Source organism: Acinetobacter sp. 797_lipA (assembly GCF_058243025.1).
The window spans coordinates 692,056-749,726 of record NZ_JBZAYQ010000001.1 but is presented as its reverse complement, the minus strand read 5'-3'; the positions used below and the strand labels follow the sequence as shown (position 1 = coordinate 749,726).

Here is a 57,671-nt window from a genome sequence, read left to right as displayed (position 1 = left end):
TAAACAGCGCTGGCATTCCATTGGAACGTTCGTTTCAACGTGACCATCTAACCATACAATACGATGATACGCATCCATTGATAGCTTACAGTCTATGTTAATCAATTGATCATCAATTGATCCAACAGCTTCACGGGCTATACGAGCAAAGCGAGACAATGGCAGTGTTCCTGACCATGTAAAGCCTTGTTCGGCCCATTTAAACGGCTCAATCTGTGCCGGAAAGGTATTTGCTGACATAATTAAGGCGGCAATTCTACAAATTCATCAGTACTCTGTCAAAGATTAAGATACAATTTTGTACTTATTTAGACAGACCATTTGGGTAACTTAAGTCATGCATCTGTTGCAGCCGCAAACAGAAGTGAGTATTTCATCACTTGTGAGCACAATTTCAACTGTCGATTCTGACATTTCAAACCGCCAAGTGCAACTCTCGACGTGGGAGAATTTGTGTACAGAAGCAGAACAAGTTGATTGGCTCATCTTACACTTTAATCGTTGGTTTTCCCACCTGAATGTCAACTTGGTTAAAGGTGACTTTGAACCTGAATATTTTCCCGCGATAGACAGCACCCCTGCACGCATCCAATTTGCCCATGGTTTTTTTAATAGCGCCTTGCATGAAATCAGCCATTGGAGCATCGCAGGAGACCAACGCCGTCTACTCCCCGACTTAGGCTACTGGTATGCACCCGATGGTCGTACGGCTGAGCAACAAGCTTTATTTGAGCAGGTTGAAATTAAACCGCAAGCCATTGAATGGTTATTTGCCACAGCTTTTGGTCGGAAGTTCCGTGTTTCCTTAGACAATCTGACTGGTGAAGGTGGTGACGGCAACCGCTTCAAAGACCATGTTTTCGCTCAAGTTCAGGCTTATTTTTCAGGCCAAGCTCAATTACCACGTGATGCGAAACACTTCATTGACTGTATTTGCCTATGTACTCGTGCTGGCAAAACATTACAGAGCGATGAATTTCAAAGAGAAATGCTCGACTAAATTTCACACGATTCACATTTTGGTCATTGAACATCACCGAGATAAAGCGCGATAATGTTGAAAAAACCATCAGGAGATAAAAACGATGCTTCATTTAAGAGTCCATCCTGATAACCCTCAAGCACGCTCCATCAGCCAAGCAGTAGAACGGATTCGTGCAGGCGATGTGGTGGTATACCCGACCGATGCCGCTTATGCCATTGGCTGCCAGATTGGGAATAAAAATGCCATGGAGCGGATTGCTCAAATTCGCGGCCTTGGGGCCAAACATCAATATGCCATCATTTGTGCAGATCTGTCCGATATTGCCACTTATGCCAAAGTGGACAATGCTATGTATCGTTTACTGAAAAACAATACACCAGCCGTGACCACCTTCATTTTGCCTGCAACCAGTGAAGTTCCAAAACGCTTGATGCATCCGAAGAAAAAAACCATTGGTTTACGTATTCCAAGTAACCCTGTGTGCCAAATGTTACTCAAAGAGTTGGGTGAACCACTACTAACCAGTACTTTAATCCTGCCGAATCAGGAAGAACCGCTGGATGATCCCTATGATATAGAAATGCAACTATCAAAACGAATTGATGTGTTTATCGACAGCGGGCTGGGCACATTAAGCACCACCAGTATTGTCGATTTATCAGGTGATCACCCTGAAGTGATTCGCCGTGGGCTTGGCGATGTCAGCGCATTTGAGTGATGCGCTGCATTTATTCGCTAGGGAAACTGAATCTCACATTCTCAATAGATCAACATGACCCTGTTTACGGTTTTGCTCAATCTGAATCAATTTCCCGAGCAACATAGTTTATATGTGCAGCGTCCTTGGACGCTTGAGTCCGAGACCTTGGTGCAAAACCAGACTTCAATGAACTGTATTATCCAGGGAGAGGATCGGTACAGTTATTTCCTCCCGATCGCGACCATCCAGCAATACTTCAAATATCTTGAAGCCAAAAATCTCTGCCTACAATACAGCTGTCAGCGCATCATTGAATTTGCTCTACAAGCACCTGAGTAAATCTTTTCTTTGGCGTCAACTGACATTAACTTGAGCTTCATCTACTCTCTTCACTCTTTCAAACCATTTATAAAATTAAAGCGTTGTCCATCACTACTCTAATCTCAATAAATCTGTATCACCCATCTACCTATCTGCAGCAAATCGATTATTTTTCAAACCACAGGACTAGGTCCTAAGTACATCATGTTCTCTTAAACCCAACCCATTTCTGCAAATTTAGCCACGACATCAGCAGATAAAAAGCATCACACAAATAAATACTCTCTATTTATTTACAGCTTTTTTTGTTATTTGGTCGGTGAAATCATGTATTCACACCGCAATTTGTTTTACACTAAGCCCTATTAAAATTATGTATTTTTTAAATCACCTCTACTTTTTCTCCTAAGTACTGATTCGAAAAAACATAATCATGCCTTTGAAAATTCGCGTGGCCAATAACTGTAATGAATCAATCCGTCCATAATGCCATGGAAGATCTTCCACAAATCCGTGTTATGGATGAGTGGCATGACTCCATCCCCGAGGATTTATATATTCCTCCAGCTGCATTTGAAATTCTTTTAGAGCATTTTGAAGGACCACTCGACTTTCTGATTTACCTGATTCAAAAAAACGGCTTCGACTTATTACAGTTAGATATTGCCCCTATTGCAGCGCAATACCTGTCTTATATGGATGCCATGAAGTCGCTGAACATTGAGCTGACAGCAGACTATATGGTGATGGCCGCGCTATTGGCTGATTTAAAGTCACGTTTGCTGTTGCCCAAAGCACCCAATGCAATCCAAATTGAAAAAGACCCAAAACAAGAGCTGATTGACCGTTTAGAAACTTATCTCCGTATTAAACAAGCGGCTGAACGCTTGGGGCAAATGCCTATATTAGAGCGAGACACCTTCTCAACCAATGTCAGCTTAGGCCAAACTCTAGACAATAATGACGGTCATGATGTGCAACAGCTGCGTGATGCACTGTTCTGCGTGTTTAACCGACCTGAGCCGATTACCCACCAAATTGCACAAGAACCTGTTTTACTTGAAGAGCGCATGGCTTTTATTGAAAGCAAAGTCGCTTCAGGTGAAGTTTTAATTTTTGAATCTTTGCTGCGTCCCATTCAAGGTCGGATGGGCATGGTCGTGACGTTTATGGCCATTTTAGAGTTAACCCGTCAGCAACGTATTCAAATTGTAAGTTCAGGTGTTGAAGCACCGCTTTCGATACAAGGAGTCAAAAAATAATGTTAGAACAAACCGCTCCTGTAACGAACGAAGATAACTTGCATGAAGTACTGATGCAGTTAGAAGCGATTATTTTTGCCAGTGATGCACCTGTTTCACTTGCACGATTGAAAGAATCGTTCCAAAATCAATATAGCAAACAAGATTTACGCCAGTTTTTACAACAACTTGCCATGCTACAGCATGGTCGTTCGATTGAACTGATTGAAACTGCTCAAGGTTTTCGTTTTCAAGTTCGAGCAAAATACCGTCAAATTGTTGCACAAACGTGGCCAGAGCGACCAACTCGTCTCTCGCCATCGCTACTCGAAATGTTGGCCGTGGTTGCCTATCATCAACCCGTCACTCGAGCAGATATAGAACAAATTCGAGGAGTCTCAAATAACAGTCAACTGTTACGAACGTTATTTGATTGGAACTGGATTAAAGAATCTGGTTTTCGTGAACTCCCAGGAAGACCTGCGTTGTTAGTTACGACGCCCCAATTTTTAAATGCATTTGGCCTAAATTCTTTAGGTCAGTTGCCTCCCCTGCAGGATGCCAAGGAAGCTTTTATGGCGCTCGATGCGAATGCACCGAAGTCGTAAATAGGTGAACTGTTGATGATAATTTCTAAGGTTATGCTGTCATGAGTGAAAAGTTGCAAAAGGTACTCGCACGAGTTGGTTTGGGTTCTCGCCGTTATATGGAAGAAGTCATTGCCGCTGGTCGTGTGAGTGTCAACGGCCAAGTTGCCCAAGTAGGCGAACGTATTGAACCAGGTGATGAGCTTCGCATCGATGGTCGTAAAGTATCGTTCCAAATTGAAGATGAAATTCGTCGTCGTGTTCTGATTTACTATAAACCAGAGGGCGAAATTTGTTCACGCAATGACCCTGAGTCACGTCCAACGGTATTTGATCAATTACCTGCAATCGCGAATGATCGCTGGGTGATGGTGGGTCGTCTGGATATTAACTCAACAGGTCTACTGTTGTTCACGAATGATGGCGAACTCGCGAATCGCTTGATGCACCCATCAAATGAAGTTGAACGTGAGTATGCTGTACGTGTTATGGGTGAAGTGACGCCGCAAATTAAAAACAACATGCTCAAAGGCGTGGTGTTGGATGATGGCCCTGCTAAGTTCGAATCATTCTCTGAAATTGGCGGTGAAGGGATTAACCGTTGGTTCCAAGTGGTGGTAAAAGAAGGTCGTAACCGCGAAGTACGCCGTATTTTTGAATCGCAAGGTTTAAAAGTCAGCCGTCTACTCCGTACACGTTATGGCACGGTTATTTTACCACGTGAATTACGTACGGGTCGTTGGATGGAGTTGGACAAAAACGACATCGACAACTTAACCAAAGCGGTTGAGCTAAAGCCACGCCAAGGCACAGGTTTGTACGGCATGGCAAAACGTCGTACTGAACGTATGCAAGAAAAACCAATGGCTGCACGTCGTGGTGGTTTCTTACGTCAACAGCGCCGTGACAATGAAGATGAAGGCCAACAACAAGCGAAGCCAGCCTTCAACCGTGAACGCCGTGAAAATCCAAATGGTCATAGCCAGCGTCGTCAAGACAATGCTCAAACAGGCTATGGTCAACGTGAACAACGTCAAGGCAACACTGGATCTGCACAACGTGAACCACGCCAAAACTCAGGCTATGCACAACGTGACAGCCGTCCAGAGAACTTTGGCAACAAAGGCACCTATGGTCAACGCGACACGCGTGATGAAAATGCGCCACGTAAACCTTTTGGAAATAAAGGCTTTAAGAAGTTTTAATTTTTAAAGTCAAAATTTGAGCCACTTCCGAGTGGCTCTTTTTATATGTGTTTACACTGCACAATAAGCCCTCTTTCTGTTCTAGATCAGAAAAAACCGCAAGCTCCTCATAAAAAAACGCCCAACTTATTAAGCGTTTTTATTCCCCCGCCAACAGCAGCCCATTCATGCCACACTTTGCGGAATAGCACTAAGTAAGCGTTTGGTATATTCATGCTGTGGAGACTGGTACAAATCATCTGAATTGGCTATTTCCACCAAATCACCATGGTTCATCACCATGATTTGATCTGAAATATATTTCACCACTGATAAATCATGTGAAATAAAGATATAACTCAGTCCAAATTCATCCTGTAAATCTTGCAGCAAATTCAGTACTTGGGCTTGTACCGAAACATCCAACGCTGAAACAGACTCATCACAAATCAAAATTTCAGGTTTTAAAGTTAGGCAGCGCGCAATCGCAATACGTTGACGCTGTCCGCCTGAAAACTCATGTGGATAACGATAAAAAGCCTGTGCAGGTAAGCTCACGCGTTCTAACAAGTCCAAAGCCATCTGTTTACGTTCAACATCATTCGCGCCGATCCTATGCACCTGCATCGGTTCCATCAAAATCTGCCCAACAGTAAAGCGTGGATTCAGTGATGCATAGGGATTTTGGAAAATAATTTGAATCTTGCGTTGATACTGAGCAAACTCTTTTTCTGTCATCGACAGCAAATCGCGTCCTTGAAACAAAGCTTTACCACCTGTTGCCTCCTGTAACCGCATGAGTAACAACCCAATCGTGGTTTTCCCCGAACCAGACTCACCCACCAAGCCCAAAGTCTTGCCTTTTGCCAGTTGAAAACTCACGCCTTTGACCGCTTGAAACTCCTCTTTGCCAAATAATCCTTTACGACTATAAAATGACTTTTTAAGGTCACGCACATCTAAAATGATCTCTTCTTGGCCAGTTAAGCCGCGAGATCTTTGTTGAAGTGACTCGACATCGATGGTATGCGTTTCAATATAGTCATCATCCTTTTGCTGCATGAAATCACTGATCATGGGCAAACGCATGGGACGTTTGGACAATTGTGGACGGCAGTGTAACAATGCTTTGGTATAGACATCTTGAGGACGTTCAAGCACATCTTTAACCCTGCCTTGTTCACGAATTTGACCATGCCGCATCACGATCACCTGATCTGCAATTTCCCCGACCAAAGCCAAATCATGGGTAATAAACAGCATCGACATTTGATGCTTCTTCCGCAACGACTCCAGCAAATTTAAAATTTGCTTTTGAATGGTGACATCCAGCGCTGTCGTCGGTTCATCGGCAATCAATAGTTTGGGTTTACACGCAATTGCCATAGCAATCATGACGCGCTGCTGCTGCCCACCCGACAATTGCCCCGGATATGCATCGATCTTGGTTTCAGGAGATGGAATTCCAACTTCTATCAATAGTTCCAAAGCACGTGCACGCGCCTGCTTACGACTCATGCCCAAATGTAACTGCAAAATTTCTGCAATTTGTGAACCCACCGTAAACACAGGATTTAAGGATGACATCGGTTCCTGAAAAATCATGGCAATATCTTTGCCGCACTTTTTCCGCATTTCACGGCGAGGTAAGTCGAGTAGGTTTTTCCCCTCAAACAGAATTTTACTGTCCAAAGCAATTTGACTACTTTCAGTAGGTAACAGCCCCATGGTCGCTAGCGATGTGACCGACTTCCCACTCCCGGACTCCCCAACCAATGCCACAGTGGTATTCACTGGAATACTAAAACTGATGCCTTTGACCGTTTCAATGTACTGCTTTTCTTCATTTCTAAAGCTGACACGCAAGTTTTCCACCTGAAGTAAGGCTGGCGCTGTCATATGATTGAGTTCAGACATTCTCATGCTCCTATTTCAGTTTCGGGTCTAATGCATCTCGCAATGCATCGGTAAACATTGAAAATGCAGTAACCAATACCGCCATCGCCACAGAAGCGGCCGCTAACTGCCACCACTTACCTAAAATCAACTCACTTTGCGCTTCATTCAACATGCTGCCCCATGACACCACACCGACAGGAACACCAAAACCAAGGAAGCTCAAAATTACTTCTGACTTAATAAAAGCCACCACTAGAATTGACATTTGAACCAGTGCAATATGGCTGACATTCGGAAATATATGCACAAAAATACGTCGACTATGACTCACTCCAATTGCCTTTGCCGCCAGCACATATTCCCGCGATGTATGCTTCATATATTCGGCACGAATTAAACGATATACCCCTGTCCATCCTGTTAAACCCAAAATCAAAACAATCGATAAAACGCCTTTTTGTTGCAGTACCGCAGCAATCGCTAAAACCAAGAGCAAATAAGGAATCGAAGTGAAAATGTTATAAAACCAGTTCAAGACATCATCGACCCAGCCACCAAAGTAGCCCGAAATTGCACCTAGAACGGTACCAATCACCACAGCAAGAAAAGCTGCGACTAAGCCAACAATAATTGATGTTTCTGCACCTTTAATGGTTTTCAGTAAAACACTTTGTCCCCATTTGTCGGCACCTAAAATCAGGCTTTGCTTGAGTTCCGCTTGTTGATCTAGTAAATGACCATCCAGCGCTTGGTCAATCGCTTTCATATCTTCGGCTAAAGGATCAACAACCCCATAATAATCAATTGCACCACCCACACCCTGTTCAGCAGCAATTTCTGCATTGAGCTCACGAATGACATCTTTTAAAGGATCAACAGGGTTTTCAGGCACAGCCGCTTCGACTTTTTGTGCTTCACTTTGCCTAGTCGGTATCGCTGCTGCACCGATAAACGTAGGTGGTGCATAACTCACCGCGACTTCTTTATTCCAGTCTTTTACAATCAATCCTGTAGATGACAAAATTAACAGCACCAAATAAAAAAGTACGATTAGGAGAGAAAACATGGCGATTCGATCGCGTTTTAAGCGGCGCATGGCGAGTTGCCATAGTCCTGTAGACGCTGTTGTAGGTTCAGCAGTATCTGGTTTTCTTTTAGTAAGAACACTGAGCATAATTCACCTACTTCAACTGTACACGTGGATCGACCCATTTATAAATCAAATCGGCAATCAAGTTGAAAAACATCGTTGCGAGGGCAACGTACACGGTAATGGCTTTAATTACGGGAAAATCACTACGCTCTACCGCAATAATTACTTCACGACCAATGCCCGGGATACCAAAGAAACGCTCAATCAAAAATGCACCAATCAACAAAGCAGGTAAACTTGCCATCACGTCTGTAATAATCGGGATTGAGGCATTACGTAGCACATGCACGCCTAAAATGCGCCGTTCACCAATCCCTTTGGCACGTGCAGTACGAACATAGTCTTGATTGACTTCATCCAAAACAAAACTACGATACAACCGTAAAGTCGGGGCAATACTGACCACTAACATGATCAGAATGGGCAATAAAGCATATTTAAACAGGTTCTCACTAAAGCTATCGCTCCAGCCTTGTACTGGAAACCAGCTCAGCTGATAGGCAAAGACATACTGAAAAACAATGATATACACCAAGATACTGATCGACATGCCAATCGTACACAGCATCATCACCATACGATCCGTTAAACTGCCACGCACCGCTGCCACCGCCAAAGCCAAAATAATAGAAATAATGGTTTGTAAGATCGTCAGCGGAATGAGCAAAGTCAGCGAGGGTCCGAGTCGTGTCGTGATGATTTGCGATACTGACTCCCCTGTACTCCAACTCAGCCCATAATCAAAAGTCAGAATCTGCTTAATGAAAATCCACAGTTGCACATAATAGGGCTGATCGACCCCAAGCTGCTGTCGGATATTTTCAATCTGTTCAGGGTTCGACATTTTCCCTGCCAAAATATAAGCAGGATCACCACCAACCCAGTTAAACAAGAAGAAAATCAGCAGCACCACTCCAAGCATGGTCGGGATCATTTGCCAAATTCGACGAATAATATATGCCAGCATAAAAATGCCCCTTATTTCACCCGTTGACCGGTAATTTCATCGAAAAAGGCTTTGTTATCAGGTTCACGACCCAAAAAGTCTTTGACCAATGCTTTGGCAGGTTTTTGACCACCTTGGGACAAAATCGTTTGACGATAGTGTTGTCCCACTTCAGGATTATTTAAGTTATCACCAAAGGCTGAGAGCATGTCCAACGCCATCACTTCTGACCACATATAGCCGTAATAACCGACTTGATAACCGCCCATGATGTGACCAAACTGCCCCGGAAACTCGGTGGTTGGAACATAACCCAAGGCCGTTTCGCCTTCCATTTTTTCCCAAACCTTTAAGGGCTGAACCTCTCGTGCATCACTACCATGTAGCGCCATGTCATACTGTGCATACAACGTCTGACGTGCATAATGTAAACCGCGTCCATAGCTATGCACGGCATTGAGTTTGGCAATCAGCGCATCATCCACGCGTGGGCAGTCAGGTTTACAGTAGTCTGCCACCTTTGACAAAGTCTCTTTGCGTCGCGCCCATTCTTCATACATTTGTGACGGTGCTTCGACAAAGTCCCGCTCAACTGAAGTTCCTGACTGAGATGAAAAACGTGTGTTAGATAAAATGCCATGCAGCGCATGACCAAACTCATGTACAAAGGTTTCAAGTTCATCGCTATTTAAACCATTGCGGTTAAAGTTAGTCACCAGTGCTGAAATCGGTTTACGTCCAGTTAGGCTACTGCCGCCATAAACACCCCACACAGCAGCATGTCCATATTTACCTTTACGTGGAAATTTATCCATATATAAGCCGCCGAGCAGTTGCCCTGTTTTGGCATCGGTCACATCATAATATTCCACTTCATCTTGCCAAACCTCGACTTTGGCAGGCTTAAACTTGATGCCATACAGGTTTTCAGAAATGGCAAATAGCCAGTCTTGAGAGGCTTGCGTTGGGAAGTATTGACGTAGCTGTTCTTGGTCGACCTGATACTTGGCTTTGCGTAATTTTTCACTCCAATATGCTTCGCTCCAACGCTCAATACTGGCTTGCTCAACAGGAATATTTAAACTTTGCGCTTTAAACTCACGTAGAGTTTGAACTTCCTTTTTCTCTAGGGGCGCCACGGTAGCATGTACCTCTGCCAAGAATTTATTCACGGTTTCAGGGGTTTTCGCCATCCGACTTTGTAGTACCCACTCCGCATAACTGGACTTGCCAAACAGTTGTGCTAACTCATAACGTAAGTCCATGGCTTGCTTCAACAGCGCCAGATTTTTCTCGCCACCACGTCGGGTAAATGCAATTTGATAACGCTTACGTGCATCATCGTTATCTGCCAACTCCATAAAAGGACGATAATCTGGATACTCAAAGCCGAGTAGATAATTACCCTTGTCACTTCTCTTTAAGCCATCGATATAACTTTGTGGCAGGCCTTTTAGCTCATCAGGGCTAAATTCGAGTTTTTCAGGATTATCACGGACATTACGCGCATACTCTTGTTCAATTTTTGCCAGTTCATCAAAAATCGCTTTTAAGCGTGCTTGTTTATCTGCTGAAAGCTGTATCCCTGTTTTTTCAAAACCCTCCAAAATATCTTCACGGAACTTGGCTTCAATTGGATCAGCAATTTTTATTTTCTTAATTTGTTGATATAGCTTTGGATTCTGATAAACATCAGTTTGGAATTGGCTAATTTTAATTTCACAGTCTTCAGCCGCTTTACGCAGTGCTTCATCAGGGTCAACATTGCTATACAGAGCAATCGGGCCATAAAAATCTTCAAATGATGCAAAAATACGATCCCATTCAGCCAATACAGGCGCTGCTGCCGTTTCGTTTTTAAGGGGCTTATTTTCAAACGTTTTAAGTTGCTTTTTCACATCCGCAATTTTGGCATTACACATTGCAGGGATGTCTTTAGCTTGAAAGCTGGGTAATGTTTGGCGCTGTGCTGTTTCCGCCAAAGCCATCTGACTCATCCCTAGGCCCAACATGCACAATGCAGTGAATTTAAAATGTTGCTTTTTCATCATGACTCCAGTTTTGTTTAATTTCTATTTCTTCAAATCAATATCGATATACATCCACTCTGCGGGCAGTATGGGATGCTTTTTAAAACCAATTACCCGCGGTTGCGCCAAGATATTGCGATAACGCGCGCCAATTACCTGTACAGGCATATACACTTCCAGCAGGCGTGACATTTTGGCGTAGATTGCATCGCGCTCTGGACTCGGGGTCATCTTCTGAGCTTGTTCATATAGGCGGTCATATTCAGGAATTTTGGCGCAGCCATTGTTGGTGATCTTGATGTTTTTGCCATAAAACAGCTGCATAAAGTTATCTGCATCTGGGTAGTCTGCAATCCATGCTGATGCTTTAAACATGGTTTTACATTGTTTTTCTAATTTCAAAGCCTCAGCAAAAGGCATCGACTTGGTGGTCATTCTGATTTTGATACTGTCTAAAGTTTTCTTCCAAAACTCGGCCTGTTGTTGACTGCGTAAATTATTGCCCGAAAGCGTCATCTCAATCACCAAAGGTTTCCCATTCGGCTGAGTACGCCAACCATCCGCAGCTAATTTATAGTGATAACGATCTAACAATAAATTTGCCGCTTTGACTGAGTAAGGAATACTGCTTCGATAATTGGGGTCGTAGCCCACCACACCACTTGGAATCGGTGCTTGCAGTTTTTGCGAATCGCCTTTTTGTAAAATATTGATGTAGTTATCGGCTGAAAATGCCATCGCCATGGCACGGCGCAGGGCAATTTTATCTTTACTTAAGCCGCCGACTATTGGGTTTTGCATATTCCAATAATGATAGTCAATCGAAGGATCGGTGATCCGTGACAGCTGTACGCCTTTCTTGATCAGTTCCGGTTTTAGTTTTCCATCTTGCAAGGCTTGAACCGTCAACTCACCATCCAAAGCAAATAGATCGACTTCATCTTTAATAAAGGACAACCAGCGTGATTGTCCTTCTTCCATCACCTGAATATCAATCTCGCCAATTTGCGGCATTTTTTTGCCTTGCATGGCTTTGACGATCTTTTGGTCCTCAGGCGTACTGGCTTTAAAGTTCCAAACAAAACTTCGGAAATCAGGATTGGCCTTTAAAATAATCCGCGAACCCGGCGTCCAACGACTGAGCATATATGGCCCAGTGCCTATTGGATGCCCCATCACAAAACCCGCTTTGTCACGATATTTTTCGATGACTTCCCGTGCAACTGCACCTGCAGGCTGATGCGCAAGCAACATTGGAAAGTTCTGATCTGGGCTGGTCAGGCGAATGACCAAGGTATAACGATCTGGTGTTTGCAAACCAGCGACAGATTGGTCGTAATTAAATTTCCCCGTTTTCTGCGCCTGTTTCAGCAAAGCCTCCATCCCTAAGATTCGCCCATCGAGCAGCCAACTGTTGGGTGAACGCAAACTCGGATCCAGTAAACGCTTAAAGGTATACACATAATCAGCCGAGGTCAGCTCACGCTTTTTACCTTTAAACACTGGGTCAACAGCAAAATAAATCCCCTTTTGCAAACGAATGGTGTAGGTCAATCCATCCGCACTCACCTCGGGTAAAGCCTCAGCTGTTCGTGGCACCAATTTCGCAGGTGAGGCCAAATAATCGTAGGTAAACAACGTTTCAAAAATCGAACCATTGACATGGGCCGAGTACAAGTCATGCACGCCCGCAGGGTCAAAGCCTGTTTCAGCCACAGGAAAAACATAACGTAAAACTTTTTTCGGGTCGGCAGGGCTTTGCGCAAAACTGGAAACTGAACTACTCAGCAGAATGCTGCCTGCCAAAATTCCCAAACCCCATCGTTTCAATTTCTGATTTAGATCTCTCATTATGTTCTACATCTCAATTATTTTTTTATGGGCTGAATATCCAAATACTGCCAATTGGTATTCATCATCGGATGTGCTTTAAAACCCTGAACTTGTGGATGTAACAACCAATTTCGAACACGACTGTTATGAATAATCCATGGGTTATCGGCCTCAATTTGACGACTGAGTTTTTCATAAAATGGCAAACGCTGAGGCGGTGGGAGTGCCATTGCTTGTGTATAAAGTGCATCATAGGCTTTGGACTGATAGCAACTGAGATTGCCCTGAGCCGAATTGGGCCCATACAGCAGCTGGGCAAAGTTTTCCCCTTCAGGATAGTCTGCAATCCAAGCCCCGCCCCAAATCATGTATTTACATTGCATCGCTGCTTTTAAATTGTCAGCAAAGTTACTCACCACAAAGTCGGCACGCAGACCAATCGCATCTAAATTTTTCTTCCACAGTTCAGACTGAATCACGGAACTGGAACTGTTTTCAGTCATAAACTTAAGCGTTAGAGGCTGACCATTCGGTAGCCGACGGTAACCATCTCCCCCCTTTTTATAACCGAAACGATCCAGTAATTTATTCGCCAAGAGAGGGTTATAGGCCACGCTACTCCGATAATTCGGATTAAAGCCTTGTACCCCCTCAGGCACCAACATCTCCGACTTCACCGCCTGTCCTTTATACAGTTGTTTAATGGCTTCTGCTTGGTTATAAGCCAGACTAATCGCACGTCTTAATGCAACTTTTTCAAGCCCAAAACCGCCCACTGTAGGATCTTGCATATTAAACATGGTATAGGTGATTTCAGCGTCTTGATTGGGGAAATGTTGAATACCCTGCTTGACCAGTTCAGGTTTGAGTTGATTACCATTTAAAGCCTGTGGTACCGCATTGGAAGTCAGTTTGTCAAAGTCGAGTTGTCCCGATTTGAACGCGAGCCAGCGAGACTGTTCTTCTTCAATAATACTGACGCTGACTTTGCCAATTTGCGGCATTTTTTTGCCTTGCATTTCTTTGACCAGACGATTATCCCAACTTGAACCTGTAGATTTAAAGTTCCATGTAAAACCACGATATTTCGGGTTGGCCACCAGTTCAATACGACTCCGCGGTACATATTTGCTCAGTTGATAAGGCCCTGTCCCCACTGGATGCTGCGCGATTCGGTCCCCATAAAACTCCACCACTTCCCGCGCTGTTCCGCTAAATGTGGCATAAGCTAAGATATACGGGAAATTATAGTCAGGACGAGTTAATGTGATTTGTAGTGTGTATTTATCGAGGGCTTTTAAACCCGGAATCGCGGCATCATAATTAAACTGGCCTGTTTTCTTGGCTTGAGCAACAGCAGCATCGCCACCGACAATTTTGCCCTCAATAAATGAATAGGTCGGTGAGCGGTTTTTCGGATCCATAATCCGCATCATGGAATAAATATAATCCTGCGCCACCAACTCTCGCGACTTGCCTTTGAAGGCAGTGTCATCGCTAAAATAAATATTGGGCTGAATTTTAAAGGTATAGACTTTGCCCTCTTGTTCTATTTTTGGCATCGACACTGCTGTGTTTGGAACCAATTGAGCGGGGCGTGCCAAATAATCGTATTTTAAAAGCGGTTCAAAAATGGCTTGGGCAATACTGCCACTATAAAAATTATAGGTTTTAACCGTATCAAAACCATCATCAGGCGCTTCATAAGCGATATTTAATACTTTGTTTGGATCTGCAGGCGACTTTGCATAGGCAGAAAAGCCAAAACCCATCGCAAGGGATAAAGCAGCAAGCTTCAGTTTTTTTGAATTCAAGTTCATACCTATACACATCTTTTTTTTAAGCAAGGTGATCTCATGCCATCCATGTTCAATGTCAGTGTTTTATTTTTCAGACAACACTGACAAAGACTTAAAACATAAACCCATGTTTTATAAATTAAATTTTAATTATCAAAATTTAAAAAACGGTCATGGGCAAATATTCACCTCAGCAACAAAGCGAATATCATGCCACGCCTATTTTTTTATCATTCTAATTTAACATTTTGTAAGAAAAATATATGGATATTAATTAGTTATAAATGAGAGTCTCAACTCACATCGAAACATTTTGCCAATTAGTAGCTATTTTTAAATATTCAGTTTAAATAAACTATTGCACAGATTTAATACACCAATGATTCAAATTCGAACATTACGAGAAAAACAAAAAAACAAAAAAAACATCACAAACATTTATTTATTAAAGATAAATATTAATATTTCAGTATAATTACAAATAAGATTTTGTATTAAAAATTCAAAAAATAACGACTCATTTTTGATCACTTATTATATGAATAATCTTTTTATGATTATTTTTTAATCGATTTATAAGTAATTTTTTGCCATTTTAATTTTTTAAATTCTAGAAAAATGAAAAAAAGTTACATAAATCCATACAAATAATAAAATAAAACAATATTTTCCAATAACTTAATTCACAGTCTTTTGTCTATCCCTGAAAGTTGGCATTTGCCTTGCACTCCATCAGCACAGCAATACCGCTAAATATAGAAAAAGAAGGGTTGAATTTACGATGCAAAAAAACAAACTTGTTCGATCTATGGGGACCCCAACCATCAGCAAATCAATACTTAAACTAAGTACCCTGACTTTAAGTATGATGTGTTTGTCTTTAGCTCATGCAGAAGAAACCGAAAGCTCAGTCTCAGCAGAACCAACTAAAAAAGTTGCTAAAGTGACTGTCACTGGCTCCTCTATCAAAGGAGTTGCAGCTCAAAGTTCTTCACCCATTACGGTCATTAAAGTCGATGAAATTCTCAAACAAGGCGTTACTACCACTGAAGAAGCTTTATCTAAAATCACTGCCAACCAATCAAACTTTGTAACCGCTTCAAATGTTGGTACAAGCAGGACACAGGGTTCATCAGCAAATTTAAGAGGATTAGGTGCAAATAAAACATTGGTTTTACTCAATGGTCGGCGTTTAGCAGCGAATGCTTATGATAGTGGTGTCACAAACTTAAATATCATTCCACTTGCTATGCTTGATCGCATTGAGGTTTTAAGGGACGGTGCTTCTGCTGTCTACGGAACAGATGCCATTGGAGGCGTAGTCAACTTTATTACCAAAAAACAGTTCAATGGCTTAAATTTTAGTGCCGACTATCAAAAGCCTGAAGAAAAAGGTGGAGAACAACAAAGTTTTTCAATTTTTGGAGGCTTTGGTGATTTAGAAGAAAATGGTTTTAATGCTTTTGGGGTAATTGATTATCGTCGCGGCGAAGATATCATGGCGCAAGATCGTAAAGCCAGCCGTCGCGGTGGTGTCTTACCCGAGTTAGGGGTTAATAGAACCAGTAGCGGATCATTTCCAGCTAATTTATATGATACAGCAACGGGTACATTTGGTAACCCTTATGCAAAAACAGGTTGCGGTAATAGCCCTCTCGTCTTCAGTAATGATGGTGTAACTTGTCGTTATAACAGTCAGGCTGTTATTGGTATCATCCCTCAAACAGAAGACATATCTGTAATGGGGCGTATCACTACAAAAATTAATGATAATTTTAATGCAATTGGTGAGTACGTCTACGCGCGAAGTGAAGTCACGACATCAGTTGCTCCAGACGTGTTCTTTGACTTACCCATGAATCCATCTAGTAAATATTATCCTGGCAAAGGAATTACGCCTGCAATGGATAATGTCAGTGGCCCTCTTGAGTTATATCTTCGTTCTCAAGCTGGTAACCGAGTTAGTAGTAGTGTGAATGATTCACATCGTATATTTGCAGGTCTAGAAGGGGATGCATATGGCTGGGATATTAACACTGGCATAACCTATGCCCGTAGCAACGCAGCCGATAATATTTTAAGCGGTTATCTCAATTATGATAAAACAGCTGCGGCATTATTGAATGGCACACTCAATCCCTTTGGTGCACAAAGCGAGGTAGATGGCAATGTATGGAGTGATTTAAGTGTTACAGGGCAATATTTAGATGCCAAATTAGATTCAACCACTGTCGACTTTACCGCAAGCCGCCCAATTTATACTTTACCAGCAGGTGACGTAGGATTTGCTATCGGCGCAAGCTATCGCCGTGATGATTGGCAATCAAAAACGCTTGCAGAAATTGCAAGTGTTGCCCCAAGCACAGGCGTAGATCCCACAGAACCTGTCAATGAAGGTTCGCGCAATATTAAAGCTGTTTTCACTGAATTACACATTCCTTTGCATAAAACTTTAGAGGCTCAACTTGCAGCCCGATACGATGATTACAGCGATTTTGGTGACGCATTCAATCCAAAATTTTCTCTTCGTTGGGAACCACTTAAACAATTAATGTTCCGAACAAGCTATACAAAAGGATTTAGAGCACCAACCTTACAAGAAATGTATTCACCAAAATCGGTAACTAATACAGCAGCAACTTACAATGACCCTGTACTTTGCCCTGGAGGCGTACCTGCGACAGGATCGCTACCAGCACGTGATTGCGGTATGCAGTTTGATCGTCAGAATGGTGGTAATAAAGACCTTGAACCAGAAAAGTCTGATTCATTTACTGCTGGCATCGTCTTTGAACCTATTAAAAATCTTGTATTTACCTTAGATTATTTCGATATCAAAGTGAAGAATCAAATCACAACTATTTCTGAGACGGCCATTTTTGCTGACCCAGTAAAATATGCGGATAAATTTATCCGCAATGCTGATGGTTCTCTCAACTATATCAATACAACGAATCAAAACTTAGGTGGTATTAAAACTTCTGGTTTTGATGCAGGTATCGCTTGGCGTTCTCCAATGACAACTACTGGACAGTTTGGAGCGAGTATTGATGGCACTTATGTAACAGATTACCAATACCAAGAAAACAAAGGTATGCCTTGGATTGGCGTAGCAGGTAGTTACGCTGGCTTAGATTATCAAGCAATTGTTTTACGCTGGAAACATACCGCCAATTTAGACTGGCGCTATGAAAATTGGGCAATAAACTTACAACAAAATTTCTCTAAAGGCTACACAGATCAAAACTCAGGCGGCCAAGACCATAAAGTAAGCGATTACATAACCTACAACTTATCTGGTACTTATAAAGGTTTTAAAAATTTAGAGCTCACCATGGGGCTCAAGAATATGTTTGATGCTGAACCACCAGCGTCAAATGTACTAGATAACTTCCAAATGGGATACGACCCACGTTATGCAGATGCAGTAGGACGTACCTACTTCGCTCGTGGTACCTATAAATTCTAATACATCCTTACCACTACAACATGGTTTTCCCTCTGTTGTAGTGACTCAAATTAACTCTTTAATTTAGAAGATTATTATTATTTTGATCAAAATTTAGCAACTTCATTTCTAGAGTTATGTACGGATCAAAGATTACATTTTAGGAGTAACTATGGGCACTACATTTGAAGATTTAGAAAAAAACTCCGCCAAAAAACTCACAGGTATTGGCGTTGTGATTTTCTTACATGTTCTTGTTGGCTTGGTGCTAATGGCGGGCTTGGCAAAAGATATTGTCAAACCCTCAACCGAACCTGTGGAATTGGTCATTCTGCAAGATATCAAGCCGCCTGAGCCTGAACCACCTAAAGAAGTTCCACCAGAGCCACCAAAAATGGTGGAAAAAGTAGCGCAGCAGCCTGACCCTAAACCTGTAGAAAAAGTAGTCCCAGTGCAAAAAACAGTTGCTACACCCGTCACTAAACCGACGATAAGCACGCCGACGCCAGTTGCATCATCGCCTTCTCCAAGCCCATCTCCAACCCCAACACCGACTGCCGCTGCTCCATCACCTGCACCCAAACCCACAGGTGTTACACGTGGAGTCTCGGAAGGTGAAGCTGGTTGTAAAGCTCCAAGCTATCCACGCGAAGCAGAGATGAGTGGCATTTCTGGCACCGTACTGATTTCGGTCTTTGTCGATACCAATGGTAAGGCGCAAGAAGTCAAAGTGAAACGCTCAACAGGTGACCGTACTTTAGACCGAGCAGCAACGAAAGCGTATAGCTTGTGCACATTTAAACCTGCAATGAAAGATGGCGTAGCTCAAAGCGCTTGGTTCGACATCCCATACGAATTTGTTCTCGAATAATTGAAAAAGATCAGCCGACATTAGGAGTTACACAATGCAAAAATTAAAAAACTTTACCGCAGCAAGCCTACTTGGAATAAGCACATTACTTCCTCTACAAGCTGTTTTTGCAGAGGAAACCGCTGCGCCCACTACAGCACTGACTACACCAGTCACCACGACTGAAAAAGCAGCAACACCTGTTCCCCCACCCTTAGCTGAAAAAGCACCTACTGCTTCAGAAAAAGTACATAACCCTTATGGCTTAGAAGCAATGTGGAAAGAAGGTGATCTGGTGTCTAAAGTGACGCTGTTTATTTTGGTGATTATGTCGATTGGGACATGGTACATCATCATCACCAAGTGCTTACAGCAAGGCAAAATTCGCAAACAAGGCCAACATGCCGATAAAAACTTTTGGGAAGCAACCTCTCTCGATACTGCAACTGAAGGTTTAGATGATGCCAGTGTGTATCGCTTTATTGCTGAAAAAGGCATTAAGTCGACAAAAAATCATGGTGGAACATTATTAGAACGGATCGACTTTAATACTTGGGTCACTATCTCGATTCAACGTGCTATCGACAAAATTCACAGCCATTTAAGTGGTGGGCTGGCTTTTCTAGCAACTGTAGGTTCAACCGCACCTTTCGTGGGTTTATTCGGTACCGTTTGGGGAATTTACCATGCGTTAACCGCGATTGGGGTATCGGGTCAAGCATCTATTGATAAAGTCGCAGGCCCTGTGGGTGAAGCCTTAATTATGACTGCAATTGGTTTAGCCGTGGCTGTTCCAGCAGTGCTTGGTTACAACTGGTTAACCCGCCGGAATAAAGCCGTGATGGAAGAAGTCCGTACCTTTGGTTCAGACCTGCATGCGGTGCTGTTAAGTGGTGAAATCAGCACCAACAATCCTGTTAACCGTGACATGAAATAAGAACATGAGGAATCAGCCATGGGAATGACGGTAAATTCAAATGACAGCGATGATGATGTAATCGGAACCATTAATACCACACCATTGGTTGATATTATGTTGGTTTTACTGATTATTTTTCTCATTACAGTGCCTGTTGCAGTTCATACCGTACCAGTCAATTTGCCTGAAGAAAAGAATGTGCCTTATGAAACCAAACCTGAAAATATTCAACTTGCAGTCAATAAAAATGGCGATATTTTCTGGAATGAAAGTTACATTGCCGATAAAGCCACCTTACTGGCACGACTCCAAACAGAGGCACAAAAGAGACCTCAGCCCGATGTCCACATTCGTGGTGACCAACTCACCCCCTATGATGCGATTGACCAAGTCATTACCACCACGCAGCAAGCGGGCATTGGCAAAATTGCCTTTGTCACCACACCGCCCTCTTCACCTTAATCAAAGAAGGATTCAGCTATGGGTATGAATGTTGGTTCCAATCAAGATGATGAAGATGTGATGCTTGATGTCAACATGACGCCTTTGATTGATGTCATGTTGGTATTACTGATTATGTTCATTATCACGATTCCATTGCCAAACAACGCCATTAATATCAACCTCCCGAATGGCACACCACCACCAGTTCAGGAAAAACCACCTGAAATCGTGGAACTACGCTTAGATGCTCAAGGCAAAATGTTTTGGAATGAACAAGCTGTGGAGTCCAAACAAGCGCTCGAAGCCTTGTTTCAAACCGTTGCTCAAAAAGCAGATCAAGACCAAATTAAACTCAAAGCTGACCGCGCAACGGAATATAAATACATTGCGATGGTCATGGCCGCAGCCCAACGCCTTGATGTGAAAAAAATTGGAGTCGTGAGTAATCAATAAATAAAACCGTCAAAAAACCGCTGACAACTTTTGCTGTTAGCGGTTTTTTTCTTTTTTAATGACTCTACGAATTACTTCAATACGGGGATGTCGATCCACAATGCTTGGGGAAAATGTGTCGCCAAATAAGCTTTTAAATAGCTCGCAGTATCTTTAGAAATGAGTTCATCTTGTGACTCATCATTTAAGTTATAGGCTAAAGCGTAAAGCTCTAAACCACGGCTTTTCAGTGCTTCTAAACTTAAAATGGTATGGTTAATACTGCCCAAACGCCCCGAACTCACCAAAATGACAGGCAGTTGCTTGGCTGCAATATAGTCAATGCTAAGCAAATCTGTGGTTAAAGGCACCATCAAACCACCCGCACCTTCTAACAACACCACCTCATATTTTTCAGCCAGCTGCTGAGTAGCACGCTCGATTTTTGCAAAATCAATCTCACGACCATCAATTTTAGTCGCTAAATGTGGCGATGCAGGATAACTAAAAATTTCAGGCATGGTCAGCTTACTGTCATCTTCAGGAAACCAGCCCATACCCATAATTTTACGGTGCTGTTCAATGTCTTCAGAAACATCAACATTGCCCGTTTGCACTAGCTTTTGGGTAATGGTTTTTTGGCCTTGCTCATTCCAAAGCTTGGCTAAGTAGCCCGTGGTATAGGTTTTCCCAATGCCTGTATCGATTCCACTGATAAAGTAAACTGATCCAGTCATGGCATTCTCCGTGCAATACAATAAATAGGGTGATAACTCAGGCGATAATGAATCTGTCCTAATGTATCGAGTTGTGAAAATTGTTGATAATCTTGATAAAAGCATTCGAGCGAGTGCTTGGTCCAACGAAAGCTCGATGCAGTTGCCGTGACACCAGTGGCTTTTAAATGTTGCAGTACCTGTTTCGGTGTCGCAAAGTCTAAGTACTCAATCTGTTCAGACAAATGCAGAACTTCAAAGCCTTGGTTTTGCAATTTTTCCCGTAGTTGATCGAGGTTGACATAATCTAAACCTTGCCCCGTTAAGGTCTTAATCTCTTGTAAATTCCGCTCCCCAAAAGTGGAAAAACAAAACAGCCCTTGTGGAAGCAGACTGCCATTCGCTTTCTGAAAAACAGCATCAAGATTCGTCATCCACTGCAGTGCAGAGGTCGATACAATCAGTTCTAAATGAGCTGGAAAAACAAGCTGTTCAATATCACCCAATAACCAGTCTATATTCGAATAACCCTGAAAGTGCTGCTGCACCTCGGCATACAAGTCATTCAGTAGATAGTGCTGAATTTGGAAATCTTTCAGCAATAAATGGCTTAAATTGCCTGAACCACAACCAATTTCAAACACCCGCTCAAATTGCGTTTTAGTGGCATAACATTGGATTAAATTAAAAAGCTGTCGCGCAATTTGTTTTTGCACAACCGCATGCTCACTGTAGCTTTGCCCTGCCTGAGCAAAGCGCAATGCGACTTGGGATTTATCAATCTCTAAATTCTTCACGACTCACTCACAACAACTGAATCAACTGATCTAAATCAGTATGGCGAACTTGAGCGGTCAAGGAAATACGTAGTCTAGAACTATGCTGCGGCACAGTCGGTGGTCGTACAGGCATAATATAAAAACCCGATTGTTGCAAAGCTTTTGCCTTCTCTACCGTTTTGCTCGAATCCCCGATGATCACAGGGACAATTTGAGACGTTGAAGGACAAGCAAAACCTTTGGTCTGAACTGCTTGCTGCAAGGTCTGACTGATACTGTGTAAATGCTGTCTTGAGGTCTTTAACTGCAAAACTTGTTGCAAGATAAAGTTACTCCACGCCATGCAGATCGGCGGTTGTGCCGTACTAAAAATCAATGGGCGCATCGTATTGATGAGATAGTCTCGAATCACAGGATGACAAATCAGATAACCACCAATTGAAGCCATAGCCTTACCCAAAGCACCAACCAAAAAGTCGATCTCATCAATCACTTGATATTGTTCGGCACAGCCTAAACCTTGCTCACCACGCACACCGATGCCATGTGCCTCGTCGACATAGAGCATGACTTTTTCAAACTGTTTTTTGATGCGAACCAATTCAGCCAAATCGGTTTCATCACCATCCATACTAAAAATGGACTCCGTCACCACAATGATTCGATCAAAAGTATCATCGGTATGATACTTCTGTAAAAGTTGGGTTAAATGTGCCAAGTCATTATGGCGATAACGTACCAACTTCGCTGTCGATAAACGAATACCATCAATCATGCTGGCATGGATTAATTTATCAGCCAGAATTAGCGTTTTACTGTCCGCTAACGCAGGTAAAATACCAATATTCATGTGATAGCCGCTGTTGAATACCAAAGCCGCTCGACCATGAAAAGCCTGACTTAGGCTGGCCTCAAACTGTTCATATTCTGGAAAATTACCCGTCAATAAACGTGAAGAAGCTGAACTCATCCAGCGCTGTGCGTTCGGTGTTTCATCGAAAAACTGCTCTCGCAATTCAATATTTGCAGCCAATCCTAGATAGTCATTCGATGCCAAATTCAACATCTCATGATCATGGATTCGAATCATCCGCCCTTGCTGCACATTGGACGTGAACTGGCGCAAATTGCCTTGCTGTTTAAGCACATCCAGTTGTGCTGCAAAATGCTCTACATGCTTCATACAACAGGCTCCTGCATCTGCACGACCACTTCAACCAATTGCTCAAGCAAGGTCTTGAGTTCCTGTGTACTAATCACATAAGGGGGCATCACATAGACCAGTTTTCCAAAAGGTCGCACCCAAATACCACGGCGGACAAACTCCTGTTGTAAGGTCTTCATATCCACATTAAACGTCAGCTCAACCACACCAATAGCACCCAATACACGAACCTCGTGTACATATTCAAGTGACTGCAACGGGGTCAAGGCGGTACGAAGTTGTGTTTCAATGCGTTGAATATTGCTTTGCCAATCTTGTGAAATGAGGAGTTCTGTACTTTTCGCGGCCACCGCACACGCCAAGGGATTGGCCATAAACGTTGGACCATGCATAAATACGCCCGCTTCGCCTCGACTGATGGTTTCAGCAATATGCTTTGTGGTTAAGGTTGCAGACAAGGTCATATAGCCGCCTGTCAAACCTTTACCCATACACATAATGTCAGGTTCGACCTGTGCATGCTCCCAAGCAAAGAGCTTCCCCGTACGCCCAAAACCCGTCGCAATTTCATCAAAGATCAGTAAAACACCGTATTTTTCGCAGAGCAATTTGGCCTGTCGTAAGTACTCAGGATGATAAAAACGCATCCCACCTGCACCCTGAACAATCGGCTCAATAATCAGCGCGGCGATAATTTCATGCTGTGTAGCTAAGGTGTTTTCAAGCTCATGGACGTCATCCTGATTCCATGCTGCATCAAAGGCAACTTGCGGTGCAGGAACAAAAATACGATTGGGTAAACTTGAGCCAAAAATTTGATGCATCCCTGTGACAGGGTCACAGACCGACATCGCATTCCATGTATCACCATGGTAGCCCGAACGCGGAGTGACAAAATTGGTTTTGTCTTGTTTCCCAAGCGAAGTCCAATATTGAACTGCCATCTTTAACGCCACTTCAACCGCAACAGAACCCGAGTCTGCATAGAAAATTTTATCTAAACTTGGCGGGGTGATTTGCAACAGTAATTTGCCCAGTTGAATGGCGGGATCATGGCTAAAACCACCAAACATAATATGCGACATGTTTTGCAGTTGATCCGTCACAGCCTGATTCAGTTCAGGATGATTATAGCCATGTATGGTGCACCACCACGAAGACATTCCATCAATCAACTGACTACCATCCTCTAGTTCAATGGTTGAACCAAAGGCTTTTTTAACTTTAAAGGTGGGGAGCGGATTGGTCATCGAGGTATAAGGATGCCAAATATGTTCCCGATCAAATGCCAAGTCATCCAACTCACCATCCAATTTGGCATTGATCTCAGTCATCCTTAACTCCATATCGACTACAGTTACAGCAAAATTTCAATTTGACTGATCTTAAACCTGCGCGCATCAAAAAGAAATTGCGATATTCGCCACTCAGCGAATTGTTTAATCCATTTTTTGTAAATATTGGCAGATTTTGTCAGTTACTTCATCGACATGAAAAACTGGAAGTCCATGTGAACCACTTAAAAGCATCGCATCTAAAAAAGTTGCACCTAAAGCTTTTAAATTATCCAAGACTTTGTAGCTAACTAAAAAATCTTGTTTAGCCAGCAGATGGAGTTGATGCCCCGTATAATTTTGTAAGATCTCAACCGTATTTAAATGCTCTAAGCAATTGAGTCCCTGTTTTAACAGATCTAAAGATTGAGGCTGAAGCAAACTTTGCAACTGCAAAAAATCTTGCTTGGTGGTTGCCGTCCCTTGGCATACCATAAATCCAAATTTCTTTAAGGTTGCAATCGCATCTTCTTCGAAGGATTGTTTAAAGTTTTGAAATGTCGCTGGACTCATCGCGGTTGGCCAGTTTTCATGCGCCACAAAGCACGGATTTGAAGCCAGAGTAATTAATGCTTTTTGCTGTTGATACTGCTGTTCAACAGCCTCGACCAATAAAGTCGCCAGTTGCCCCCCCAAAGACCAACCGATAATGACATCAAAGTCTTTGGCTTGTTCAGCATGTTGCTGCAACGCCTGTGTATCCAATCCATTAAAAATATTGATCAGCTCAACCGAATGGCCATTATGCTGCAAAGCATGAGTTAAAGGTTGCAGTAACTTGGCTCCACCACCCCAGCCCGTGATGAGTAAAATACGTTGATTCAATGCAGACTCTAAAACTGTAAATTTCAAACAGTATAAAACCTCAGACTCCGTTGCAAAGCAAGCCCTTTGAATGAACAGTAAATTTAAATAATTCAGATTTAGACACCAGAATCTCAGCACTTTAGTGCCATAAAATTTGCTAAGATCAATGAAATACATTTCTGGACAGCCTACACAATGAAAATAATGCAAATGGCAACGATTAGCTTAATTTCGCTAGGTAGTTTCTGTGCCATCAGTAGCGCCACTTATGCAGCACCGGCTTTTTCAAGCGCTTCATCAGACCAAAAACAATGGGTAGGCAAGCCCGCACCGAGTTTTAAGTTACAAGATCAAAATGCCAAATGGCATGAGCTCAAACAATATCAAGGCAAATGGGTGGTGTTATATTTTTATCCGAAGGATGACTCGCCGGGCTGCACCCAAGAAGCCAATCAGTTCAAAGCACTCTACCCACAATTTAGCAAAAATAATGCGGTGGTCTTAGGCGTGAGTGTGGACGATGTACAGTCGCATCAAAAATTTTCTAAAAAGTTGGGACTGAATTTCCCTATTTTGGCTGATCACAATCATCAACTGGCAAATCAACTCGGCATCGTGCGGAACTTGGGCATCGCGAAAATTGCGAAACGTGAAACCTTTCTGATTGACCCACAAGGTACGGTGGTCTATCACTACAGCAGTGTGAATACCCAAACCCATGCAGGACAAGTATTAGCAGATATTCAAAAGTTCTCTAAAAAATAACCCATACAAAAAAGCCTTCGGACATTGATTCGAAGGCTTTTTGATTACTCAGTACGTAAATGCAAAAGCCACCTTTACATAAAACTGGTAGCTGGCATCTCTTACATTTGAGACTGAATATAGTTTTGCAGACCAATCAATTCAATTAAACGTAATTGTTTTTCTAACCAATAAGTATGATCTTCTTCGGTATCTGACATTTGCTGACGTAACATGTCACGGGTAATGTAATCACCCTTTTCTTCACACAATTTTACGCCTTGCGCTAATTTTTCACGTACATGATATTCAAGCTTTAAATCGGCTTTTAAGCATGAAACCACATCTTCACCAATTTCAACGTCATCACGTTGCATATTCGGTGTGCCTTCCAAAAACAAAACACGGCGAATAATCGCATCCGCATGTTGTGCTTCTTCTTGCATTTCATGATCGATACGTTCAAAGATTTTGCTCAAACCCCAATCTTCATACATACGTGAATGAATGAGATATTGATCGCGTGCAGCCAATTCTCCACCGATCAACATATTTAAGTAGTCTACGACTTCAGGATTGCCACGCATTTCAAAATCTCCATTCTCTAATGCAACCATTATGGACACATTTAATTCACTTTGCAAAAGATAAATTATGTAAGTTTATGATTTTTATAAAATTAAAATGAGAAACATACGCATTTGCAGTATGAATCATCAAAATAATAGTTATAAAAGAAGCCTTTGCAAAACTTCACCGCTTTTACAAAGGCTTTTTAGGCTTGAACAGCCCTGTGCTTCATTTTGTAACCATTAAAAATGCTTCTTATTTCAACCTTAGAACGGTTCATAATCTTTCATTTTTTCTGAGCAACGGACCAAAGAGAACCCACTTCTGCGGACTGGACTCGGGCCTGAGCTTGGCGATAAAAACGGGAAAATAACCCTGCAAAAAGAATAGCAAAGACGTCAATCCACCATAAAGAGGAAAAAGATGACCATAGTCCAATCTCAGGTAAGAGCAGTGCTATAGCAGAAGTCAAAGGCATAAGCAGTAAAACAATCACAATCGACCGCAGTAACGTTGGTAATGCTCGCGCCGCGCCCAATACAAAGCTCAGCATTAAACTGAAGATAAAAATCGCATAATAGATATACATAAACCATGTGTTGATGCTGTGTAGTTCAGGGCTGAGTACATAGGCCCAACGCCCGATCAACATACTCATAACAATGCCAAAGACCGTTCCCAAACATGCGCCTATGGTTAAGTTTGCGATGAATTGCACATCTTTACGCTGTGCAGGTGGTGCTAAATTTGGATTTTTTTGTCGCTTTACACGCGATTCAATCCATAGAATATTGCCTGAATAAAATAAAAATGCTCCGCCCAGACCCAAGGCCAAATACAACCAACGGGTAAAATCTCCACCATAGTTACCAAAGTGCAAACTGAACATGGATCTAATCAGTTGATCTAGACCAGAACTTTGGGTATTTAAATTGGCTGTACTATAAGGTGCAGGCTGATAAGGATTGAAAAACATCACGTCGAAGTTATCACCACGTAACATCTGATCTGGACTATATAAACTGACGCGTGCCGATGCCTTGGCGGGTTGGTCTAGATTGTTAAAGCTTACAGACGAGACCTCATAGCCCTGCGCTTGCTGCTGTACCTGTAAGAGTATTTTTTCAACATCCAGTCGAGGAACTGGATCTACAATCTGCACCGCAGCGGGACGTTCAAACAATGGTTTGCCTTTGGACACCAACTGCCCCAAGCCATCATAAAATAAATCATGAAATGCAAAAACAATCACCGTCACACTAATCAAAATATGAAACGGTAAACTGGTAATGCCAATCACATTATGCGCATCGAGCCAAAAGCGTTTTTTGTTCTTGCCTTGCCGTATCGCAAAATAGTCTTTGACCAATGTCGGCAAGAGGATGATTAAACCTGTCATTAGCGCCAAAAAATATAAGACCGAAACCACACCCATCACATAAACACCGAGTGTATGATGCCCAAGCATCCCTGGAATGCCTGCCGTTTCGTGCAGTTGTTCAATCAACCAACCCAGTTTAGATAAGTTTTCTTGTTCAACCTGTAAAGTCCCATCTGGTTTCAGTGTTGCTAACATCGCGCTTTGATCGGTATCAAAGGCATGATCATCATGTGCTTGACTTTGCGCAGGTTGCCACTGAATCGGGGCATAATGAAACTCTTTGGAGTTTAAATTGATCTGGAAACTTTTTTGCGCTTCAGGATACTGCTGCTGTACCTGTGACACCAAATCGTTATACTGATGGAATTCAACCGTATTTAAACTTTGTTGCGGTGGCGTTGCCCACTTACTCAAATCATGCTGAAACATACTCAGCCCACCTGCAAAAAAGCAAATGAACAAGAGAATGCCTGCGCAAATTCCTACCCACGTATGTAACTCTTTGGCCAGTCGGAGAATATCTGTACGTACCTTCATGCTCTATTCCCCTCTGAGCCAAAATACGAGTGTGTAAGCCACAACATTGAAAAACAGATAAATCACAATGGACTGCCATCCGCGTGGAATAAAATAGGCCACAAAAAATAACGGTAGCCAAATCCAAGGAATCGACCACATCCCTAACTGTGGAGCAAGACTACGATACTCAGATTGCAGTCCCCACACCGTGATTAATGCAGCTAAAGCGAAAGCTAGGCTAAGTCCAAGGACTGCGCCCGCAAAGCTTTTCGTCCACCAGTCAGGTTGTATCTTTTGATCGCGTAGTAACCTCATGCGTCAAAGCCCCATGTAATAAAGGAATAAACGGCAGTACTGACCACAACACCAATGGCATCAGTAACCACATCAACACCGCCACCAGTTTTGGTAATACCGCCAATAAAAGAACCAATGCAAAAACAAAACTAATCCACCCGACCCAACGATACTTTTTCGCCACAGTCTGTTTAAGAACTGTTTGGTTAGGATGGGTCAAATACAGCAGCACACAACCACCACAGCACAGGAGTAAACCGAGAAATTTCATCATTGCGTTCAACTTAAATGAGGCAGCATTCAGACATAAAAAAAGCCCACTGCATCGCAATGGGCTGATCATAAAAATTAGAAATCGAAAGTGACGCCAAGTTTATAGGTACGTGCACCACCAACCGTTGCATAGTAAGAGTTGAACACACCTTCCCAGTATTTTTTATTAGTCACGTTATCTACATTGGCTCTAAAGGTAGTATTTACACCGCCAATTTTTGTCGCATATTTAGCCCCCAAATCTACAATCGTATAATCAGGCAGTTCTAACTTATTTGTAGAATCTAAGTACTGCTCGCTAACATAAGAAGCACGACCATTTACACTCAAGCCCTCAACGACAGGTATTTTATAGTCCAGACCTAGCCCCGCAGTAAAATCAGGCGTACCGATTACCGTATTGCCAACTTGAGATGCTGTCCCTGATTTCACATATTCAGCATCGATATAAGCTAAGTTCGCCATCAAACTTAAGTCTTCGGTTAGCTGTCCTGCTGTTGAAAGTTCGATACCGCGTGAACGCGTTTTGGCATCATCTGTTGTTATTTGAGTAGGCTCTAGACTAGCAGATTTACACTTAATTTTACCTAATGAGGTTCCACAGCTCAGTTGCTAACTCATTAGGTTCCCTCATCCAACGCCATTCAGTTTCTTTAAGATGATAATCAAAGTACTCTTTTGATATGCCGTTAAACTTTGCTAGCCTTCTTTTACAAAAGCTCCAAAATGATTCTATTCCATTTATATGGCATTGTCCTCTAGCAAACTCATTTGCTCCGTGATTTACCCTAAAATGCTTTGAATAACCCACATCAACAAGACCATTATAGCCACGCCATCCATCACTATAAATCACACTCTCAAGTGAAACTTTACCAATGATAACCTCTTGTAAAGTCTTCATTTTACAGTCAGGTACGATTTCAGTATAGACGCGCCCATTACGTTCGAATATTCCAAATACTGGCTGTTTTAGAGTCCCACGACCACGCTTTAACTTTCCATGAAACCCACGTTGCCTTTTCGCTCCAAAATAGCTTTCATCTACTTCTATTGAACCAACAAACTTAGCTCTTAAATCTGTTTGATGATCATAGATAGTTTCTCTAAAAAGCATGTACCAATAATTAATCGTATTACGATTTAAATTGAGTAATAAGGCTGTTTTGGAAGCAGGAATATCAACACAAAAGCATTGAATAATTTTTTTAATCTTGTAGTGACTTAATTTACTGTTTTCTATCATTATTCTAGACTAACATAATTATTCTGCTAGTCTAGAGCCTTGAGTATTACCATTGACGTCAGCTTGAGCAAACACTGTAACCATCGTATCTGGTTTTTCAATTTGATAAAGCGCTAAAGTATTGAGCCATGAACCAGCTTGATATTTTGTACCCACTTCATATTGTTTAGTTTGATATGGAGCAAAGGTTTTACCTTTATTCACATCATTAAGCGTTGAATCTATAGTTTTACCTTCAGACAACCCTTCTACATAGCTTGCGTAAAGTGATAAATCTTCTCCAAAAGGCTTAAGCACAATCCCTAGGCTCGGAGATACTTTATCTGAGTTATATGTTGACCTTGAATAAGGCACTAAAGACTCTGTCGAAATATCTTGATAACGCGCACCTAAAATGACTTGTAATTTATCGTCTAGCATCGACATTTGATCGGTTAAGGTATAGCTGACATAACGGTTATCTGCATATGGCCCAATATATGGCTTGGCTGTTGGCATCTGCCCAGATGCACCTACACTTGGGTCATAAAGATTTGTTGTAAACCCATTCGTCGGTAAGATAAAACCTGATGCTCTATTATTATAGTGCTGCCAATAATTGCGGGTTAAGTAATCCGCACGTAAGCCAAGCGTATGTTGAATGGCATCTGTTTCAAACTTCCCTTCTAGACCAAGATTAGCTGCGACTGCATGTTCTTGGTAACCCACTCGATAATATTGTGAACTTGCAGCACCTGTAGCCGCATTTGTTACAATCATCCGCGTACCAAAAATATGTCCCGCATATTCTTTTTCGTTATAGCCTGCACCAGCAAATACTTTTAAATTAGGACTAAATTTATATTCGCCTGATGCTCCTACATATTGGCTATTTTGTTCACCATGAATGTTTGGAAAGAAATTACTATCACCACTCGGCGCATCAATCACTTTTCCAATGGTTCCCATACTCACCATTACAGGTGAACCATTATCCCGCTTGTCTCTCACCGCATAAGCGTCAAAGTTTAGCTTCAACTTGTCTGTTGTATAGTCCAGTGCCACGACACCTGTTGCATTGGAATCATCCATCCCCTCAACGATATGTTCACCTTGTCCATAAGAACCGCTGACACGTACACCAAATTCATTGTTGTCGCCTAAACGTCTTGCAACATCGAAGCCTGACTTATAGTAGCCATCATCTTCATAGCTTGCACTTACACGTGTCAGATCTTGCTTGGCACGTTTGGTTTGTGCCATTACCACGCCACCAACACCACCCGCTGGCGCCATACCAGCTACCAAGGCATTTGGACCTTTAAGTACAGTGACCGAATCAATAATATCTGTCGGAATTCGACCTGTTGGAGCCATGCCATATAGGCCATTGATGTTGTAGTCTTCAAAACCCACAAAGAAACCACGAATCTGAACATTTTCATTTAAATGACCTGAATTGGTCGTTTCACGAATACTCGGATCATTTTTAAGAACTTCAGAGACCGTCGCTGCTTGGCTATCGATAATGGTTTTGGCGGTATATGTGGTGACACTAAAAGGCGTGTCAATCACAGACTTATTCCCTAAAGCACCCAAGTTAGCCGCCTTCGCCAATTTACCATCGGCATAGCCTTGTTGTGATTGCGCTTCTGATTTTAAGGCAGGTAAAACTGAAACCTCCTCTGCAAAAGCAAGCTGTAAACAGCCTCCACCCATCATCAAAAGCCCAACAGAGCTTGCAAGAATTTTCTTAGAGAAGGATTTCATTTTAAACAACACTTATTTTTAATGAGAATCATTATTATATGTAAAATAATTATCATTATTTATTGTATTTTATCATTTGACTTATCTATCTGATCTAAAATACAAATTTAAGGTTACTTCAAAAAATACGTTCTACTCGCTCATTTTCAATACAGTGTGGTGCAATATTATAAAATGACGCATAAGTCAGACACCTGTTCACCCCATAGGCAAAGACTTTCATGGCATTCACGTTTACACTAAGCCAATACTTAAAACAACAATGGGTAATCTATGACAAACTTAGCAACACAAGCACCGGTACTGGTTACAGGTGCATCGGGTTATATTGCCAGTTGGGTGATTCAAAAATTATTAACCCAAGGGTATACCGTTCATGCCACTGTACGTGACTTGAACAAAACCCAAAGCTTCGCGCATTTATCTAAAATTGCAGACAGCAGTGCTGGAACACTGAAACTATTTAAAGCCAATTTGCTCGAACCAAATTCATTTAGAGAAGCGATGCAAGGCTGTGAAATTGTCTTTCATATGGCCTCTCCTTTCGTCGTTACCAACTATAAAGATGCGGTGAAAGACATCATTGAACCTGCTGTTTTGGGTACAGAAAATGTCTTAAACACCGTCAATGAAACCGAGTCCGTTAAACGCGTTATTGTCACTTCGAGTATTGCATCGACCTATGGCGATGCCATTGATATTTTAAAAACAGATCACAATACTTTTGATGAAAGCCACTGGAACACCAGCAGTTCCGAGACCCATCAGCCTTATCCATATTCTAAAGTGATGGCTGAGCGTAAAGCTTGGGAAATGGCTGAGGCGCAAGATCGTTGGCAGTTGGTATGCATTAACCCTGCGTTGGTCTTTGGTCGTTCATTGACACCAAATACACAGTCAGGCTCAATTGAGGTCTTACAACAGTTTACCAATGGTTTGACTTTAGCTGGTGTCCCACCTATGTGGAATGGTGTGGTCGATGTTCAAGATGTTGCTGAAGCACACTTACAAGCAGCATTCAACCCAGAAGCAACGGGTCGTTACATCGTAAGTGGTGGAACTTTAAGTCTGCTTGAAATCGGTCAATTGCTTAAAGCACATTTTGGTTGGAAGTTTCCATTTCCACGAAATGAACTGCCCAAAGCAGCCTTTAAGGTGATTGGTCCATTCATTGGCTTTAGCCGCGAGTTTGTTGAATTGAATATGGGTTATCCGATTTATTTTGATGCGAACAAGAGCCAAAAAGAATTGGGTTTAGAGTATCGAGATGTCAAAAAAAGCCTCGTTGAGCACTTTCAACAATTGCTCGATGACGGTGTCATCAAGCAATATATTCCTTGAAATAAACAACCTAAGTTTGAATTAAATATTTCTCCAGCTTATTGAAGAAATGATCTTGGCGGAGTCTTATCAAGTTCTCACCCCATTTCATCATTAGCCTGCAGTTGGCCCTACTTTTGTTTCGGCAAAAGTAGGCAAAACCATTGTCATCTGCAAAACCTGACCACTTTTTGATGTATCAGAAATATGTCGCAGAAACATTATCTTACTTACACCACGCAGGTTGCAGATGACGTGCCCAAGTATCATATTTCTGATTTAACCTGAGTCAACAATCTAAACCTCTAACTGACCATAACCTTTCATCAGTTGAATAAACTCAGCTTCATTGATCACAGCAATACCGAGCTTCTCAGCTTTATCTAGCTTTGAACCTGCTTTTTCACCTGCAACAACACACTTGGTTTTACTCGACACACTACCACTCACACGTGCGCCCAGTGCTTGTAGGAGCTGCGTTGCTTCATCACGCCCCATCGTACTGAGTGTACCCGTCACGACCCAACTTTCACCATTTAAAGGTTGGCGACTTGGTGCCACAGGCGCGTCCCAGTGAATACCCGCTGCCAATAATCGGTCTAAAACTTCAAGATTATGCGGTGCTTGGAAAAAGTCGACAATCCACTCCGCCGTGATATCCCCCACATCTGGAGTTTTCTTTAAAGCGTCAATGTCTGCTACACGTAGCGCATCTAAAGTTTGGAAAGTATTGGCCAACATACGTGCTGTGGTTTCACCCACTCCACGAATCCCCAGTGCATAAATAAATGCAGCCAAAGTGGTTTTCTTACTATTTTCAATCGAATCAATCAAGTTCTGAACGGACTTCTCACCCATTTTTTCAATGGTTAATAGTTTTTCTCGGTGCTCGTGTAGGTGATAAATATCAGCCACATCTTTAAGCAGATCAAGATGTAACAGTGATTCGACCCAACGATCCCCCAAACCTTCAATATCAAGAGCTTTACGTGACACGAAGTGGCGAATCGCCTCAATACGCTGTGCAGCACAATACAAACCACCTGAGCAACGTGCTAAAGCTTCACCTTCGGGCATCACCACTGGCGATTCACATACGGGACACTGGCTCGGGAGTTCAACTTCAGTGGCATCGACAGGACGGAATTCAGGCCACACTTTTTCCACTTTGGGAATCACATCACCACTACGGTAAACACTGACAGTATCGCCAATTCGCACATCTAAACGGTGAATTTCCCCAATATTATGCAAGGTCACATTTGAAACGGTCACGCCGCCCACAGCAACAGGATTCAAACGCGCCACAGGGGTCAATGTACCTGTACGCCCCACTTGCCAGTCAATATTTTCAACCGTGGTGAGCGCAGCCACCGCAGGGAATTTATAAGCCGTTGCCCAACGCGGTTCACGACTTAAAAAACCGAGCTGTTGCTGTTGTTTGAGGCTATTGACCTTAATCACCATGCCGTCAATTTCCACACTCAATTGTGGTCGTTCCGCATTGATTTGCTCATATACAGCTTGAACTTCTTGAATACTATCGCAGACAAAATGACGCTCACCAACTGCAAAACCAAACTGTTGCAACCACGCTAGACTTTCCGACATGGTACTTTGACCATGATTGGGTTCACACTGCGCAATACCATAAGCATAAAATGCGAGTGGACGCGAAGCCGCAATTTTCGGGTCTAACTGACGTAAACTTCCCGCTGCGGCATTACGTGGGTTGGCAAAAGTCTTCTCACCTTTGGCTTCATTTTCTGCATTGAGCTTTTCAAATCCTGCTTTAGGCATCAAAACTTCGCCACGAACCTCCAGTAACGTAGGTACTTCACCCTGATCTATACTCAACACCTTCGGCAAGTTACGAATGGTTTTGACATTTTGAGTAATGTCTTCCCCTGTTTCACCATCACCACGCGTCACTCCACGCACCAGCACACCTTGTTCATACCACAGTGAAATGGCAAGACCATCAAACTTCAGTTCGACATCATATTGAATCGTTTGATTCGGCAACCGTTCTTCTGCACGGCGTGCAAAAGCAAAGAGTTCTTCTTGATTAAACACATTGCCTAAAGACAGCATCGGTACCACATGCGTCACGCTCGTAAACTTCGCCAAAGGTTTACCACCAACTTTATTGATCGGGCTATCTGGCTGAATACACTCAGGGTATTGTTCTTCTAAAGCTTTCAACTGATGAAAAAGTTGATCATATTCACTGTCTAAAATGGTCGGCTGATCCATCACATAATAAGCATGATTATGCTGTGCCAAAATTTGGATCAGTTGACGCATTTGCGCAACGACAGTCGAAGGTTGAGTCATAATTTCACCATAAAAAAGGGCGGTCTTTGTTCCGCCCTAAAAATTGTATTTCTACTGTCTATTATAGAAATCGTTACCGCTGCTTTCAATCAGATTAAGCGTCGATTGCTTGTCCAGCACGGTAATCAATCGCCAAGTGGCGCCAATGCTCACGCAGTTGTGGCGTAAACTCTTGGTTGTTTTGATCATAAACTGTTCCATCGATTTCACGGGCAATCAAACGTGAAATACTGTCCATGGTGTCGAAGGCATTTTGGACATCGCGGTGTGGTAAGGCCAAGAAAAATGCCAAGCCTTTAATTGGATCGGTCGACAGATTTTCCAAGTCAAAACCATCCATGCCTGTATCGGTAATTTGCAACACAGAGAACAGTAACTTGGTTCCATCTTCGTTATAGCGATGGAAACAAGACATTTCGCCAAAACGTAAACCATACTTCATTAAAACTTTTAAAGTTTTCTCACCAGACAACGCACGGCGTTCAGGATAAACATTCAGGGCAATAAACGACTCTGCTGTGGCTAAGGTACTTTCATCATCGACAATTTTTTGCTCATACAAATGTGCATCTAAAATGCTGCTTTCATCGTCAAACTCTGAAATTTCGGCTTTTTCGACATTGGCATTTAAACTAAATTCAGCTTTATCCGCTTTTGCTTGGTCATCAACAAGCGAGGAGCTTGCGCTTTCAGTCGTTAATTCCGTTGCATCTGCTACAGCATTTTCAGGAGCGACTGAGTCTACTGCCTTATTTTCTACCTCAGCTGACGCATCCAAACTTGGTTCCATGCTGCTGCTTTCGAGCACAGTGTCTGCATCCAAAGCTTTTGGTTCGGCTTTTTCAGACAGTGCCTCTTCTACAGAACTTTCGTTTAAAGTCGGCTCTTTACGTTCAGCCTCTTCAACTGATGTCGTTTGCAGTTGGTCACGTACGTGACGCGGGATAATCGGTTTTTGACTGTCAGCATCGATATGCAATGCGGACTCAAGTGAAGGCGCTGCATCTGCCGGCTTTCTAAAAATCATTCGAACCCCAAACAGCATAATGATCACTGCTATGACGATACCAATAATTGTTGTGTATTCCATCTTATTAGGCCTCCGCGACTAAACCGTATTCTTTTGCCTGTTCTAAATTTACAGTCACTAATTTTGATGTTCCCGGTTCAGGCATCGTAACACCTAACAAGTCGGTCGCCATCGTCATTGCGAGTTTATTATGGGTAATGTAAATGAATTGCACCTGTTCAGAAAGCTCTTTTACAAGATTACAAAATCTTCCCACGTTCGCATCATCCAAAGGCGCATCAACTTCATCCAAAACACAAAATGGTGATGGGTTGAGACGGAAAATTGCAAACACCAAGGCCAACGCAGTCAGGGCTTTTTCTCCCCCTGAAAGTAGCGCCAATGAGCTATTGCGTTTACCTGGCGGACGGGCCATGAGTTTAACCCCAGACTGCCAGTCATCTTCCAAAGTCAGACTCGCTTCACCACCATTGAAAACTTTCGGGAACAGATCTTGTAGTTCGGTATTAACCCGATCAAAAGTGCTCATGAACAGTTTACGGGTTTCTTGGTCAATACTTTTCATTGCAGCACGTAACTGCTCAACGGTATTTTCCAAATCTTGAATTTGATGACTCAACTCTTCAAAGCGTTTTGATACTTCTTCATATTCTTCTGAAGCCGCTAAATTGACGGCACCCAATTTCTCAAACTGCTGCTGCGCTTTTTCCAAAATCTGTTGATGGCTACTAATATCAATACTCAAACTCACAACAGGTTCAACATTCATTTCTTTGAGCTGTTCAGAATAATGTTGTAAGTCTGACTTTGCCGCTTGCCACGCCAAACGTTTCTCTTCTAACTGGGTTCTTAGCTTTTCATCTTGTTGTTGCTGATGATGACGGTGTTCGGTCAAACTTTGCTGGCGCTCTTGCACTGCATTCAGTTCAACTTGCCATTCAGACCATGTCTTTTGCAGCTTTTCAGTGATCTGTGCTTGTTCGCTAAACTGGCTTTCCAAGGCAGGCAGCTCAAGTTGTACAGGGTCAATAAACTTTTTGGCCTGCTCCATCTGCGACAAAATTTGCTGATACTGCGCTTTTAAGAAAGTACTGTCTTTCTCTAACAGTTCAATCTGCTGTGTGGTTTGCACCGCCTGACGACGCACCATTTCAAGCGCCTGCCAAACCTGCTGTGCCTGCTGCTGGCTATCATCCAGTTGCTCAGTCAATGACTCCACTTGGAACTGCATGGTTTTATAGTTTGGCAAGTTTTGCTCTAGCTTAATAGTCAATGCATGCAGATCAATCTCTAGATCATCTTTTTGCATGGCATCTTCTTCAAGCTGACTGTCTAGCTGCGCCAGTTGATTGGCCAATTGTTGCTTTTGCACTTCAAAGGCTTGGTTGGTACTTTGCACTTTGGCAATATTCAAATCAATCTGCTGCGTCGCTTGAACTTCTTTTTTCAACAGTTGTTGATCCGCTTTTAACTGCTCATCCACCGCTTGGACTTGAGTACGAAGCTCGGTAGTTTTCGTTTCAAGCTGAGTCAGAAGTCCCGTTTTTTCAGCAAGGGTCTGTTCAATTTCATCTAAACGAATCCGATGGCTTAGCGCACCCTGTCCAGCTTGGCTTGCTTCGTCATAATCCAAACCAATCACCCAGTCCACGCCGACATGGTAACCGTCTAAACTCAGAAGAGACTGACCATCTTTCAATTGCTTTTGCAGGGCCAAGGCTTGTTTTAAGTTGGTGGTCACCCCCACCTGCTGCCACAAAGAAGATTGCGGTGATTCAATCCAACTGGCTAGGCTATCGCAACCTGCAATTTCGATCTGTTCAACATGCGGCTGAGGCGTTAACTGACGTGCAACGGCATCGGTGAATGCATCGCTGTTTTCCAAACAATGCGCAGAAAGCCATTTGGCTAAGAATTTCTCGACCAGCGCGGCATGGGTTTTAGCCGCATCTTTAAGCTGCAGCACATGCATCAACTGTGGATGATCACTATTTTTTAAGGCACTGACTTTGACCAACAACTGCTTTAGATGTTTCTGTTCTGCACTTAAGACCTGTATATCTGCTTTGTGCTGATTCAACTCAGTTTGAACAGCTTGATGTTGGATACGCAAATCATCCAGCTGCAACTGTACCTCAATGATACTTTGCTCACGTTGTAACTGCTGTGCCTCGGCATCTTGCTTGGCATTTAGCAGTTGGTCAATCGCATCCAACTGGCTTTGGTTTTGAATTTGCGCTGCTTGCTGCTCTAAAATCTGCTTTTGCTGTTCAAAGCGTAAAATATTTTTGGCCAACTGTTCACTTTGCGCCAACATTTGCGTTTTTTGTTGCTGCTGTTTTTCAACCAAACTTTTGACTTGTTCAAACTGTTGAAGCAGCTGTTGCTGCTGTGCTTTTAAATCCGTTAAACCTTGGCTTTGCTGTTGGTTTTGACTTTCTTGCTGTTGTAACTGTTCGGTATGAAGCTCATTTTGTTCGTGCAAACTTTCCAGTTGTAACTCGATCAGTTGCATACGTTCTTTGGTTTGCGCCTTCTGCTGTTCAAGCTGTGCCAAAGTGGTGGTGTTTTGCTGGAACAGGCTCTGCTTTTGTTCCAAAGTCATTTTCAGCTCAGCCAGCTTTTTCTCGGCCTGTTGCCACTCACTTTGTAGTGGCGTGGACTGCTGAATCAGACGTTGAAATAGCTCACTGGTTGACGTCAAATCATGCTCTAAAGTGGTTAACTCTGAACGCACCAACTTGAACTGATCGCCCAAATCATTCATGTGCAGCGTATATTCTTGCTGTAAACGGCTGCTTTGTTCACATTGAAAAGATAAAACTTCGACTTTAATGGTGCGAATTTGGCTTTCCAGTGTTTTGTACTGAATCGCGGTTTCAGCCTGACGTTTTAAAGTTTTTAACTGTGATCTTAACTCGGAGGCAATGTCTTCTAAACGCGATAAATTTTGCGTAGTGTGATCCAAATGCAATAAAGTTTCGCGGCGACGTGCTTGATAACGCGAAACCCCTGCGGCTTCCTCAATAAAAACCCGCATTTCTTCAGGTTTTGCATCGACCAAACGGTTGATCATGCCCTGTTCAATAATCGAATAAGAACGTGGCCCTAAACCTGTGCCCAAAAATATATCGGTAATGTCCCGACGACGGCACTTAGTACCATTTAAAAAGTATTCAGACTTGCCATCTCGGTTGACCTGACGTTTAACCGCCAGTTCAGTATAGGCATTATAGCTACCACCCAACTTGCCATAAGTGTTGTCAAAACGCAGTTCTACACTGGCGACACTGACAGGTTTGCGCTTTGCCGTACCGGTAAAAATGACATCCTGCATACTACCGCCACGCAACTGACGAGCACTGGATTCGCCCATGACCCAGCGAATAGCATCGATCACATTGGATTTGCCACAACCGTTCGGCCCAACCACTGCTGTGCGGTTATCTTTAAAGTGTAATGTGGTACTGTCGGCAAAAGATTTGAAGCCGGAAAGTTTTAAACTGCTTAAACGCATAATGTCCTGACTAACGTCGTGAGCGTCTCGCCCACGCAAGTTCAATTTGTTTCATTCGGGTCAGAGATTCCAACACCAAGTTACGTAAGTGTCGACAAAAATCTTCCATAAATAAAGTAGCTTGTTGTGATTTTCTGATTAAAACCGCATCAGTCACCAGTTTAAATAAATCATAAGATTCTTGTAACTCTCTACGCGAAGTATTTAAGGTTAAAAAATAGCTCCGACGTATCGAGGGTAACAGTTCTTGGTAAAACTTCATCAAATAAGCATTGCCCACCATTTCATGCTGGCGCGCCAATCCTTCAAAAATCAAATCATAAAATTTTTCGATACTGCCCTGTTTCAGTTGATTCCCCAACTCATCCAATAACAGCTGTAAACGTTCCGCTTCATAGCTGCGCCATGTTTCCGCAATACGTTGCACAATTTGCCCCAACAGCAGACTGCTGGTGTCAAACAAGGCGCGCACTTGCTGAGCGGACATTTCAGAGACTATAGCGCCGCGACGCGGGTAGATTTCAATCAGATGTGTACGTTCAAGCAGTAACAAGGCCTCACGCACCGAGCCGCGACTCACATCCAGTTCAGCAGCAATACGTAATTCTTGTATGCGCTCACCTTCGACCAACTCACCGCGAATGATTTGTTCACTGATGTGCTTGGCAATTTGTTCGGACAAACTCTCTGTATCATGTGCTTGCATACTGTTCCTAACTTGTTTTTATAAGATGCAATCCATGGTCTTTAGTGACCTATTTTTAGGTTTTACCCGATCTTAAACGCTAAACACTATGTCATTGTCTAACAATTTTACCGTCTATAATGCCAATCAATAGCAACGCACACAACATTGTCAAAGAAATTAAGAACTAAAACCTTGATAAATAAAATATAAACCAACTACCACCAACAAACCAGCAAAACACTTTTTCAACATCGCAGGCGATAAAAGATGCGCCACTTTCGCACCAAACTTTGCGGTGATAAAACTCATGACCGCAATCCCGAAAAATGCATAGACATGAATATAACCAATGGTATTCGGTACATTCACTTCAGCCCGATGCCCGAACCACATAAAACCTATAGCGCCAGCCACTGCAATTGGTAAGCCACAAGCAGCTGACGTCGCTACCGCTTTTTGCATAACCACACCATGACGGTTTAAGTACGGCACCGTCAAGCTTCCCCCACCAATGCCAAAGATCGCAGAAGCCACACCAATGCCTGCACCGACAAATAACTGTTTACCCGTAGACGGTAACTGACGCGATGGATCGACCTCAATATGTGCTCCACTAAACATTTTGTACGCCACCCACACCGCAAAAAAACCGATCAGCAGTTGTAAACCATGTCCCGACATATAGTCTGCAATGCCCGCACCTAAAAAAGCACCCATGACTAGACCTGGGGCCAAATTGCGAAACACCGGCCACAACACGGCTCCACGTTTATGATGCGCACTCACGGAACTCATTGACGTGACAATAATAGTCGCTAGTGATGTGCCAACCGCCATATGCATAATGACACTCGGGTCATAGTTCAGGTGAGTAAAAACCACATATAAAATCGGGATGATAATGAGTCCACCACCAACCCCAAATAGCCCCGCAGCAAAACCAGCGATTGCGCCAATCAGTAAATATATGATTAACTCCATGATCATTTTTCACTTTTCTCAGATTCATATGGATTTAGAGACACGCCAATTACAACAGCTTCTCGCTGAAGCACAGCAACTTCCTGAAGTTTTATTGCTTAAGCCAGTTACCACATCCACCAATGATGATGTGCGTGAAATTGCGCAAAAAGGGATTCAGAGCGTTTTGGTCTGCAGTACACGACAAACTCAAGGTCGTGGACAGCGTCAACGACAATGGGTTTCTCCTGAAGGAAACATCTATTTAAGCACATTGCTACAGACCAAAACACCTATAGATGGGCGCTTGGCTTTAGAAATTGCGTTAAATATCTTGCAAATGCCGAGTTTGCAAGGCCTTGCTCTGCAAGTGAAATGGCCGAATGACCTGTATAGTGTCCAAGGTAAATGGGGCGGGATTTTAGTTGAACCACTGTCGAGCCACCAAGCTATTATTGGGGTGGGCATCAACATCAACCAAGTCGAAGATACCCAGCTTGATCAAGCCACCAGCTCACTTGAACAGCTGGGTTTAGCCCAAGCAGATCGCATTAACTTAATGGCGGAACTATATCTAGCGATTCAACAAGCAGGCCTCTGGTTCACCCATAATAGTGCAAATCTGGCTTCTCGTTTCAATCATTACGCAGCATTTATGCAGCAACAGGTTGAATTTGAACATATGAAAGGTCTGTCTCAAGGCCTATTCTTAGGCATTCAAGATGATGGTGCGGTACAAATTCAGACCGCCAATGATGTTGAAAGCTTTTATCAAGGCCGTTTACGTCCAATGATCCCTGTTTAAATGATTGAGCATCATCATGAAAAATTTATGGTTAGATATTGGTAATACCCGCCTAAAATATTGGATTACGCAGGAAGATCAAATTTTAGAGCAAGGGGCTGAGTTACATTTGCAATCCCCTGCCGATTTGCTTTTAGGTCTAATTCAGCATTTTAAAAACTTAAACATCCAACAAATTGGTGTTTCTTCGGTTCAGGACAAAAAAAATAATGACCGAATCCGTAGACTTTTAAAAAGTTTAAATGTACCGATTACCTTTGCCCAAGTGCAGGCCAACTATGCAGGCCTGCAGTGTGGTTACGAACAGCCTGAACAACTCGGGATTGACCGTTGGCTGCAAGTGTTGGCCGTCGCACGTAATCTTGAGCAGAACTATTGTGTAATTAGCTGTGGCACGGCGCTAACCATCGACTTGGCGGATGGTTTACAGCATTTGGGCGGCTATATTTTACCCAACCTCTACTTACAACGAGACTCACTGATCCAAAACACCAAAGGCATTAAAATTCCAGATGCGGCTTTTGATGAACTCGGTCCCGGTCGTAATACCATCGACGCAGTGCATCATGGGATTTTGCTCGGCTTGGTCAGTACCATTGAAAAAGTCTTGCAACAGTCTCCACGCCAACTGATTTTAACTGGCGGTGATGCGCCTGTATTTGCGCGTTATTTGGCAGAGTATGCACCATGCATTGAAAATGATTTATTACTTAAAGGGCTACAATATTATATTCAGCATCAACTCTGAGCCACCGCCTGCTGTTGTAAAAGGGGTTTTAAGGTATTAAGCAGTAGCTCAAATTCAGCATAGCCATGTTCACGCATAAAATGCCCTGCACGTTTCACCTCCAGTACCTCTGCACTCAAGAAGTGCCCAAAGGTAAGTGCCAAAGGAGGTGGAACATAAGGGTCATTATTGGAAAACATAACCACACGTGAAGCGATGTGAGAGTGGAGTATACCGCTGTCCAGCTTCGCTTGCGCAATAAAACCACTTAACTCAGGTAAGCTTTTTAAAGCCGCTTTAAAGCCCGCAATACAGAAGATCGCTTTGATTCGACGTTCACGCAGTTTACTACTGAGATAATGTAAAGCTGCTAGACACCCCAAACTATGCGCAATGATGATGGTATTTTCATCCAAAGTGGTCATTTGCAGGGCCAAAGCCTGATGCCATTCTTCGAAATGTGGTGCATCGCTGTGCGGGAGCACTAAGCGTTTTACTTCAGCATGCAGATCCATCTGACTGAGTTTTTGACTTAGCCACGGAAACCAATGGTCATTGGGCGATGCTTGATAGCCATGCACAATATAGATATGTTGTTTTGATCCATTCATTTTCAACTTCTTATTATAATGTTTGAAAAGAATAAATTTTACGCAACTTTCAAGCCATAAACAGTGCGTTTTTGTTATTAAGCGACGGTATTGAAAACGCACACAATAATTTCCATGACTCACAAAACGACATAAAAAAAGGCGCTCAACGCGCCTTTTTCTGAAATGGTAAGAAGCAGATTACTTCTTATCGTTGCCACCAAATAATGGTCCCATTCCGCCGCCGCCACCAAATTGTTTTTGCATACCGCTTAATGATTTCATCATTTTTGCCATACCCGATGGATTGGCAAATTTCTTCATCATTTTCGCCATTTGCGCATGTTGTTTAATCAACTTATTGACTTCAACGACATCCATACCACAGCCTGCTGCAATACGCTTTTTACGGCTTGGGTTCATCAGGTCTGGGTTACGACGCTCTTTGATGGTCATCGATTGGATAATCGCTTCCATCTTTTTCACTTGCTTTTCAGGGTTCGCTTGCGCCAACGCATCTTGAATCCCTGCATTGCTCATGCCAGGCAACTTATCCAAGAAGCCCATCATGCCGCCCATTTTATTCATTTGCTCAAACTGCATTAGCATATCTTCAAAGTTGAAGCTGCCGCCTTTTTGCAGTTTTTTCGCCATTTTTTCGGCTTTTTCTTTGTCGACTTTACGTTCAAGCTCTTCGACCAAAGAAAGTACGTCACCCATACCCAAGATACGCTGTGCAACACGTTCAGGATGGAATGGCTCTAAGGCATCGAGCTTTTCGCCCATACCTAAGAATTTGATTGGCTTACCTGTGATTGCACGTACTGAAAGCGCCGCACCACCACGTGCATCACCATCAGTTTTGGTCAGAATCACACCCGTTAATGGCAGTGCATCATTGAAGGCTTTGGCTGTATTTGCCGCATCCTGACCGGTCATTGCATCGACCACGAACAAAGTTTCAGTTGGCTTAATCGCCGCGTGAAGTTCTTTGATCTCGTCCATCATTTCATCGTCTACGTGTAGACGACCTGCAGTATCGACAATCAAGACATCCGCAAACTGAATTTTGGCTTGTTCAATTGCACGTGTTGCAATGGTAATTGGTTTTTCGTCAGCACTCGATTCAAAGAAAATCGCGCCAACTTCACCTGCAACGGTTTGTAGCTGTTTAATTGCTGCTGGACGGTAAACGTCGGCAGATACCATCGCTACTTTTTTCTTTTGGCGTTCTTGTAAGAAGCGAGCAAGTTTTGCAGCCGTTGTTGTTTTACCTGCACCTTGTAAGCCCGCGAGTAGGACTACAACAGGAGGTTTTGCTGCAAGATCAAGGCTTTCATTTGCCTCGCCCATCATTTTTGTTAATTCGTCATGCACGATTTTAACAAATGCTTGGCCCGGCGATAATTGAGTCATGACCTCTTGACCCAACGCCTCTTCCTTAACTTTCGCGATAAATTCACGAGTTACAGGAAGTGCAACATCGGCTTCAAGAAGTGCCATACGTACTTCACGTAGGGTATCTTTAATATTGTCTTCGGTTAGCTGCCCAGAGCCAGTAACATTTCTTAAACTCTGCGTGAGTCGTTCCGTTAAGGTATCAAACATTGCAAAATCCGCTTAAAATTGCTAGTTGCAAAAAAATCTTTCTTAAAATAGAAAATTTATGCATAGAATGCTATAGGATACTGTAGTTCGCACCGAATTTATATAAATGAATATTCATCATCCTGAAAAAGGTTTGACATGATTAGCCTGCCCTTGGTTTACACCATCTTAGCATTAGTCGCTTATACCACATCTTTTTGGTATTTGTTTCTCAAGTTAATGGCTAAACGTGATCCAAACCATTGGTTTATTGGCATTATTTTAGGCTTAGGCTTATTACTGCATGCGACTGTTTTGTACCATGACATGCTCACGCCGATGGGGGTGAATTATGACGTTTTTGTCTTAATGTCATTTACATCAGGGCTCATGCTGTTACTTAGTCTACTCTATAGCACTTATCGTCCAATTCTAGCTTTGAACCTGATTGGCATTCCTGTGGCCGCTACAGGACTCATTTTAGGTTTTGCCTTTAGCCAGTCTACCCAATTTATTGAACAGCGCTCATTGGGTTTAGATATTCATATTATTTTATCGCTGTCGGCCTATGCGGTGCTACTCATGGCGACCATACAAGCCGTGATTTTATGGTTCCAAGATCGTGAGTTAAAGAACAAACAGAAGAAACGCTTTTGGGTTAACTTACTGCCCTCTTTTCAAGCGATGGAGTCTTTACTGTTTGACTTGATTAAAACGGGTTTTCTTTTACTAACCGTGGCGTTGGTGTTTGGTTTCTTTACCATCGATAACTTTTTTGCCCAACATCTGGCACATAAAACCGCTTTTAGTATTATTTCTTGGTTTGTATATGGGGCTTTGCTCATCGGACATTACCGTTTTGGTTGGCGCGGTCAAAAAGCGATTCGTTTTACCTTAATTGGATTCTTCTTGTTGGCTGTCGGTTTTATCGGATCTAAGTTTGTGTTGGAAATGATTTTAGGTCGATAAAGTCTTTTATGTTAACTTTAGGAAAATTAAACTTATAATGAAATTTTTCTTTGTAGCATTTGCATTCACTTTAATCACATGGATTTGCAGCGATTTTTTTCATAAAAAACAATTAGATTCTGCAATAAACTCAACAAATAAAATTAAAAATTGTGGCTACTTGTTGGGTATTAAGTCAACAAAAGCTAGATTTAGTCAGGAGTATTTTGTAATACAGAATAATCAAAAGGAAATAGATAAATTTAATTTTGATCCTGAATTTGATGTGCATCAGAACATAAAATACTCTGGAGAAATAAGGCAAGGGGAAAAAATTTGTTATGAATATACTTACATTCATACTTATATGGATACTATAAAAATTCTAACAAATATGAAAAAAGTTAATAATTTTCCATAAAGTTTATAGAATAGAGCTTATGTAAAATAACACTAAAAACTCCCCCAACCACCCTACAATATTTTAGTTCTCTATTACTTCTCATCCCCACTAAAAATGTATAACGCCACTGTGAGCCTCAACTTTGTACTCCTAAAAGCCTAACTATCCCAATCTTGCGGGTTGTACTTACATCTACAGAAAGCTTCGACTAGTGTATGACAAACTCCCTAACCAATAGCATTGATCGATAAACCTTAAGTACATAAGAAAGACAATGAAATGGATCATTTTTTATCCACCTGTTATACTGGCTAAATATCCCCCCTTCTTCTATTTTAGAGTAACACCAATGAAGTAAGTCTTATTTTCCGTCAAATCTAATTTATTTGTTTTCTGACGTGCAAAATAAACTTATTTACTACTCTATATCTCTATAAAAATTTATTTTGTATGTCCTGTATAAAGGAGTCTTCAATGACCCAACAGGCCTGTACTGTAAAAAATCTCAGTGTTCAATTTGCTCATGAACCACTTTTTCAGCATTTAAACTTTGAAATGCCCGCTGCCCAATGTTCAGCGCTGATTGGACGAAATGGTCAAGGCAAATCAATATTAATGTCCCTACTCACTCAGGCGCACATGCCCAATTATGCGAGTGGCGAAGTGATTTGGCGTATGCCATTTTCCTACTTAAGTCAGCTCGAGCGTTTAAGCAACTGTACGCTTGCCGAAGCCCTTAATATTGCTGACCTGTATGTAAGTTTTCAGCGTATTGAACAATCGACTGCGAGCTTTGAAGACTATGATCGCGTCGAACATGCATGGCATCAACCCACTGAATGGCTGAAATTACTGGAAAGTGCAAACTTACCTACAGATCTATCTAGCTCAGTTTCTCAACTGAGTGAAGGTCAGAAAACCAAACTGGCACTGTGTCGCCTTTTTTTACAAACTGAGCATTATTTACTTCTTGATGAACCCAGTAATCACTTAGACCATGCAAGTCGTGCATGGTTAAGTCAAAAAATCCTTCAGCATCCTGCGGGCTGTTTAGTCATTAGCCACGACCGCACATTGTTAAATCAAATCTCCAACACCTATGTTTTAAATGATTTTGGTTTGCAACACTTCCGTTGCAACTATGCCGAGTATCAGTCACAAGCAGAGCAACAACAGCAGGCACTACAACACAATATCTCGCAAGAGAAACGCGAACTCAAACAATTACAAATCCAACAGCATGAGCAGCGCATGAAAGCTCAGAAAAGGCAAAAGTCTGGGCAGAAATTACGAAGTTCTGGTTCTCAAGCCAAAATCCTGCTCGACTTTAAAAAAGAACGTGCGAGTCAAACCTTATCGGGAGTCGCGCAGCAACAACTTCGCCAAAAGGAACAAGTGCAAGATGAGCTCAAAAACAAACAGCAGCAACTAGAACAGATTAAGTCACAAAAGTTTGATTTCCATTTTCAACCTAAACAAACTGGTGAAATTCTTCGTTTAAAAGAAGTGGCTTTAGCAGCACTCTCTATCTTCCCTATTTCTTTTGCCTTACATAGCGGAGAAAAAATCCAACTGCGCGGCCAAAATGGTTCAGGTAAGTCGACCTTACTTCGTGCCATTCAAAATTATAGTCATATTCAATCAGGAGACATTTTCAAGCGAGGAGCATCGTTATATTTAGATCAAAACTTTAGCCTACTGAATACAGAACTGAATGCGGTACACAATTTACAATTATTGAATCCGTCTTTGTCCGATGAGGCGTGTCGGAATCAATTGGGGCAACTTCGAATTCGACGAGATAAAGCTCTGCTTCCCATCTCGCTACTCAGTGGCGGTGAACAACTCAAAGTCGCTTTACTGTGTATCAGTCTCGCAGCACAGCCTGTGGACTTACTGCTACTGGATGAACCCGAAAATCATCTCGACATCGACTCAAGACAACTGTTGGCAGAGGCTATTCGCGATTTTACAAGGGCGGTTATTTTAGTTTCACATGATGACGCCTTTGTCGAGGAGACACAGATTAAAAGCTATTTCGATTTAACCCAAACGCATTAGACTAGACAGCGTGATCGGATTTGCGTATAACACCGTTTTTCTATTTGACTGGTGACACCGCTGTGAAACTCATTCTTGCACCAATGGAAGGCTTAACCGACCCAATCATGCGTGATGTGCTCACGTCTGTAGGTAGCTTCGACTGGTGTGTGACCGAGTTTATCCGTGTGACCAATTCGGTCTTACCCGATCATATTTACCACCAGTATTGCCCAGAATTACTCAATGGCGGAAAAACAGCAGCGGGAACACCCGTGCATGTGCAGTTTTTGGGCAATGACCCTGAAATGTTGGCTGCCAATGCCATCCGTGCAGTGAAACTCGGTGCACCCGCCATTGATATGAATTTTGGCTGTCCAGCCAAAACCGTGAACCGTCACCGTGGTGGCTCGGTGCTTTTAGATGAGCCAGAAGTGGTACATGAACTGGTCAAAGCAGTACGTGATGCTGTTCCTGCACACATTCCTGTTTCTGCGAAAATGCGCTTAGGCTATATGGACAGACATTATATGCTGGACAATGCTCATGCCATTGAAGATGCAGGTGCAGCATGGGTTACCGTGCATGCACGTACCAAAGCCGATGGTTATACCCCACCCGCTTTTTGGGATCAGCTCCGCCCGATTCGTGAAGCTTTAAAGATCAATGTGATTGCCAATGGCGAAATTTGGAACAATGCAGACGCGAAACAGTGTCGCTTAGAGTCTGGCTGTGAAGATTTGATGATTGGACGTGGTGCCGTGACCACACCCGATTTGACCCAGTGTATTCGTCAAAATATCGATACGCCTCTGCTGACATGGAATGAGCTATTGACTTTACAAATCCGTTTCTTAAACGGCGGGTATAAGAAAGAAATGAATATGGTCGGACGCTATAAGCAATGGTTGGGCATGATGTCTAAACACTATCCTGAAGCCAAAGCCCTCTGGGATGAAGTCAAACGTATCAAGCCGCTGGATGACATTATTCTTAAACTAAACGCAAGCGCGACTTAATCCGTTCGCGCAACGATCGCGACATAAGTGGGTAAGTTCCACGCACCACCTGCAAAGCCTTTACATTGCTGCGATTGAGCCTGATAACTGAGGACAAAAGCCTTTCCATTCCAAGCCCACTCGGAACGAATACCACAGTCAGCGATACCCCGCCCTTTTTGCTCTGAGAAAATTTGCGCCTCACTAAAACTTGAGCCTGATGTGGTGACTTGCTGCTGAATCTTTTGCAATGCTTTGTCCATAACCCAATAGCCTAGACCTTCATTGTACGCCCCACGCCAGCATGGCACTTGAACCACCACTTGTTCCACATTCAGCGGATAGACTGAAACCCGATCTTCCTCAAAAAACTGTGCCTCATAGAGATTTGGACAGTCTTGTTCATCTGTTGTTGCTTTTAATTTTTTAAAGAGTTGATTTGCAATTTTACTGTCCACGGCAAAATGACTGGCAACCGCAGGTCGGTATCCCGTAATACCAATTTGAGGGATGGCTTTGGGCTGTAGAACATTTTGCTCAGACTGATTGCCTTTTTGATATACCGCGTTCGGTGTATTTACACGTTTTTGTATATCATCCATTTTAAGCAAAACTGCATTTGCCCCAGCAGTTGAAATTTGCCATTGCTGTGCTTGGGTCGTAAGACGAATATCTTCTGCACCTACCAAAGCCTTTAGCAACTGCGCACTTTGAGCACTGGACAGTTTCGCTGTACTTTTCTTGGCATCGATGGTCAGACTCCCCAGAGATGTTCCTCCTACATTTAAACTGGCTTCAGTATCCTGCGTAAACTCCTCAGCCACTTGAATTTGGCTGAGCACCGCACTGCCTGCACCTGCCGGACGAGAAATCAGTAATGAAACTGGATGACCAAACTGAGCATCACTTTGATACCCTACCGCGCGGCACATACCCGTATTATCACAGGCAAGCTCCCAGTCTTTATGCATAAAATAGTTACCCGTTTCAGCATGAGTCAACTGGCTCAAGGCACTCATCAGCAACACACCAATAATGGGACTATTTCGTTTTATGATCTTATTATTCAACATATGCACTCACTCCACTTTAGAGGAATATAATCTTGCACTCAAAAACTTCGGCTTTGCACGATACCTGTATAATTTAAACAATCTTCAACGCGAATCCGTTGTATTTTCGACAGCTGATCTAAATCAAACCAAGCATAGGCCGTATGTTCATCACTGAGCCTGATCTCAGCAGATGCAGCCAAATGGCATCTAAAAATAAAGGCATGCGAGGTCACTGCCGAATGAAAATACACACCCGACAAATAATCGATCTGAACCTGACAACCGAGTTCTTCTTGGCACTCACGCAGCAAAGCCTGATGAATGGTTTCTCCCATATCCAAGGCTCCACCGGGCAGCCCCCAAGCCTGATCGGCATAATTGGCTTTCAGTAATAAAACCTGTCCTGCATCATTGGTTAGCACCGCATGAGAACTCAGTCGGTAAAAGTCTTGAAATGCCATAGATACCTTCTTCTTAAGTTGTTCATGTTGTCATTCAAACATAGCCCAGCAAAACGGAGGTGGCTCAACCTGTACCCAAGCCAAAGCTTTAGTCGAACTCAGTCTGGAAAATGAATCGGCTTTGACATTTTAGTTTCAAAGTCCACAGGCACCGAAATATGCTGATGGGCAACCAACCACTCACCTGCCGTTTTTTGAAAACATAGCGTGGTTCTGCACCAAGGAATCTCTGGGGTTGCAACGCCACTGGCATGATCCAATTTAGAATAACAATGTAAAAAAGCTAAACCGTCACGACTAAAAATATTGATGTTACGCCTAAATACTTTGATTTCCCCCTGAAAAAATGGGGCATATCGTCTCCACAATTCTTGATAGGCTTGCACACCTTGCAGCTCAAACCCAATATCAAACAAGCTGACATCACTCTGACAAAGACGAATGATATTTTGTACATCCATTTTACAAATGGCATCATCCCATTGCTTAAGTTTGAAGATAATTTCATGCCCTGCATGCTCATCTCCAACTAATCGAAAATCCACATCGCACTCCCACACTACAAATCAAACCGCATAAAAAAACGCGTGCGCCATCCATAGCAAACACGCGGTTTTCTTTAATTCTTAAAACAAGCAAAATATGTAATCTGATCTTAAGTCGTCAAATCCTTAATCGTGGTACTTGAACCATTGTTTTTGACCGATTCAATGCCTTTGTCTCGGGATTGCTCACTGGCATAAAACTGACTGGTACCAATAATCTGATGATTGGCAGCCTTTAAGTTAAAATAAGGTTTACCATTTTTGGCTTCCAAGCGTTCATAACGCGTATCATCGGGGCTGTTTTTTTGCACCGACTCAATTCCATTATGTGCTGACGCTTTTGCTTTATACAGTTCACTGGTCAAAATGACCTCACCATTTCCCGCTTTTAAAACAAAGCGATATTGGCCATCATTTGCCTGACTTACTTCGTACCATCCTGACATAAGCTCACCTATTGTTATTTTAAAGTGATTGTAAATCCACCAAAACCGAATAAAAAATCATCCAATTTCATAAAATATAAATGACTTCTTTTATAAAAAAAAGTGCATTTACTACCAGCCCAGATTTTATTTTTTAAAATAACAGCGCTATATGAATAACGCATGACAGCCTCAAACCGTTTAAATGACACACTAGCTCGGCCCAATAAACGGTTTGGCACTCTTCATAATTTTATGCTTTTAATACCAATTTGCTATAACTGCTTTTTGGCATTTCAATAATTTCTACACAAATTTGTACCGTTAAATCCTGAGGAGCGGTAAAGTTTTGCTGCAATGTTTTAAGTAATTTGCTCGAAATGGCACACTTAGTGGCTTCATCTCGTCCGCTTAATAAAGACACTTTGGCATGCAAATAAGCCTGCGCATCGCCTTCTACCCCAATCACAAAATCGGACTGTCGAATGGCACGACTTTTGATGTCATTGCCCGATTGTACAAACTGACCATCCAGCAAAGCTTGGTTTAACGCCAGTAACATCGGCTTAACATCAAGGGTGTCGATATTATCTGAATATTCAAGGTGGATATGTGGCATAACGTATTCTTCAACAGTTTTTATCTTTATAGCATGCTGTGCTGGTGTTTCAACGCTTAAATGTCTTTTCAAAATGTCTAAAAAACAAAAACGGAGTCCAATTGACTCCGTTTTAATCTCGAGCTGCAAACTCAGCGCATTAGGCTTTTTTCACATACTCAGATTTCAGTTTCATCGCACCGACACCGTCGATCTTACAGTCAATGTCATGACCATCTGCGGCATCTGGCAATAAACGAATATTTTTCACTTTGGTTCCGACTTTCACCACCGATGACGAACCTTTAATTTTTAAATCTTTAATCACCGTTACCGTGTCACCGTCAGCAAGTAAGTTGCCGTTGGCATCTTTAATTGCTACCACTTCTTCAGTTGCTTCTCCCTCTTTCCATTCATTTGAACATTCAGGGCAGATCAGCAAGTCACCATCTTCATAGGTATATTCGGACTGGCATTTTGGGCAGTTGGGTAAAGACATAAAAACCTCAAAAAATAAAAAATAAGCAAATCACATTGCTCAAAACGCCAATATAGCATTTTTCAGACGAAAACGATGCGAATCACATATTTATTTTAAGGCTTTAGCATTGTCATGGGATGAATAAAATAAAGCCTAGGAAAATATAAATTTTCCCTGTAATAGCATCAGCTCAACTCTTATTTTTGTTCCAAGCACTGCTTCAAAATCACCACATGGTTATGCTGTTCTTCTTTGGCTGCGGTGAGTAACGTGATCTGCTCACGCACCGCCAATTGGCGCAAATCATTCAACTCGCTGGGATGTGCTTCCAGTTCTTTCATATAACGGACTTTAAACTCATCCCAGTGTGCCACCATGTCTTGGTGGTACCATTTCCGCAGCTCATTGGATGGTGTGAGAATTTTTGGCCAAACATCTATTTTGGCCTCAAGTTTTGAGGCCCCTCGTGGCCACAACCGATCGACCAAAATCCGTTTACCATCCTCTGCTTCAATAGGTGCATAAATTCGCTTCATGCGTATTGGCATGCAGAACTCCTTTTTATTCTTTTGTGCAACTTATTCAATTGTTCAACCATGACGAAGCACTATTCATCGGGAATGTCTGGATTCACTAAAAAAGCCAAGAGTTGCAATGACTCTTGCCAGCCCAGATAACAGCCATCGACAGGAATCACATCGGGTAAACCAGACTGCGTAATATGAACCTCTGTACCGACAGATACTTCTTTAAACTCAACACGCACTTCAATTTTACCGGCTAGTTCAGGTACATCGAACTCATCGGTATAGCGCAATAAACTGTTTTCAACGATTTCATGATAGGTACCATGAAATGAATGCTGCATGCCTGTACTAAAGTTGGTAAAAAACATGCGATATTGACCACCTTCTCGCAGATCGAACTGATCTACATGTGCGGTAAAACCATGTGGTGCCATCCACTTCACTAAAGCATCTGCGGTGGTAAAAGCACGATAGACACGTTCGATGGGCGCACTCAATACGCGGTCTAATTGGACGCTATTTGACATGATTTTTCTCGTTCTTTTCAAATATTCAGATTTAGTTTAAAACGCTCAAACCCACATGCTGTATTTTTTTTGTGCATCTTTTTTTAAATAGCCAAACTCGGCCCGCCGGCTTTTCTACCCACCAATAAAAAAAGCATGTTTTTCAACATGCTTTAAATTTGACCTTTTTTTAGGCTTGACCTTGCTCATAGTCCTCATCATCTTCGTCGTCATAGACATAGGCCATACAGCCCCAGCCGTCATATTCACCACCAAACTGTTCTGCAATTTTAGTAAACCATTGTTCTAAGTCAACAATGTCTGAATACTCAGGTTCCATATACACGTAAATGGTAATAATCCACTCAGATACGTCGCTTTCTTCATCGACAAACAAAGTGATTTTTTGCTCTTCTTGTAATAAATACAACGCACACTTTTCTGCTTGTGACTGCTCTTGAAAGGCAATCGAATATTCTATTTCATGCGGTTCAGATAGGTCGTCGCCATCCTCAGCCATTTGCCAAAGTACATTTCCGTTATCATCATCTGGATATAATTCATAATCACGTGTCATGCGTATGTCCTTGTTATCTTTTTAGCCAATATATCGTTGGCAAGTGACAAAATAGTGACTTCAACATAGCATATTTTGCTCATTTTTATAGCAGTTACGTCTGATTTTTCGAAGGTTGTTTAGACTTTATTTCACGCTGTCTCTGCCGTGTTAGTGTAAAACCCGATGTTCAACTAAAATGTCCGCTTGAAACTGTAAATCACTGCTTTTTAGGCTTTCTAATAAGGCCGCAAATTTAAGTTCTTCTAAGCGTAAAGCCAAATAACTCTCTTGTATCTGAGTATGCCCAACGGCCGCACCATAGTGATTGATGAGGGTAAAGTCATCCTGCAAAGCTTGAATCAAAAGGCCAAGATTGTCTTTGCTCACACGTTGTAAATAAAAGTCTGCTTTCGTATTAAACAACTGTGAAACCAAAACCATCATCGATAATCGCCGATTCTCATCCATAAAGGCGCAGTTCACAACGTCGTTTTGCTCAACCGCACGAATCACCTGTTGCCGAACTTTCAGTAGATGACAGGCCGCATCTGTTTTCCCATAGCCTTCGATGAGTTCATCTAATAACTGCTCCGAAGGCAGTTGATAACTCTGGCTGTAGGTTTCAATTTTATGGTGTAGAGCCTTCGATATTTCAGCCAGATGTTGTCGTTCTTCAGCCATGTGAAAAAAAGCACCCAGTTTTTCTCTGGCGCGCAGCATGCTCATTTCTTTGGCTTTACGCTCATATTCCGTTAAAAAGTGGTGTACTTTTTCGATGCGCTGCCGACATTGTTTAAGCATTTGTTCAGCATCAAATTTAACCGTTTCAGCAAACAATTCAACTTGGTTGTGCCGTTCCATAACATAGTGTTCGACATCAATAATTTCTTGGTAAGGAGTCAAAGTTTCGTTGCGTTGTCTGAGTGTTCCAAGCTCAATTCTTAAACTGGTCAGCCGATGTTGTAATTCACTTTGCTGCTGTTCATAAACTTCTAAACAGTTTCGACTGCGCTCTAAATTGATTTCTAAGGATTCAATCTTCTTTTTTTGGGCAAGGCTGTGTATTTTTTGCCAGCATATAACCGCACACAGCAGGACAAGAATGACAGCAAATACATAAAGCATGGTCTATCTCCCTACGGGAACGTCATTTTTCTTGTAAAGACTCCGCTGTAAGAACACATGAAATTCGAACAGTAAGCCTTGGAACAGACAAACCTATTTTCATTCAGTCGTAACCATGGCCAAAAAGCCAAACCCAAATGTTAATTTCAACAAAGATAAGCACACTGGATAAAAGGATACTTACACAACTTACGCTAACGGTTTTTTAAACGACCTGATATCCCAAATTTTAAGTATTTCTCAAAATATAGCTAAAGTGTGGCACAGTTAAAATGGCACACTTCCATGAATCGCAACCGCTTTTCCACTTAAAGGCTGCTGAAAGGCGAGAAAACTGGCATGTAAAGCCATACGTTTTAATGGACTTCGTGTCGGCTCAGGGTGATATAACTTATCCCCTGTAATTGGATGTCCAATATATTGCATATGCACACGAAGCTGATGTGAACGCCCCGTAATCGGGGTCAGTAAAACTCGCGTAATATCGGTCTCAGTATCATAGCTAAGTGCTTGATACAGTGTTTTTGCAGGTTTGCCCAACTCAAAGTGCACGATCTGCCGTGGTCGATTTTCCCAGTCAGTAATCAGTGGTACTTCAACACTGCCTTCAGCATCCAACTGGCCTTGAACTAAAGCAATATAGTGTTTATCCACCGTGCGGGCTTGGAACATTTTACTGACGGCGACTTCGGCCTCGCGGTGCTTGGCAAACATTAAAATCCCCGAGGTCGCCATATCTAAACGATGGGTAATTTTGGCATGTGGGTACTGCGCTAAAACCCTTAAATAGGCACTGTCTTGGTGTTCTGGTAAACGTCCTGGCACAGACAACAAGCCCGCAGGCTTTTCAATCACCACCAAATCATCGTCTTCATAAACGATTACCAAGTCTTCTTGGGGCGGTGTATAAATAAAGTTGTCATTTAGAGCCATGGGAATAACAGCATACAAAAGCGAGCGCGAAAAATAGCAAGCTGTGTTTCAGCTGTCAATCATTCACCAAATATGGAAAACAGCCTTAATCCTAGACGTCCATCACCCTATATAAAGCCAGCTTTTTAGCAGGGCTGATTGGATTGAAAGTTTAA

General features: G+C 42.4%; 53 protein-coding genes and 3 pseudogenes (1 of these 56 running past the window's edge). 19 read left to right on the top strand and 37 right to left on the bottom strand.

Going from position 1 to position 57,671, the window contains the following annotated elements; all coding sequences use genetic code 11:
* Positions 1–240, bottom strand: partial view of a YceD family protein gene (locus AC4CU2_RS03635; RefSeq protein WP_004982945.1) — the beginning only. The gene continues 318 nt to the left of window position 1, outside the view; the window shows 240 of its 558 coding nt (coding positions 1–240); it begins with the start codon at positions 238–240; the stop codon falls past the left edge of the window.
* Positions 241–337: 97 nt separating this feature from the next.
* Here AC4CU2_RS03635 and AC4CU2_RS03630 point away from each other — a divergent pair, with 97 nt between their 5' ends.
* The 6 genes and pseudogenes from AC4CU2_RS03630 to rluB form a co-directional block, all read left to right on the top strand.
* Complete coding sequence (locus tag AC4CU2_RS03630) at positions 338–1,000, top strand: elongation factor P hydroxylase (protein WP_058870158.1); 663 nt, start codon at positions 338–340, stop codon at positions 998–1,000.
* A gap of 85 nt (positions 1,001–1,085) precedes the next feature.
* On the top strand, positions 1,086–1,703 hold the full coding sequence (locus AC4CU2_RS03625) for an L-threonylcarbamoyladenylate synthase (protein WP_004695345.1): 618 nt from the start codon (positions 1,086–1,088) through the stop codon (positions 1,701–1,703).
* Positions 1,704–1,757: 54 nt separating this feature from the next.
* Positions 1,758–2,024 carry a hypothetical protein gene (locus tag AC4CU2_RS03620; RefSeq protein ID WP_490768277.1) on the top strand — a complete coding sequence of 89 codons (267 nt, stop codon included), beginning with the start codon at positions 1,758–1,760 and terminating at the stop codon, positions 2,022–2,024.
* Between the two features lie 449 nt (positions 2,025–2,473).
* On the top strand, positions 2,474–3,268 hold the full coding sequence (locus AC4CU2_RS03615) for a segregation and condensation protein A (RefSeq protein ID WP_279677629.1): 795 nt from the start codon (positions 2,474–2,476) through the stop codon (positions 3,266–3,268).
* Positions 3,268–3,855, top strand: coding sequence for an SMC-Scp complex subunit ScpB (gene scpB / locus AC4CU2_RS03610; protein ID WP_010327370.1), 588 nt, complete (start codon positions 3,268–3,270; stop codon positions 3,853–3,855). Before AC4CU2_RS03615 ends, scpB begins: the two co-directional genes overlap by 1 nt.
* Positions 3,856–3,896: 41 nt before the next feature.
* Positions 3,897–4,787, top strand: a pseudogene (rluB, locus tag AC4CU2_RS03605) (23S rRNA pseudouridine(2605) synthase RluB); the annotation flags it as partial.
* Positions 4,788–5,204: 417 nt separating this feature from the next.
* Here rluB and AC4CU2_RS03600 read toward each other — a convergent pair.
* Genes AC4CU2_RS03600 through AC4CU2_RS03575 form a run of 6 tightly spaced genes read right to left on the bottom strand, consistent with a single transcriptional unit; the run spans position 5,205 to position 14,705 of the window.
* Positions 5,205–6,935 (bottom strand): ABC transporter ATP-binding protein, encoded by a 1,731-nt coding sequence (locus AC4CU2_RS03600; RefSeq protein ID WP_490768276.1) that lies wholly within the window; start codon positions 6,933–6,935, stop codon positions 5,205–5,207.
* Between the two features lie 10 nt (positions 6,936–6,945).
* Positions 6,946–8,091 carry an ABC transporter permease gene (locus tag AC4CU2_RS03595; RefSeq protein ID WP_490768275.1) on the bottom strand — a complete coding sequence of 382 codons (1,146 nt, stop codon included), beginning with the start codon at positions 8,089–8,091 and terminating at the stop codon, positions 6,946–6,948.
* A 7-nt stretch (positions 8,092–8,098) separates the two neighbouring features.
* The gene (locus tag AC4CU2_RS03590) at positions 8,099–9,037 is read right to left on the bottom strand and encodes an ABC transporter permease (protein WP_114392736.1); all 939 of its coding nucleotides are present in this window, start codon (positions 9,035–9,037) and stop codon (positions 8,099–8,101) included.
* Between the two features lie 11 nt (positions 9,038–9,048).
* A complete protein-coding gene (locus AC4CU2_RS03585) occupies positions 9,049–11,064 on the bottom strand; it encodes a M3 family metallopeptidase (protein WP_490768274.1) in 2,016 nt (671 codons plus the stop codon).
* Positions 11,065–11,088: 24 nt separating this feature from the next.
* Positions 11,089–12,897 carry an ABC transporter substrate-binding protein gene (locus AC4CU2_RS03580; RefSeq protein ID WP_490768273.1) on the bottom strand — a complete coding sequence of 603 codons (1,809 nt, stop codon included), beginning with the start codon at positions 12,895–12,897 and terminating at the stop codon, positions 11,089–11,091.
* Positions 12,898–12,914: 17 nt separating this feature from the next.
* On the bottom strand, positions 12,915–14,705 hold the full coding sequence (locus AC4CU2_RS03575; RefSeq protein ID WP_490769203.1) for an ABC transporter substrate-binding protein: 1,791 nt from the start codon (positions 14,703–14,705) through the stop codon (positions 12,915–12,917).
* A gap of 754 nt (positions 14,706–15,459) precedes the next feature.
* On the opposite strand from AC4CU2_RS03575, the gene AC4CU2_RS03570 reads away from it, so the two are divergent.
* The 5 genes from AC4CU2_RS03570 to AC4CU2_RS03550 all read left to right on the top strand — a co-directional run bounded on the left by AC4CU2_RS03570 (position 15,460) and on the right by AC4CU2_RS03550 (position 20,792).
* Entirely contained in the window at positions 15,460–18,147 is a 2,688-nt protein-coding gene (locus AC4CU2_RS03570) for a TonB-dependent receptor (RefSeq protein ID WP_205667663.1), read from the top strand.
* A gap of 151 nt (positions 18,148–18,298) precedes the next feature.
* On the top strand, positions 18,299–18,997 hold the full coding sequence (locus AC4CU2_RS03565; RefSeq protein WP_004695319.1) for an energy transducer TonB: 699 nt from the start codon (positions 18,299–18,301) through the stop codon (positions 18,995–18,997).
* A gap of 34 nt (positions 18,998–19,031) precedes the next feature.
* A complete protein-coding gene (locus AC4CU2_RS03560; protein ID WP_205667662.1) occupies positions 19,032–19,913 on the top strand; it encodes a MotA/TolQ/ExbB proton channel family protein in 882 nt (293 codons plus the stop codon).
* Positions 19,914–19,931: 18 nt separating this feature from the next.
* Positions 19,932–20,357, top strand: coding sequence for an ExbD/TolR family protein (locus AC4CU2_RS03555; protein WP_078389253.1), 426 nt, complete (start codon positions 19,932–19,934; stop codon positions 20,355–20,357).
* Positions 20,358–20,375: 18 nt separating this feature from the next.
* The gene (locus AC4CU2_RS03550; RefSeq protein ID WP_004695313.1) at positions 20,376–20,792 is read left to right on the top strand and encodes an ExbD/TolR family protein; all 417 of its coding nucleotides are present in this window, start codon (positions 20,376–20,378) and stop codon (positions 20,790–20,792) included.
* A gap of 71 nt (positions 20,793–20,863) precedes the next feature.
* Here AC4CU2_RS03550 and bioD read toward each other — a convergent pair whose 3' ends face one another.
* The 5 genes from bioD to AC4CU2_RS03525 all read right to left on the bottom strand — a co-directional run bounded on the left by bioD (position 20,864) and on the right by AC4CU2_RS03525 (position 25,617).
* A complete protein-coding gene (gene bioD, locus AC4CU2_RS03545) occupies positions 20,864–21,508 on the bottom strand; it encodes a dethiobiotin synthase (RefSeq protein WP_078426138.1) in 645 nt (214 codons plus the stop codon).
* Positions 21,505–22,284 carry a malonyl-ACP O-methyltransferase BioC gene (gene bioC, locus AC4CU2_RS03540; RefSeq protein WP_490768272.1) on the bottom strand — a complete coding sequence of 260 codons (780 nt, stop codon included), beginning with the start codon at positions 22,282–22,284 and terminating at the stop codon, positions 21,505–21,507. Before bioC ends, bioD begins: the two co-directional genes overlap by 4 nt.
* Before the next feature lie 7 nt (positions 22,285–22,291).
* The gene (locus AC4CU2_RS03535; RefSeq protein ID WP_201952267.1) at positions 22,292–23,449 is read right to left on the bottom strand and encodes an 8-amino-7-oxononanoate synthase; all 1,158 of its coding nucleotides are present in this window, start codon (positions 23,447–23,449) and stop codon (positions 22,292–22,294) included.
* Positions 23,446–24,765 carry an adenosylmethionine--8-amino-7-oxononanoate transaminase gene (bioA, locus tag AC4CU2_RS03530; protein WP_201952270.1) on the bottom strand — a complete coding sequence of 440 codons (1,320 nt, stop codon included), beginning with the start codon at positions 24,763–24,765 and terminating at the stop codon, positions 23,446–23,448. Before bioA ends, AC4CU2_RS03535 begins: the two co-directional genes overlap by 4 nt.
* 105 nt (positions 24,766–24,870) lie before the next feature.
* Positions 24,871–25,617, bottom strand: coding sequence for an alpha/beta hydrolase family protein (locus tag AC4CU2_RS03525; RefSeq protein ID WP_201952273.1), 747 nt, complete (start codon positions 25,615–25,617; stop codon positions 24,871–24,873).
* Positions 25,618–25,767: 150 nt separating this feature from the next.
* Here AC4CU2_RS03525 and AC4CU2_RS03520 point away from each other — a divergent pair, with 150 nt between their 5' ends.
* Positions 25,768–26,337 (top strand): peroxiredoxin, encoded by a 570-nt coding sequence (locus tag AC4CU2_RS03520; RefSeq protein WP_201952276.1) that lies wholly within the window; start codon positions 25,768–25,770, stop codon positions 26,335–26,337.
* 101 nt (positions 26,338–26,438) lie between these two features.
* On the opposite strand, the gene ftn is transcribed toward AC4CU2_RS03520, so the two are convergent.
* The 7 genes and pseudogenes from ftn to AC4CU2_RS03485 form a co-directional block, all read right to left on the bottom strand.
* On the bottom strand, positions 26,439–26,903 hold the full coding sequence (gene ftn / locus AC4CU2_RS03515) for a heteropolymeric bacterioferritin subunit Ftn (protein WP_004695301.1): 465 nt from the start codon (positions 26,901–26,903) through the stop codon (positions 26,439–26,441).
* A 269-nt stretch (positions 26,904–27,172) separates the two neighbouring features.
* Entirely contained in the window at positions 27,173–28,804 is a 1,632-nt protein-coding gene (locus AC4CU2_RS03510; RefSeq protein WP_201952278.1) for a PepSY-associated TM helix domain-containing protein, read from the bottom strand.
* A gap of 3 nt (positions 28,805–28,807) precedes the next feature.
* A complete protein-coding gene (locus tag AC4CU2_RS03505) occupies positions 28,808–29,101 on the bottom strand; it encodes a hypothetical protein (protein ID WP_201952280.1) in 294 nt (97 codons plus the stop codon).
* Positions 29,067–29,357, bottom strand: coding sequence for a hypothetical protein (locus tag AC4CU2_RS03500; protein WP_201952283.1), 291 nt, complete (start codon positions 29,355–29,357; stop codon positions 29,067–29,069). Before AC4CU2_RS03500 ends, AC4CU2_RS03505 begins: the two co-directional genes overlap by 35 nt.
* A 74-nt stretch (positions 29,358–29,431) precedes the next feature.
* Positions 29,432–29,908 (bottom strand): annotated as a pseudogene (locus AC4CU2_RS03495) (TonB-dependent receptor domain-containing protein); the annotation flags it as partial.
* Positions 29,909–29,939: 31 nt separating this feature from the next.
* Positions 29,940–30,602, bottom strand: coding sequence for an IS1595-like element ISAcra1 family transposase (locus tag AC4CU2_RS03490; RefSeq protein ID WP_016651315.1), 663 nt, complete (start codon positions 30,600–30,602; stop codon positions 29,940–29,942).
* 86 nt (positions 30,603–30,688) lie between these two features.
* Positions 30,689–32,351: pseudogene (locus tag AC4CU2_RS03485) on the bottom strand (TonB-dependent receptor); the annotation flags it as partial.
* Between the two features lie 273 nt (positions 32,352–32,624).
* On the opposite strand from AC4CU2_RS03485, the gene AC4CU2_RS03480 reads away from it, so the two are divergent.
* Positions 32,625–33,692 (top strand): SDR family oxidoreductase, encoded by a 1,068-nt coding sequence (locus AC4CU2_RS03480; RefSeq protein WP_201952290.1) that lies wholly within the window; start codon positions 32,625–32,627, stop codon positions 33,690–33,692.
* 276 nt (positions 33,693–33,968) lie between these two features.
* Here the strand turns inward: AC4CU2_RS03480 and ligA are convergent, their stop codons facing one another.
* The 5 genes from ligA to AC4CU2_RS03455 form a co-directional block, all read right to left on the bottom strand.
* The gene (gene ligA / locus AC4CU2_RS03475; protein ID WP_201952292.1) at positions 33,969–36,008 is read right to left on the bottom strand and encodes an NAD-dependent DNA ligase LigA; all 2,040 of its coding nucleotides are present in this window, start codon (positions 36,006–36,008) and stop codon (positions 33,969–33,971) included.
* A gap of 94 nt (positions 36,009–36,102) precedes the next feature.
* Complete coding sequence (locus AC4CU2_RS03470; RefSeq protein WP_201952294.1) at positions 36,103–37,098, bottom strand: cell division protein ZipA C-terminal FtsZ-binding domain-containing protein; 996 nt, start codon at positions 37,096–37,098, stop codon at positions 36,103–36,105.
* Between the two features lie 4 nt (positions 37,099–37,102).
* A complete protein-coding gene (gene smc / locus AC4CU2_RS03465) occupies positions 37,103–40,555 on the bottom strand; it encodes a chromosome segregation protein SMC (RefSeq protein WP_201952296.1) in 3,453 nt (1,150 codons plus the stop codon).
* 10 nt (positions 40,556–40,565) lie between these two features.
* On the bottom strand, positions 40,566–41,261 hold the full coding sequence (locus AC4CU2_RS03460; RefSeq protein ID WP_004983028.1) for a GntR family transcriptional regulator: 696 nt from the start codon (positions 41,259–41,261) through the stop codon (positions 40,566–40,568).
* Positions 41,262–41,420: 159 nt separating this feature from the next.
* Positions 41,421–42,224 (bottom strand): sulfite exporter TauE/SafE family protein, encoded by an 804-nt coding sequence (locus AC4CU2_RS03455; RefSeq protein ID WP_201952298.1) that lies wholly within the window; start codon positions 42,222–42,224, stop codon positions 41,421–41,423.
* A 28-nt stretch (positions 42,225–42,252) separates the two neighbouring features.
* Between AC4CU2_RS03455 and AC4CU2_RS03450 the strand changes: the two genes are divergently transcribed.
* Together AC4CU2_RS03450 and AC4CU2_RS03445 are read left to right on the top strand one after the other, a co-directional pair.
* The gene (locus tag AC4CU2_RS03450; protein ID WP_201953703.1) at positions 42,253–43,008 is read left to right on the top strand and encodes a biotin--[acetyl-CoA-carboxylase] ligase; all 756 of its coding nucleotides are present in this window, start codon (positions 42,253–42,255) and stop codon (positions 43,006–43,008) included.
* A gap of 16 nt (positions 43,009–43,024) precedes the next feature.
* Positions 43,025–43,756, top strand: a complete 732-nt coding sequence (locus AC4CU2_RS03445) for a type III pantothenate kinase (protein WP_201952300.1) — start codon at positions 43,025–43,027, stop codon at positions 43,754–43,756.
* Here AC4CU2_RS03445 and AC4CU2_RS03440 read toward each other — a convergent pair.
* Entirely contained in the window at positions 43,747–44,346 is a 600-nt protein-coding gene (locus AC4CU2_RS03440; RefSeq protein ID WP_201952303.1) for an RBBP9/YdeN family alpha/beta hydrolase, read from the bottom strand. The two genes, AC4CU2_RS03445 and AC4CU2_RS03440, sit on opposite strands and share 10 nt — an antisense overlap.
* 180 nt (positions 44,347–44,526) lie before the next feature.
* Entirely contained in the window at positions 44,527–45,933 is a 1,407-nt protein-coding gene (gene ffh / locus AC4CU2_RS03435) for a signal recognition particle protein (RefSeq protein WP_010327404.1), read from the bottom strand.
* Between the two features lie 138 nt (positions 45,934–46,071).
* On the opposite strand from ffh, the gene AC4CU2_RS03430 reads away from it, so the two are divergent.
* From AC4CU2_RS03430 to AC4CU2_RS03415, 4 genes are all read left to right on the top strand, one after another.
* The gene (locus AC4CU2_RS03430) at positions 46,072–46,881 is read left to right on the top strand and encodes a cytochrome C assembly family protein (protein WP_010327405.1); all 810 of its coding nucleotides are present in this window, start codon (positions 46,072–46,074) and stop codon (positions 46,879–46,881) included.
* Positions 46,882–46,918: 37 nt separating this feature from the next.
* Positions 46,919–47,281, top strand: a complete 363-nt coding sequence (locus tag AC4CU2_RS03425) for a hypothetical protein (protein WP_201952305.1) — start codon at positions 46,919–46,921, stop codon at positions 47,279–47,281.
* Positions 47,282–47,737: 456 nt separating this feature from the next.
* Positions 47,738–49,324 carry an ATP-binding cassette domain-containing protein gene (locus tag AC4CU2_RS03420; RefSeq protein ID WP_201952307.1) on the top strand — a complete coding sequence of 529 codons (1,587 nt, stop codon included), beginning with the start codon at positions 47,738–47,740 and terminating at the stop codon, positions 49,322–49,324.
* 62 nt (positions 49,325–49,386) lie between these two features.
* A complete protein-coding gene (locus AC4CU2_RS03415) occupies positions 49,387–50,322 on the top strand; it encodes a tRNA dihydrouridine synthase (protein WP_201952309.1) in 936 nt (311 codons plus the stop codon).
* On the opposite strand, the gene AC4CU2_RS03410 is transcribed toward AC4CU2_RS03415, so the two are convergent.
* The 11 genes from AC4CU2_RS03410 to AC4CU2_RS03360 all read right to left on the bottom strand — a co-directional run bounded on the left by AC4CU2_RS03410 (position 50,319) and on the right by AC4CU2_RS03360 (position 57,516).
* A complete protein-coding gene (locus AC4CU2_RS03410) occupies positions 50,319–51,374 on the bottom strand; it encodes a DUF1176 domain-containing protein (protein ID WP_078426119.1) in 1,056 nt (351 codons plus the stop codon). The genes AC4CU2_RS03415 and AC4CU2_RS03410 overlap by 4 nt on opposite strands.
* Before the next feature lie 38 nt (positions 51,375–51,412).
* Positions 51,413–51,817 carry an NUDIX hydrolase gene (locus AC4CU2_RS03405; RefSeq protein ID WP_201702589.1) on the bottom strand — a complete coding sequence of 135 codons (405 nt, stop codon included), beginning with the start codon at positions 51,815–51,817 and terminating at the stop codon, positions 51,413–51,415.
* 98 nt (positions 51,818–51,915) lie between these two features.
* Complete coding sequence (locus tag AC4CU2_RS03400) at positions 51,916–52,362, bottom strand: YybH family protein (protein ID WP_058870190.1); 447 nt, start codon at positions 52,360–52,362, stop codon at positions 51,916–51,918.
* Between the two features lie 110 nt (positions 52,363–52,472).
* Positions 52,473–52,808, bottom strand: coding sequence for a YegP family protein (locus tag AC4CU2_RS03395; RefSeq protein ID WP_004695228.1), 336 nt, complete (start codon positions 52,806–52,808; stop codon positions 52,473–52,475).
* 232 nt (positions 52,809–53,040) lie between these two features.
* Positions 53,041–53,406, bottom strand: a complete 366-nt coding sequence (locus tag AC4CU2_RS03390) for a 5-carboxymethyl-2-hydroxymuconate Delta-isomerase (protein WP_078426117.1) — start codon at positions 53,404–53,406, stop codon at positions 53,041–53,043.
* Between the two features lie 139 nt (positions 53,407–53,545).
* Positions 53,546–53,884 (bottom strand): zinc ribbon domain-containing protein YjdM, encoded by a 339-nt coding sequence (locus tag AC4CU2_RS03385; protein WP_004695225.1) that lies wholly within the window; start codon positions 53,882–53,884, stop codon positions 53,546–53,548.
* 179 nt (positions 53,885–54,063) lie between these two features.
* Positions 54,064–54,414, bottom strand: coding sequence for a DUF488 domain-containing protein (locus AC4CU2_RS03380; RefSeq protein WP_201952319.1), 351 nt, complete (start codon positions 54,412–54,414; stop codon positions 54,064–54,066).
* Between the two features lie 59 nt (positions 54,415–54,473).
* Complete coding sequence (locus tag AC4CU2_RS03375) at positions 54,474–54,920, bottom strand: SRPBCC family protein (protein WP_201952322.1); 447 nt, start codon at positions 54,918–54,920, stop codon at positions 54,474–54,476.
* 169 nt (positions 54,921–55,089) lie between these two features.
* Positions 55,090–55,476 (bottom strand): ribonuclease E inhibitor RraB, encoded by a 387-nt coding sequence (locus AC4CU2_RS03370; RefSeq protein ID WP_004695219.1) that lies wholly within the window; start codon positions 55,474–55,476, stop codon positions 55,090–55,092.
* Between the two features lie 150 nt (positions 55,477–55,626).
* Positions 55,627–56,583 carry an SNIPE associated domain-containing protein gene (locus AC4CU2_RS03365; RefSeq protein ID WP_201952325.1) on the bottom strand — a complete coding sequence of 319 codons (957 nt, stop codon included), beginning with the start codon at positions 56,581–56,583 and terminating at the stop codon, positions 55,627–55,629.
* A 267-nt stretch (positions 56,584–56,850) separates the two neighbouring features.
* Complete coding sequence (locus AC4CU2_RS03360; protein WP_201952328.1) at positions 56,851–57,516, bottom strand: RluA family pseudouridine synthase; 666 nt, start codon at positions 57,514–57,516, stop codon at positions 56,851–56,853.
* Between the last annotated feature and the right edge of the window lie 155 nt (positions 57,517–57,671).

Coding starts and splice junctions, on each gene's coding strand:
- AC4CU2_RS03440 (WP_201952303.1), bottom strand. CDS start 44,346: ATGAATGGATCAAAACAACATATCTATATTGTGCATGGCTATCAAGCA.
- AC4CU2_RS03460 (WP_004983028.1), bottom strand. CDS start 41,261: ATGCAAGCACATGATACAGAGAGTTTGTCCGAACAAATTGCCAAGCAC.
- AC4CU2_RS03425 (WP_201952305.1), top strand. CDS start 46,919: ATGAAATTTTTCTTTGTAGCATTTGCATTCACTTTAATCACATGGATT.
- AC4CU2_RS03595 (WP_490768275.1), bottom strand. CDS start 8,091: ATGCTCAGTGTTCTTACTAAAAGAAAACCAGATACTGCTGAACCTACA.
- AC4CU2_RS03360 (WP_201952328.1), bottom strand. CDS start 57,516: ATGGCTCTAAATGACAACTTTATTTATACACCGCCCCAAGAAGACTTG.
- bioD (WP_078426138.1), bottom strand. CDS start 21,508: ATGACTGGATCAGTTTACTTTATCAGTGGAATCGATACAGGCATTGGG.
- ffh (WP_010327404.1), bottom strand. CDS start 45,933: ATGTTTGATACCTTAACGGAACGACTCACGCAGAGTTTAAGAAATGTT.
- bioA (WP_201952270.1), bottom strand. CDS start 24,765: ATGACTGAGATCAATGCCAAATTGGATGGTGAGTTGGATGACTTGGCA.
- scpB (WP_010327370.1), top strand. CDS start 3,268: ATGTTAGAACAAACCGCTCCTGTAACGAACGAAGATAACTTGCATGAA.
- AC4CU2_RS03550 (WP_004695313.1), top strand. CDS start 20,376: ATGGGTATGAATGTTGGTTCCAATCAAGATGATGAAGATGTGATGCTT.
- AC4CU2_RS03535 (WP_201952267.1), bottom strand. CDS start 23,449: ATGAAGCATGTAGAGCATTTTGCAGCACAACTGGATGTGCTTAAACAG.
- AC4CU2_RS03600 (WP_490768276.1), bottom strand. CDS start 6,935: ATGTCTGAACTCAATCATATGACAGCGCCAGCCTTACTTCAGGTGGAA.
- AC4CU2_RS03570 (WP_205667663.1), top strand. CDS start 15,460: ATGCAAAAAAACAAACTTGTTCGATCTATGGGGACCCCAACCATCAGC.
- AC4CU2_RS03555 (WP_078389253.1), top strand. CDS start 19,932: ATGGGAATGACGGTAAATTCAAATGACAGCGATGATGATGTAATCGGA.
- AC4CU2_RS03565 (WP_004695319.1), top strand. CDS start 18,299: ATGGGCACTACATTTGAAGATTTAGAAAAAAACTCCGCCAAAAAACTC.
- AC4CU2_RS03370 (WP_004695219.1), bottom strand. CDS start 55,476: ATGACACGTGATTATGAATTATATCCAGATGATGATAACGGAAATGTA.
- AC4CU2_RS03450 (WP_201953703.1), top strand. CDS start 42,253: ATGGATTTAGAGACACGCCAATTACAACAGCTTCTCGCTGAAGCACAG.
- AC4CU2_RS03630 (WP_058870158.1), top strand. CDS start 338: ATGCATCTGTTGCAGCCGCAAACAGAAGTGAGTATTTCATCACTTGTG.
- AC4CU2_RS03470 (WP_201952294.1), bottom strand. CDS start 37,098: ATGGAATACACAACAATTATTGGTATCGTCATAGCAGTGATCATTATG.
- AC4CU2_RS03500 (WP_201952283.1), bottom strand. CDS start 29,357: ATGATGAAATTTCTCGGTTTACTCCTGTGCTGTGGTGGTTGTGTGCTG.
- AC4CU2_RS03380 (WP_201952319.1), bottom strand. CDS start 54,414: ATGCCAATACGCATGAAGCGAATTTATGCACCTATTGAAGCAGAGGAT.
- AC4CU2_RS03505 (WP_201952280.1), bottom strand. CDS start 29,101: ATGAGGTTACTACGCGATCAAAAGATACAACCTGACTGGTGGACGAAA.
- AC4CU2_RS03395 (WP_004695228.1), bottom strand. CDS start 52,808: ATGTCAGGATGGTACGAAGTAAGTCAGGCAAATGATGGCCAATATCGC.
- AC4CU2_RS03455 (WP_201952298.1), bottom strand. CDS start 42,224: ATGGAGTTAATCATATATTTACTGATTGGCGCAATCGCTGGTTTTGCT.
- AC4CU2_RS03590 (WP_114392736.1), bottom strand. CDS start 9,037: ATGCTGGCATATATTATTCGTCGAATTTGGCAAATGATCCCGACCATG.
- AC4CU2_RS03445 (WP_201952300.1), top strand. CDS start 43,025: ATGAAAAATTTATGGTTAGATATTGGTAATACCCGCCTAAAATATTGG.
- AC4CU2_RS03615 (WP_279677629.1), top strand. CDS start 2,474: ATGAATCAATCCGTCCATAATGCCATGGAAGATCTTCCACAAATCCGT.
- AC4CU2_RS03620 (WP_490768277.1), top strand. CDS start 1,758: ATGACCCTGTTTACGGTTTTGCTCAATCTGAATCAATTTCCCGAGCAA.
- AC4CU2_RS03490 (WP_016651315.1), bottom strand. CDS start 30,602: ATGATAGAAAACAGTAAATTAAGTCACTACAAGATTAAAAAAATTATT.
- AC4CU2_RS03365 (WP_201952325.1), bottom strand. CDS start 56,583: ATGCTTTATGTATTTGCTGTCATTCTTGTCCTGCTGTGTGCGGTTATA.
- AC4CU2_RS03405 (WP_201702589.1), bottom strand. CDS start 51,817: ATGGCATTTCAAGACTTTTACCGACTGAGTTCTCATGCGGTGCTAACC.
- AC4CU2_RS03560 (WP_205667662.1), top strand. CDS start 19,032: ATGCAAAAATTAAAAAACTTTACCGCAGCAAGCCTACTTGGAATAAGC.
- AC4CU2_RS03520 (WP_201952276.1), top strand. CDS start 25,768: ATGAAAATAATGCAAATGGCAACGATTAGCTTAATTTCGCTAGGTAGT.
- AC4CU2_RS03375 (WP_201952322.1), bottom strand. CDS start 54,920: ATGTCAAATAGCGTCCAATTAGACCGCGTATTGAGTGCGCCCATCGAA.
- AC4CU2_RS03390 (WP_078426117.1), bottom strand. CDS start 53,406: ATGCCACATATCCACCTTGAATATTCAGATAATATCGACACCCTTGAT.
- AC4CU2_RS03510 (WP_201952278.1), bottom strand. CDS start 28,804: ATGAAGGTACGTACAGATATTCTCCGACTGGCCAAAGAGTTACATACG.
- AC4CU2_RS03420 (WP_201952307.1), top strand. CDS start 47,738: ATGACCCAACAGGCCTGTACTGTAAAAAATCTCAGTGTTCAATTTGCT.
- AC4CU2_RS03385 (WP_004695225.1), bottom strand. CDS start 53,884: ATGTCTTTACCCAACTGCCCAAAATGCCAGTCCGAATATACCTATGAA.
- AC4CU2_RS03480 (WP_201952290.1), top strand. CDS start 32,625: ATGACAAACTTAGCAACACAAGCACCGGTACTGGTTACAGGTGCATCG.
- AC4CU2_RS03410 (WP_078426119.1), bottom strand. CDS start 51,374: ATGTTGAATAATAAGATCATAAAACGAAATAGTCCCATTATTGGTGTG.
- AC4CU2_RS03430 (WP_010327405.1), top strand. CDS start 46,072: ATGATTAGCCTGCCCTTGGTTTACACCATCTTAGCATTAGTCGCTTAT.
- ftn (WP_004695301.1), bottom strand. CDS start 26,903: ATGCGTGGCAATCCTGAAGTCGTAGACTACTTAAATATGTTGATCGGT.
- AC4CU2_RS03585 (WP_490768274.1), bottom strand. CDS start 11,064: ATGAAAAAGCAACATTTTAAATTCACTGCATTGTGCATGTTGGGCCTA.
- smc (WP_201952296.1), bottom strand. CDS start 40,555: ATGCGTTTAAGCAGTTTAAAACTTTCCGGCTTCAAATCTTTTGCCGAC.
- ligA (WP_201952292.1), bottom strand. CDS start 36,008: ATGACTCAACCTTCGACTGTCGTTGCGCAAATGCGTCAACTGATCCAA.
- AC4CU2_RS03580 (WP_490768273.1), bottom strand. CDS start 12,897: ATGAGAGATCTAAATCAGAAATTGAAACGATGGGGTTTGGGAATTTTG.
- AC4CU2_RS03625 (WP_004695345.1), top strand. CDS start 1,086: ATGCTTCATTTAAGAGTCCATCCTGATAACCCTCAAGCACGCTCCATC.